This is a genomic window from Hymenobacter algoricola, assembly GCF_039539525.1.
Taxonomy (GTDB): Bacteria; Bacteroidota; Bacteroidia; order Cytophagales; family Hymenobacteraceae; genus Hymenobacter; species Hymenobacter algoricola.
Genome location: NZ_BAABDH010000106.1, coordinates 1 through 57,671 on the forward strand (window position 1 = coordinate 1; position 57,671 = coordinate 57,671).

The 57,671-nt window shown below is 62.3% G+C and carries 47 protein-coding genes (1 of these 47 running past the window's edge); 23 read left to right on the forward strand and 24 right to left on the reverse strand.

Going from position 1 to position 57,671, the window contains the following annotated elements; all coding sequences use genetic code 11:
- Positions 1-259 precede the first annotated feature (259 nt).
- Positions 260-991, forward strand: a complete 732-nt coding sequence (locus tag ABD842_RS16955) for an SDR family oxidoreductase (RefSeq protein ID WP_345116590.1) — start codon at positions 260-262, stop codon at positions 989-991.
- A 223-nt stretch (positions 992-1,214) separates the two neighbouring features.
- A complete protein-coding gene (locus ABD842_RS16960) occupies positions 1,215-3,203 on the forward strand; it encodes a DUF4394 domain-containing protein (protein WP_345116592.1) in 1,989 nt (662 codons plus the stop codon).
- Between the two features lie 81 nt (positions 3,204-3,284).
- On the opposite strand, the gene ABD842_RS16965 is transcribed toward ABD842_RS16960, so the two are convergent.
- Positions 3,285-4,007, reverse strand: coding sequence for an RDD family protein (locus tag ABD842_RS16965; RefSeq protein ID WP_345116594.1), 723 nt, complete (start codon positions 4,005-4,007; stop codon positions 3,285-3,287).
- Between the two features lie 113 nt (positions 4,008-4,120).
- Here ABD842_RS16965 and ABD842_RS16970 point away from each other — a divergent pair, with 113 nt between their 5' ends.
- From ABD842_RS16970 to ABD842_RS17005, 8 genes are all read left to right on the forward strand, one after another.
- Positions 4,121-5,080, forward strand: coding sequence for a stage II sporulation protein M (locus ABD842_RS16970; protein ID WP_345116596.1), 960 nt, complete (start codon positions 4,121-4,123; stop codon positions 5,078-5,080).
- A gap of 7 nt (positions 5,081-5,087) precedes the next feature.
- The gene (locus ABD842_RS16975; protein WP_345116598.1) at positions 5,088-6,119 is read left to right on the forward strand and encodes a hypothetical protein; all 1,032 of its coding nucleotides are present in this window, start codon (positions 5,088-5,090) and stop codon (positions 6,117-6,119) included.
- A complete protein-coding gene (locus tag ABD842_RS16980; RefSeq protein ID WP_345116600.1) occupies positions 6,103-6,888 on the forward strand; it encodes a DUF4129 domain-containing protein in 786 nt (261 codons plus the stop codon). Before ABD842_RS16975 ends, ABD842_RS16980 begins: the two co-directional genes overlap by 17 nt.
- Positions 6,888-8,165: a DUF4350 domain-containing protein gene (locus ABD842_RS16985; RefSeq protein ID WP_345116602.1), complete on the forward strand. Its 1,278-nt coding sequence runs from the start codon at positions 6,888-6,890 to the stop codon at positions 8,163-8,165. The genes ABD842_RS16980 and ABD842_RS16985 overlap by 1 nt, the downstream gene beginning before the upstream one ends.
- A gap of 159 nt (positions 8,166-8,324) precedes the next feature.
- Complete coding sequence (locus ABD842_RS16990; RefSeq protein WP_345116604.1) at positions 8,325-9,380, forward strand: AAA family ATPase; 1,056 nt, start codon at positions 8,325-8,327, stop codon at positions 9,378-9,380.
- A gap of 9 nt (positions 9,381-9,389) precedes the next feature.
- Positions 9,390-10,739, forward strand: a complete 1,350-nt coding sequence (locus ABD842_RS16995) for a DUF58 domain-containing protein (protein ID WP_345116606.1) — start codon at positions 9,390-9,392, stop codon at positions 10,737-10,739.
- 336 nt (positions 10,740-11,075) lie between these two features.
- Positions 11,076-13,169, forward strand: a complete 2,094-nt coding sequence (locus ABD842_RS17000; RefSeq protein ID WP_345116608.1) for a beta-N-acetylhexosaminidase — start codon at positions 11,076-11,078, stop codon at positions 13,167-13,169.
- A gap of 56 nt (positions 13,170-13,225) precedes the next feature.
- Positions 13,226-13,867, forward strand: a complete 642-nt coding sequence (locus tag ABD842_RS17005; protein WP_345116610.1) for a hypothetical protein — start codon at positions 13,226-13,228, stop codon at positions 13,865-13,867.
- A 206-nt stretch (positions 13,868-14,073) separates the two neighbouring features.
- Here the strand turns inward: ABD842_RS17005 and ABD842_RS17010 are convergent, their stop codons facing one another.
- From ABD842_RS17010 to ABD842_RS17105, 20 genes are all read right to left on the reverse strand, one after another.
- On the reverse strand, positions 14,074-14,232 hold the full coding sequence (locus ABD842_RS17010; RefSeq protein WP_345116612.1) for a hypothetical protein: 159 nt from the start codon (positions 14,230-14,232) through the stop codon (positions 14,074-14,076).
- 90 nt (positions 14,233-14,322) lie between these two features.
- Positions 14,323-17,898, reverse strand: a complete 3,576-nt coding sequence (locus ABD842_RS17015; RefSeq protein WP_345116614.1) for a hypothetical protein — start codon at positions 17,896-17,898, stop codon at positions 14,323-14,325.
- A gap of 171 nt (positions 17,899-18,069) precedes the next feature.
- Complete coding sequence (locus ABD842_RS17020) at positions 18,070-21,801, reverse strand: sensor histidine kinase (RefSeq protein WP_345116616.1); 3,732 nt, start codon at positions 21,799-21,801, stop codon at positions 18,070-18,072.
- A gap of 102 nt (positions 21,802-21,903) precedes the next feature.
- Positions 21,904-22,308, reverse strand: a complete 405-nt coding sequence (locus tag ABD842_RS17025) for a DUF983 domain-containing protein (protein ID WP_345116618.1) — start codon at positions 22,306-22,308, stop codon at positions 21,904-21,906.
- Entirely contained in the window at positions 22,308-22,553 is a 246-nt protein-coding gene (locus ABD842_RS17030) for a hypothetical protein (RefSeq protein ID WP_345116619.1), read from the reverse strand. Before ABD842_RS17030 ends, ABD842_RS17025 begins: the two co-directional genes overlap by 1 nt.
- A 40-nt stretch (positions 22,554-22,593) precedes the next feature.
- Positions 22,594-23,148 carry a DUF420 domain-containing protein gene (locus ABD842_RS17035; protein ID WP_345116621.1) on the reverse strand — a complete coding sequence of 185 codons (555 nt, stop codon included), beginning with the start codon at positions 23,146-23,148 and terminating at the stop codon, positions 22,594-22,596.
- Positions 23,123-23,797 carry an SCO family protein gene (locus ABD842_RS17040; protein ID WP_345116623.1) on the reverse strand — a complete coding sequence of 225 codons (675 nt, stop codon included), beginning with the start codon at positions 23,795-23,797 and terminating at the stop codon, positions 23,123-23,125. The genes ABD842_RS17035 and ABD842_RS17040 overlap by 26 nt, the downstream gene beginning before the upstream one ends.
- A gap of 3 nt (positions 23,798-23,800) precedes the next feature.
- Positions 23,801-24,142: a cytochrome C oxidase subunit IV family protein gene (locus tag ABD842_RS17045; RefSeq protein ID WP_345116625.1), complete on the reverse strand. Its 342-nt coding sequence runs from the start codon at positions 24,140-24,142 to the stop codon at positions 23,801-23,803.
- A 49-nt stretch (positions 24,143-24,191) separates the two neighbouring features.
- Positions 24,192-24,965: a cytochrome c oxidase subunit 3 gene (locus ABD842_RS17050; protein ID WP_345116627.1), complete on the reverse strand. Its 774-nt coding sequence runs from the start codon at positions 24,963-24,965 to the stop codon at positions 24,192-24,194.
- A 22-nt stretch (positions 24,966-24,987) separates the two neighbouring features.
- Positions 24,988-25,575 (reverse strand): cytochrome c oxidase subunit 3, encoded by a 588-nt coding sequence (locus tag ABD842_RS17055; RefSeq protein WP_345116629.1) that lies wholly within the window; start codon positions 25,573-25,575, stop codon positions 24,988-24,990.
- 9 nt (positions 25,576-25,584) lie between these two features.
- Positions 25,585-26,436 (reverse strand): heme o synthase, encoded by an 852-nt coding sequence (gene cyoE / locus ABD842_RS17060; protein ID WP_345116631.1) that lies wholly within the window; start codon positions 26,434-26,436, stop codon positions 25,585-25,587.
- Between the two features lie 52 nt (positions 26,437-26,488).
- The gene (locus ABD842_RS17065) at positions 26,489-27,574 is read right to left on the reverse strand and encodes a COX15/CtaA family protein (protein ID WP_345116633.1); all 1,086 of its coding nucleotides are present in this window, start codon (positions 27,572-27,574) and stop codon (positions 26,489-26,491) included.
- A 162-nt stretch (positions 27,575-27,736) separates the two neighbouring features.
- The gene (locus ABD842_RS17070) at positions 27,737-29,542 is read right to left on the reverse strand and encodes a cytochrome c oxidase subunit I (RefSeq protein WP_345116727.1); all 1,806 of its coding nucleotides are present in this window, start codon (positions 29,540-29,542) and stop codon (positions 27,737-27,739) included.
- 75 nt (positions 29,543-29,617) lie between these two features.
- Positions 29,618-30,688, reverse strand: coding sequence for a cytochrome c oxidase subunit II (locus ABD842_RS17075; RefSeq protein WP_345116635.1), 1,071 nt, complete (start codon positions 30,686-30,688; stop codon positions 29,618-29,620).
- Between the two features lie 99 nt (positions 30,689-30,787).
- Positions 30,788-32,119, reverse strand: a complete 1,332-nt coding sequence (locus ABD842_RS17080) for a quinol:cytochrome C oxidoreductase (protein WP_345116637.1) — start codon at positions 32,117-32,119, stop codon at positions 30,788-30,790.
- Positions 32,120-32,123: 4 nt separating this feature from the next.
- On the reverse strand, positions 32,124-32,867 hold the full coding sequence (locus ABD842_RS17085; RefSeq protein WP_345116639.1) for a c-type cytochrome: 744 nt from the start codon (positions 32,865-32,867) through the stop codon (positions 32,124-32,126).
- Positions 32,867-33,391 carry a DUF3341 domain-containing protein gene (locus ABD842_RS17090; protein ID WP_345116641.1) on the reverse strand — a complete coding sequence of 175 codons (525 nt, stop codon included), beginning with the start codon at positions 33,389-33,391 and terminating at the stop codon, positions 32,867-32,869. The genes ABD842_RS17085 and ABD842_RS17090 overlap by 1 nt, the downstream gene beginning before the upstream one ends.
- Complete coding sequence (gene nrfD / locus ABD842_RS17095) at positions 33,384-34,838, reverse strand: NrfD/PsrC family molybdoenzyme membrane anchor subunit (protein WP_345116643.1); 1,455 nt, start codon at positions 34,836-34,838, stop codon at positions 33,384-33,386. Before nrfD ends, ABD842_RS17090 begins: the two co-directional genes overlap by 8 nt.
- Positions 34,839-34,915: 77 nt before the next feature.
- Positions 34,916-37,945 (reverse strand): TAT-variant-translocated molybdopterin oxidoreductase, encoded by a 3,030-nt coding sequence (locus tag ABD842_RS17100; protein WP_345116645.1) that lies wholly within the window; start codon positions 37,943-37,945, stop codon positions 34,916-34,918.
- A 170-nt stretch (positions 37,946-38,115) separates the two neighbouring features.
- Positions 38,116-39,342, reverse strand: coding sequence for a cytochrome c3 family protein (locus ABD842_RS17105; protein ID WP_345116647.1), 1,227 nt, complete (start codon positions 39,340-39,342; stop codon positions 38,116-38,118).
- Between the two features lie 505 nt (positions 39,343-39,847).
- Here ABD842_RS17105 and rpsF point away from each other — a divergent pair.
- The 7 genes from rpsF (at position 39,848) to ABD842_RS17140 (ending at position 49,562) form a co-directional block, all read left to right on the forward strand.
- Entirely contained in the window at positions 39,848-40,228 is a 381-nt protein-coding gene (gene rpsF / locus ABD842_RS17110; protein ID WP_345116650.1) for a 30S ribosomal protein S6, read from the forward strand.
- 4 nt (positions 40,229-40,232) lie between these two features.
- Positions 40,233-40,484: a 30S ribosomal protein S18 gene (rpsR, locus tag ABD842_RS17115; RefSeq protein ID WP_073106224.1), complete on the forward strand. Its 252-nt coding sequence runs from the start codon at positions 40,233-40,235 to the stop codon at positions 40,482-40,484.
- 19 nt (positions 40,485-40,503) lie between these two features.
- The gene (gene rplI, locus ABD842_RS17120) at positions 40,504-40,947 is read left to right on the forward strand and encodes a 50S ribosomal protein L9 (RefSeq protein ID WP_345116654.1); all 444 of its coding nucleotides are present in this window, start codon (positions 40,504-40,506) and stop codon (positions 40,945-40,947) included.
- 348 nt (positions 40,948-41,295) lie between these two features.
- Positions 41,296-43,458 carry a GSCFA domain-containing protein gene (locus ABD842_RS17125; protein ID WP_345116657.1) on the forward strand — a complete coding sequence of 721 codons (2,163 nt, stop codon included), beginning with the start codon at positions 41,296-41,298 and terminating at the stop codon, positions 43,456-43,458.
- Between the two features lie 77 nt (positions 43,459-43,535).
- Positions 43,536-45,584 (forward strand): thioredoxin domain-containing protein, encoded by a 2,049-nt coding sequence (locus tag ABD842_RS17130; RefSeq protein WP_345116659.1) that lies wholly within the window; start codon positions 43,536-43,538, stop codon positions 45,582-45,584.
- Positions 45,585-45,751: 167 nt separating this feature from the next.
- The gene (gene priA, locus ABD842_RS17135) at positions 45,752-48,289 is read left to right on the forward strand and encodes a replication restart helicase PriA (protein WP_345116661.1); all 2,538 of its coding nucleotides are present in this window, start codon (positions 45,752-45,754) and stop codon (positions 48,287-48,289) included.
- Positions 48,290-48,983: 694 nt separating this feature from the next.
- Positions 48,984-49,562, forward strand: coding sequence for a TM2 domain-containing protein (locus ABD842_RS17140; protein ID WP_345116663.1), 579 nt, complete (start codon positions 48,984-48,986; stop codon positions 49,560-49,562).
- Positions 49,563-49,634: 72 nt separating this feature from the next.
- On the opposite strand, the gene ABD842_RS17145 is transcribed toward ABD842_RS17140, so the two are convergent.
- Positions 49,635-50,183 (reverse strand): hypothetical protein, encoded by a 549-nt coding sequence (locus ABD842_RS17145; RefSeq protein WP_345116665.1) that lies wholly within the window; start codon positions 50,181-50,183, stop codon positions 49,635-49,637.
- A 248-nt stretch (positions 50,184-50,431) separates the two neighbouring features.
- On the opposite strand from ABD842_RS17145, the gene ABD842_RS17150 reads away from it, so the two are divergent.
- The 3 genes from ABD842_RS17150 to ABD842_RS17160 all read left to right on the forward strand — a co-directional run bounded on the left by ABD842_RS17150 (position 50,432) and on the right by ABD842_RS17160 (position 52,981).
- Positions 50,432-51,211, forward strand: coding sequence for a class I SAM-dependent methyltransferase (locus tag ABD842_RS17150; RefSeq protein ID WP_345116667.1), 780 nt, complete (start codon positions 50,432-50,434; stop codon positions 51,209-51,211).
- Positions 51,212-51,281: 70 nt separating this feature from the next.
- Positions 51,282-52,514 (forward strand): S-adenosylmethionine:tRNA ribosyltransferase-isomerase, encoded by a 1,233-nt coding sequence (locus ABD842_RS17155; RefSeq protein WP_345116669.1) that lies wholly within the window; start codon positions 51,282-51,284, stop codon positions 52,512-52,514.
- A 173-nt stretch (positions 52,515-52,687) separates the two neighbouring features.
- Positions 52,688-52,981, forward strand: coding sequence for a hypothetical protein (locus tag ABD842_RS17160; RefSeq protein ID WP_345116671.1), 294 nt, complete (start codon positions 52,688-52,690; stop codon positions 52,979-52,981).
- 105 nt (positions 52,982-53,086) lie between these two features.
- Here ABD842_RS17160 and ABD842_RS17165 read toward each other — a convergent pair whose 3' ends face one another.
- Positions 53,087-53,353, reverse strand: a complete 267-nt coding sequence (locus ABD842_RS17165; protein WP_345116673.1) for a hypothetical protein — start codon at positions 53,351-53,353, stop codon at positions 53,087-53,089.
- Positions 53,354-53,542: 189 nt separating this feature from the next.
- On the opposite strand from ABD842_RS17165, the gene ABD842_RS17170 reads away from it, so the two are divergent.
- The 3 genes from ABD842_RS17170 (at position 53,543) to ABD842_RS17180 (ending at position 56,521) form a co-directional block, all read left to right on the forward strand.
- Entirely contained in the window at positions 53,543-54,022 is a 480-nt protein-coding gene (locus ABD842_RS17170; RefSeq protein WP_345116676.1) for a hypothetical protein, read from the forward strand.
- Positions 54,023-54,121: 99 nt separating this feature from the next.
- The gene (locus tag ABD842_RS17175) at positions 54,122-55,030 is read left to right on the forward strand and encodes a prohibitin family protein (protein WP_345116678.1); all 909 of its coding nucleotides are present in this window, start codon (positions 54,122-54,124) and stop codon (positions 55,028-55,030) included.
- Positions 55,031-55,351: 321 nt separating this feature from the next.
- Entirely contained in the window at positions 55,352-56,521 is a 1,170-nt protein-coding gene (locus ABD842_RS17180; protein ID WP_345116680.1) for a ribonuclease D, read from the forward strand.
- 85 nt (positions 56,522-56,606) lie between these two features.
- Here ABD842_RS17180 and aceA read toward each other — a convergent pair whose 3' ends face one another.
- Positions 56,607-57,671, reverse strand: partial view of an isocitrate lyase gene (aceA, locus tag ABD842_RS17185; RefSeq protein WP_345116682.1) — the 3' portion only. It continues 222 nt past the right edge of the window; the window shows 1,065 of its 1,287 coding nt (coding positions 223-1,287); its start codon lies beyond the right edge, outside the window; its stop codon occupies positions 56,607-56,609.

Here is a 57,671-nt window from a genome sequence, read left to right on the forward strand (position 1 = left end):
AAGGGCAAACTGTAGTCGCGCTGACTACGCCGCGCACGCGGCTCAAACTCGGTTTTCATGACACCTTTTGGAAAAGCTGTCAACATATTTCCGGACCCGACATACTCCTGAAAAAAGCCGGCCGGGAACGTTCCCGGCCGGCTTTTTTGCTGGCGTCCTAACCAAGCGCCGGAAAAGCGGGTTTTATTTCGGTAAACTTCAGCTTCAGTCCCGGCCGACGGCCAGCCCAACCAACCAAAACTCCCTCTTCTTCCGACTTATGAAACGCGTCCTCATCACCGGTGCCAACCGCGGCCTGGGCCTCGAACTCACCCGCCAGTACCTGGAGCGCGGCGACCAGGTGTTTGCCGCCTCCCGCCAGCCCGACGCCGCCACCGACCTGCTCACCCTGCAGGAGCAGTTTCCCGGCCAGCTCACCCTGCTGGCCCTCGACGTGACCAACGACGCCTCGCTGCGGGCGGCCCACGCCGCCGTGGCCGCCAAGGCCGAGGGCCTGGATATTCTCGTCAACAACGCCGGCATCCTGCCCGGCCACCCCGGGGCCGGCGTCGGCGACGACCCCGCCACCCAGCGCCTGGGCCAGCTGCGCTACGACGATGCCATGCAGGTGCTGGCCACCAACGCCGTGGGGCCGCTGCTAGTCACCCAGCAGTTTCTGGATCTGCTGAAAAAGGGCCAGAAAAGCCGCATTGTGAGCATTTCTACCGGCCTGGGCTCTCTCACGCTGAAAGCTTCCGGCAGCCAGTACCACTACAGCGCCAGCAAGGCGGCCATGAACATGTACATGCGCACGCTGGCCATTGAAGCGGGGCACGACAACCTGATATCCATCATGGTCGACCCCGGCTGGATGCGCACCGATATGGGCGGCACCGGCGCGGCCCTGCTCCCCGCCGACTCGGCCCGCGGCATCATCCGCCTCACCGACCAGCTGCACGCCGAGGAAAACGGCAGCTTCGTGACCTGGCAGGGCAAGCCCGTGCCGTGGTAAACCGGTTCGGGCCCGCTCGCTCCCGCAAAAGGCTGCCTCCGGGGCAGCCTTTTTTGTGCCGCCAAACCGCCCGCCGGGGCGCTGTCACCCGATACCCTGATTAAAAAAAGGCAAAATACCGGCTGAAATCAATCCCCGGCGGCGCAAGGCCCGTAAGGCTAAGCATTCCTTTATTTTTCCGCTTCTAAAGCCCTTACGCATGAAAACTAACTTTACTCGCTGGATGAGTTCCGTAAAAGGAACGAGCCTCGGTGTGCTGCTGGCCGGCGCCGTAGTCCTGCCCACCGCCGCCCAAACGGTGTATGGTCTGGCGGTGCCCGCCTCGGCTACCACCGACCGCACGCTGGTTTCCTTCAGCGCTACCTCGCCCGCCACGCTGACAACTCCGATCCTCATTACGGGCCTGGCGGCCGGTCAGACGGTAGTCGGCATTGACTTCCGGCCCAACACCGGCGAGCTGTTTGCCCTGGGCTATAACTCGCTCAGCACCCAGGCGCAGCTCTACACCCTGAACCGCGCCACCGGCGTGGCCACCAGCGTTGGGGCGGCCATCGCCCTGAACCTGGGCACCAACCCTTTCCGCATCGGCTTCGACTTCAACCCGACCGTGGACCGCATCCGCGTGGTGAGCGGCATCGGCACCGACTTCCGCCTCAACCCCAACAACGGCGCCCTGGCCGCCACCGATGGCACCCTGGCCTACGCCTCCACCGACCCCAACGCCGGCCAGACGCCCAGCGTAGGGGCCGTGGCCTACACCAACAGCTACATCGGCAGCACCGCCACCACGCTCTATGACATCGATGAGGCCAACAGCCGGCTGACCATCCAGAATCCGCCGAACAACGGCACGCTGAACACGGTCGGCCCCCTGGGCATTACCATCGACAACTCCAAGGTCACGGACCTCGACATCTACTTCGATGCCGATACCCGACTGAACACGCTGTATCTGGCCGTGGCTACCTCGACCTCGACCACCCAGGCCAACACGGACCTCTATCGGCTCAACCCCACCACCGGAGCCGCCACGCTGGTAGGTCCCGTAGGCAGCGGCCCCATCGTCGCCATTACTGACATTGCCTTCCAGACCGACCGGCCGGCGACGCTGCCAACCATCACGGGGCAGCTGGCCTACGCGCTGGCGGGCAGCAACCTGCTGACCTTCGACACGGCCCTGCCCGGCTTCATCCGCACCTCGGTGGGCCTGACCGGCTTCGACCCTACCCAAACCCTGGCGGGCCTGGATGTGCGCCCGCTCAACAACGCGCTCTACGCGCTGGGCTACAACGCCGTTACCCAGACCGGCCAGCTCTACACCATCAACGCCGCCACCGGCGTGGCCACCCAGACCAGCGCCCCGCTGCCCCTGACCCTGGGTACGGGCAGCATCGGCTTCGACTTCAACCCGACCGTGGACCGCATCCGCGTGGTGGGCGCCAACCGCAACAACTACCGCCTCAACCCGGTGAACGGGACCCTGGCCGCCACCGACGGGCCGCTGGTCTACACCTCGGGCTCGAATATGCCTTCCATCGGGGCCGCGGCCTACACCAACAGCTTCACTGGCGCCAGCCCGACCACCGGCACCACGCTCTACAACTACGATGAGGTGCTCAACGTGCTCAACACCCAGGCCACGGCCAACCCGCCGATGGACGGGCAGCTGACCACGGTGGGCGCTTCGGGCATCATCGTCAACACGACCAGCCCCAACGTGGACCTGGACATCTACAGCACCGGCGTGGGCGTGAACACGGCCTACCTGGTGGCCAACCCCGGCGCCTCGCCCAACAGCAACCTGTACACGGTTAACCTCACTACCGGGGCCGCTACGCCCGTGGGCGCCATGGGTGGGGGCCAGATCGGCAACGGCATCACCGTGCGCGACATTGCCGTGGCCGCCGCCGGCGGCGTGGCCACCGGCGTGCGCAGCCGCACCGAGTTGGCCAGCACCGCGCTGAACGTATTCCCCAACCCGGTGACCAGCCAGGCCACGGTGAGCTTCCGCCTGGATAAGGCCAGCCGCGTGGACATGGTCGTGTTTGATGCCGTCGGCCGCCAGGTGCAGACCCTGCAGGCGGGCACTCTGCCGGCCGGCGAGCAGACCCTGCGCTGGGAAGCGGGCAAAGCTGCCGCGGGCCTGTACTTCCTGCACCTGTCCATCGACGGCCAGCCCGCCGGCGTCAAGCAGGCCGTCGTGCTGCACTAAGCTTTGTCTTAATCTGTAAAAAAGGCCCGCCGAACATTTCGGCGGGCCTTTTTTTATGCCTGATACTGTCCGTCCGCCACTTCAGGCCGGATCGGCCAGCAGGTGGGCATGGTCGCGCAGCACGGTGCGCAGAAAGGCTTCGTCGGGCAGGTCGGTGCGGATGCCGGTCAGGGACTTTATTTTCTGGGCCACTTCATTAAGCAAAATGAAATTGTTGCGCTTAAGCCCCTGGTAGAGCAGGCGCCGGATCAGGTTCACGTCGTGGTCGGTGAGCTGCGCGGCCTGCGGAAACACCACCATGTAGCCGTGCAGCCGCTCGGTTTCGGTGGGCAGCGGCGTATCCGGCCCCGGCCGCAGACTCACGACCACGGTGTTGGCAGCCAGGTCGCCGAGCCGCTGGCCGCGCCCGTTGAGCAGCACGGCCACCACCGCCACGCTGCCCAGCGTGGCACTCACCTCCACCAGGCCCAGCAGCCAGCGCAGCAGGTAGTCGCCCAGTCGGGCGCGGGAGCCGTCGCGCCGGGTCACCTTGATCTGCCGGGCTTTTTTGCCCAGGCTCTGGCCGTTAAAAAACGTTTCGCACCCCGGATGATACACCAGCACGGGCAAAGCCAGCAGCAGCAGCCGCAGCATCTGGCGCTCATCCTGCGAGCTGGTGGCCTGCTCAATCAGGAAGTTCACCCCAATCGAATACCCCATCAGCACCACCAGGTCGATCAGCTGGGCCAGGATTCGGTCGCCCACGCTGGCCACGTCGTATTCCAGGGCCACGTTCTGGGCCGTCTGCACGCGAATAGTACTCATCAGCAGTTATTTTAAATCCGGGGTAAAAACGCCGCGGCGGCGCGGGCTATTTTTTTATATTTGTCAGACGCTGCTATTAGCGCCTATTCCTATTTCTGCGGGGCTGACGCCGTATGCGCGAAGTTATTTTTCTGCGGCAGAACCAGGCCAAGTGGCAGCACTACGAAAGCACGCCACCCGGGGGACCTGATGAGCTGGCGGCCCGCTTCATTGAGCTTACCGACGACCTTTCGTACGCCCGCACGTTCTATCCGGACTCCCCCACCACGGCCTACCTGAACACGCTGACTGGCAAGCTACACCAGGCCCTGTACAAAAACAAAAGCGTGGAGCAGGGCCGCTTCCTGCAGTTCTGGCGCCGGGAGCTGCCCCTGCTGGTGGGCCACTACCACCGCACGCTGGGCGCGGCACTGCTGTTTTTCCTGCTCTGCACGGCCCTCGGCGCCCTGTCGGCCGCCCTCGACGAGTCCTTCGTGCGGGTGGTGCTCGGCGACCAGTACGTGAACCAGACGCTGGCCAATATCGAGCGGGGCGACCCAATGGCCGTCTATAAGGGCGGCAACGAAGGCGTGATGTTTCTTTACATCACCCTCAACAACATCAAGGTGTCACTGCTGGCGTTTGCCAGCGGGCTGCTGCCGGGGCTGGGCACGGGCACTATTCTCTTCAAAAACGGCATGATGCTGGGCGCTTTTCAGTATTTCTTCCACCAGAAGGGCGTGCTGCTGCCTTCGCTGCTCACCATCTGGATTCACGGCACTCTGGAGATATCGGCCATCGTGCTGGCCGGCGGCGCGGGACTGGTCATGAGCCGGGGCATCCTGTTTCCGGGCACCTACTCCCGGCGCGAGTCCTTTCAGCGGGCCGCCCGCGACGGTATGCGGCTGGTGCTGGGCCTGGTCCCGATTTTTATTGTCGCCGGCTTTCTGGAAGGCTTCGTGACGCGCCACACCGAGATGCCACCGGCGCTGAGCCTGCTCATCATCGGCACCTCGGCCGCCTTCATCGGCTGGTATTTTATCCTGTATCCCCTTCATTTGCGGCGCCGGCTGTCGGCAGCCCCCGTATCCTGATCCTGCTATGGCCCATCTGCCCTTCACCCGCCCCACCGATTTCCTGCGCGAGCGGGAGTTTGGTCCCAAAATCGAGGCTTCCTTCGACTTCGTGCGGGCGCACTTTCTGCCCCTGGGGCGCTGCCTGGTCTACATTGTGCTGCCGCTGCTGCTGCTGCAGGGCATTGCCACCGGTCTGATGCAGGCGCGCATGGGCGGCGTGCTGAATACCTGGCGCACCGCCCTCAAAAACCAGGGTAACCAGGCCGCGTCGATGCAGCGGCTTACCGAGATGATCAACGGCCCCGAGTACTGGCTGGCGCTGGTGGCCAGCCTGTTCTCCTTCACCCTGCTGGTGCTGACCGTGTACGGCTACGTGGTGCTGCGCCTGGAAAAGGAGGACCCCGCCGCGCCCGTGACGGTGCCCGAAGTGTGGGCCCTGGTGCGGCAGCGCTTCGTGGGCGCCCTGCTGTCGTTTTTCGGGTTGGCCCTGGGCGTAGTGGTAGCCGCGGCCGCCATCAGCTTTGTGCTGATCATGCTGGGCCGCCTGCTGAGCACCAACCCGGCTATGGCCGTTTTGCTGGTATTCGTGATATACGGCGCCATGGCCTACGCCATGGTTGTGCTGAGCCTGTTCTTCATTGTGCAGCTGCGGGAGCGGACGGGCTTTTTCGCCACCATTGGCCGCTGCTTTACCCTGGTCTGGGGCAAGTGGTGGTCCACGTTCGGGCTCATTGTGGTCATGTCGATTCTGCTGCTGCTGCTGGTCATGGTCGTGTACACCGGCACCACGCTGATCAGCGCGCCCTTTGCCATCGACCCGGGGCATACGCCCACGGTCCTGGGCCGGATTACGTCGGTGGTGGCGGCCTGCCTGAACTCCGTAGCGTTTATGGCGCTATATCCCCTGCTGTTTCTGGCGCTGGCTTTTCAGTATTTCAACCTCGTGGAGCGCAAGGAAGGCCACGGCCTGCACGCCCTGGTCAATTCCATTGGCCGGCAGCCCGAGCCGCTCACGCAGCCCCGCTCCTTCCCCGCCGAAGATGAAGGTGAATACTAGCCAGCCGGCGCGCCCCCTTACCCACCGGCTGCGGTGGGCCGTGCTGCCCGTGCTGGCGGTGCTAACTTGCGCCCCGGCCCCGGCGGTAGGGGCGCGGCCGGGGCCGGGGCCACCCCTAGCGCTGCCCGCCGACCGCACCACGCCCGTCCGGCTGCGCCAGCCGGCGCCGGCCCGGCTCCGGGCCTTCCGCCAGCAGACCGAGTTTCAGTACGTGGAGCCGGTGGCCGCCGAAACCAGCGCCTGGAGCCTGTTCTGGCGGCAGCTTAGGGAGTGGCTGGCCGGCCTGTTTGCCCGCCCCGGCTACCGGTACGGCGGCCGCTACGCCGTGTACGCCGCCTTTGGCCTGGCTTTCCTGTACGTGCTGCTGCGCGTTCTGCAGCTCGACTTCACCAATGTCTTCGGCCGCACCGCCCGCCCCCTGCCGCTGCACTACGAAGCCAGCACCGAAGACATTCACGGCATCGACTTCACCACCCGCCTGACCGAGGCGGAGGCCGTGGGCAACTACCGGCTGGCCGTACGGCTGGGCTACCTGCTGGTGCTGCACACGCTCACCACCCGGCACCTCATCGACTGGCAGCCCGAGAAAACCAACCACGACTACCTGCAGCAGCTGACCAACACGCCCTGGCAGACGGGCTTTGCCACGCTCACCCGCCAGTTTGAGTACGTCTGGTACGGGGAGCAGCGGCTGACGGCGGGCAGCTATGCGCCGGTGCGCGAGGCCCGGCAGCAGTTTCTGGACGTTCTTTTCCATCCGGCCGCCTGATGACGAGATTCCGCGCCTTTCTGCTGGCTTTGGTCGGGCTGTTTGCCGCCTTTGTCGCCGTCGAGTATTATCAGCCGGAGCCCACCAGCTGGCGGCATACCTACCAGAACAACGACAAGGTTCCCTACGGCACCTACGTGCTCTACGACCTGCTGCCCGACCTGTTCGGCCGCCAGCCCGTGCGCACTATCCGCCAGCCTATTGCCAACCAGCTGCTGCCCGGCCTGGGCACCCGCGCGTACGCCGACACGGTGCGGCCCGCCGCCACCCGGGTGCTGGCCGCATCCGCCAACTACCTGTTTGTGCACCACTCCTTCGAGCTCAGCCGCCTCGACCGGGCCGCGCTGCTGCGCTACGTGGGCCGCGGCAATCACGTGTTTATTGCCACCGAATCGCTGGACGACCTGCTGGGCGACACGTTGCGGCTGCATCTGGCCGTGCAGAGCCCAAGTCAGCGCCTGCAGCGGCAGGCCCGGCGTCGGGTGGCGCCGGCCGCCAGCGCCCCGGACAGCACCACGCTGCGGCTGCTCAACCCGGGGCTAGCGGCAGACCGCTTCCGCTTTCCGAGCAATGAAGTCAACTGGTTCTTCGTGCCCGACAGTGCCTGCCGGGCCACCGTGCTGGCCGTCAACAGCCAGCAGAAGCCGGTGCTGGTGCGCGTGCCCCACGGCCGGGGCTTCGTGTACCTGAGCTCTACGCCGGCCGTGCTGAGCAACTACTTTCTGCTGCGCCCCGCTACGGCTGGCTTTGGCTTTGCCGCCCTGTCGTACCTGCCCGAGCGGCCCGTTTTCTGGGACGAGTACCAGAAGCAGGGCCGGCTGGGTGAGCAGTCGTTGTGGCGGGTGGTAAGTCAGCACGCGGCCCTGCGCTGGGCCACCACGCTGCTGGGGGCGGGGCTGCTGCTTTTCGCTTTGTTTGAGGCCAAGCGCCGGCAGCGGGTGATTCCCGTCATCAAGGCGCTGCCCAACACGACGCTGCTCTTCACCCGCACGGTGGCTTCGCTCTACCGTCAGGACCACAACCACGCGCTGATTGCCGAGAAGAAAATCAGCCTGTTTCTGGAAACGCTGCGCCACCGCCTGCAAGAGCCGGCGCTGGACCTGAATGAGGACGCCACCCGGGACCGGCTGGCCCAGAAAGCCGGCCTCAGCCGGGCCCGCATCGATGAGATGGTGCGCGTGATTCACTTTGTGCGCACTGCCCCGCAGGTGCGCGACTCCGAGCTGCAGAAGCTTAATCAGGTGCTAAGCGAGTTTCGCCACAGCGCCTTTTCCTAATTGCACTATGCCGCATAATTGCATTCAACCTATTTATAACTATTCCAATAGGACCACTGCACTTGAATGACAGCGCAAAAACCAATCATATCTGTAAAAAACGATGTAATTATCCCTTTACCCATTCGCCCCACCTGTCAATCCCTGTGCTTGCCCAATATGGAAAATAATTTGTCTGATTCCTTCCCTCAGGATCCTGCTGCTCCCGAGTCCGGTTTGGCCGCCCGGCCCGCCGACCAGGCGGCGGCGCCTTTCACCCCCCGCGCTGACTTCAGTGTGCTCACGGCCAGCGCCGAGGCCATCCGCCGGGAGCTGGGCAAGGTCATTGTGGGGCAGCACGAGCTGGTTGAGCTGCTGCTGACCGCCATTCTGGCCGATGGACACGTGCTGCTGGAAGGCGTACCGGGCGTGGCCAAAACCCTCACGGCCAAGCTGCTGGCCCGCACCCTCAACGTGCCCTTCAGCCGCCTGCAGTTCACGCCCGACCTGATGCCCTCCGACGTGCTGGGCACCTCCATCTTCCGGCCCAACAAGGGGGATTTTGAGTTTCGGCCCGGTCCTATTTTCGCCAGCGTGGTGCTGATTGACGAAATAAACCGCGCCCCGGCCAAAACCCAGTCGGCCCTGTTTGAGGTGATGGAGGAGCGCCACATCACCCAGGACGGCACCACCTACGCCATGCAGGAGCCGTTTCTGGTGCTGGCCACCCAAAACCCGATTGAGCAGGAAGGTACCTACCGTTTGCCCGAAGCCCAGCTCGACCGGTTCCTGTTCAAGATTCACATTGGCTACCCAACCACGGAGGAGGAAGTAGCCATTCTGCAGGGCCACCACGCGGGCTTCGGCGGCACCCCGCTGGAAGTGGTGCAGCCGGTGCTCACGGCCGCCCAGATTGCCGGGCTCCGGCAGCTGGTGCGCCGGCAGCACGTAGAGCCCAAGCTGCTGGAATACATTGCCAAGCTGGTGGGCCAGACCCGGGCGCATAAGTCCCTGTACCTGGGCGCCTCGCCGCGGGCCTCGCTGGCGCTGCTCAACGGCGCCAAAGCCCTGGCCGCCCTGCGCGGCCGCGACTTTGTGACGCCCGAAGACGTGCAGTACTTAGCCCCGGCCGTGCTGCGCCACCGCATTCTGCTCACCCCGGAGCGCGAAATGGAAGGCACCACGACCGACGACGTGGTCAAGCAGATCATCCAGGCGGTTGAAGTGCCGCGGTAAGGACCGGCCATGCGGAACCTCTTTCTGACCCGACGCTTCTTTCTGATCCTGGCGGCAATAGCCGGCGGGCTGCTGGTGAGCTTCTTCGTGCCGGTGCTGCTGCTGCCCCTGCAGCTGGGCGTGGCGCTGCTGGGCGTGCTGGCGCTGCTCGACGGGCTGCTGCTGTACGCCCCGGGCCGCCCCGGGCCCGGCAGCGTGCTGGGCCGGCGCGTGCTGGGCGAGAAGCTCGCCAACGGCAGCGACAACGACATTGCCATCTACCTCGAAAATACCTACCGCTTCCCGGTCCGCACCGAAACTATCGACGAGATTCCGCCCCAGTTTCAGCGGCGCGACGTGCTGTTCCGGGCCGCGCTGAAGGCGGGAGAAACCAGCATTATCCGCTACCAGCTGCGACCGGTGAAGCGCGGGGAGTACCATTTCGGGGCGCTGAACGTGTTTGTAGCCTCGCCGCTGGGGCTGGTGCGCCGCCGCTTCCGCTACGGGCAGCAGCAGATGGTACCCGTGTACCCATCATTTCTGCAGATGCGGCAGTACGAGCTGCTGGCCATCAGCAACCGCCTCACGGAAGTGGGCGTGAAGCGCATCCGGCGGGTGGGCCGCAGCATGGAGTTTGAGCAGCTGCGCCCCTACGTGCCCGGCGACGACCCGCGCACCATCAACTGGCCGGCCTCGGCCCGCCGCAGCAGCGCCGGCGACGACACGCTCGTCGTCAACCACTATCAGGATGAGCGCGCCCAGCAAGTGTACTGCCTCATCGACAAGGGCCGGGTGATGCGCATGCCGTTTGAGGGGCTCAGCCTGCTCGACTACGCCATCAACGCCACGCTGGTGCTGAGCAACATTGCCATCCTCAAGCACGATAAAGCGGGCCTCATCACCTTTGCCGACCGGATAGGGGCCATAGTGCCCGCCGACCGGCGGGGGGGCCACATGCGGCGGCTGCTGGAAGTACTTTACAAGCAGCGCACGAAGTACCTGGAAACAGATTTTGAGCTGCTTTACACTAATGTCAAAGCCAAAATCCGGCAGCGCAGCCTGCTGATGCTGTTTACCAACTTCGAAACCCTGAACGGCCTGCAGCGCCAGCTGCCCTACCTGCGCCGGCTGGCCAAAGACCATCTGCTGCTGGTGGTGTTCTTCGAAAATACCGAGCTGCGGGAGTTCCTCGATGCGCCGGCCACTACCACCCAGGATGTGTACAACCAGACCGTGGCCGAAAAATTTGCCCAGGAAAAGCGGCAGATTGTGCGGGAACTGCAGCGCTACGGCATCCACGCCCTGCTCACAGCACCCCAGGACCTGACGGTCAACGCCATCAACCGCTACCTCGAGTTCAAAGCCCGGGGGCTGATCTGAAATCCGCCGAAGCCGCCGCCGCAAGGCCAGCTTCGGGCAATAACTTCGGGCGGAAGCGCAGGTGCTGGACTGCGTGGTGCCCGAAGCTGGCCGGCAGGGGCAGGTAGCCGCTCGAAGCATCCCGGCTGAGCGTAGCCGACCCCAGCAAAACAGATCCGGACCCGACCAGCCCGGCGCGAAGGAAAATTCCCGGACCAAGCATTTTACCCCGCCGCCGCCACGAGCCGCACCGGGGTAAGGCGCGGGGTAAAAAAGCCTGAATGGACAAGTTGTGGCCCTTCTTTCCGGGCTCGGCCCGGTCGTTGCTTATCTTTCGCCGGCCTTTCCCTTCCCGCTATGCCCCTATCCCGCCTGCTCACTGCCCTTCTGTTTGCCGTCCTGCTGCTGGGCCCGGGCCGCCAATTGGCTGTAGCCTTGCCCCTGGCCCCCGTGCCCGAAACCCGCAGCCTGCTGCCGGTACCCGCCGCGGTGCGCTGGGGCCAGGGCCGCTTTGCACTAAAGCAGCAGTGGCGGGTGCAGCTGCAAAGCCTGCAGCCCGACTCCGCCATCCAACCCGCCGTAGCCGAGCTAAGCCAGTGGCTGGGCCGCCAGAGCGCCGACCAGCGGCTAAAAACCGGGTTTGTCGGCGCCGGCGCCCCGGCCGACCTGATTATTCAGTACGGCCGGGCCGGCATCATCACCCGGGCCGATGAGGATGAGTCGTACAGCCTGCGGGTGACGCCGATGGGCATTTCCCTCACGGCCCCGACCAGCTTCGGGGTGCTGCGCGGCCTGGCCACCCTGCGCCAGCTGCTGACGGCCGACAAGAAAGCCCGGTATTTCCCCGAAGCCGACATCACCGACGCCCCCCGCTTCCCGTGGCGGGGCCTGCTCATCGACGTAGCCCGCCACTTCCAGCCCGTGCCCGTTATCAAGCGCAACCTCAACGCCATGGCGGCCGTGAAGCTCAACGTGCTGCACTGGCACCTCTCCGATGACCAGGGCTTCCGGGTGGAAAGCAAGGTGCTGCCCCGCCTGCACGCGGTAAGCGGGCAGTACTACACCCAGGCCCAGGTGCGCGAGGTGCTGCGCTATGCCGCCGCCCGCGGCATCCGGGTAGTGCCCGAGTTCGACGTGCCCGGCCACACCACGGCCTGGCTGGCGGCTTACCCCCAGCTGGCTTCCAACGACTCCGTTTACGCCCCGGCCCAAACCTGGCGCACCCTCAACATTGCCATGGACCCGACCCGGGAAACCACCTACCAGCTTATCGATGAGCTGCTGGGCGAGATGACGGCGCTGTTTCCCGACCCGTACTTCCACATCGGCGGCGACGAAAACGACGGCCGGCAGTGGCGGCGCAGTCCGCGCATCATGGCCTGGGCCAAGGAAAAGGGCTACCTCAAAGACAACGGCCAGCTCGACAAGCACGCCCTGCAAACCTACTTCAACCGCCGCGTGCTGGCCTCGGTGCAGAAGTACGGCAAGATGATGGTTGGCTGGGACGAGATTCTGGGGCCGGGCCTGCCCACGGATGCCGTTATTCAGAGCTGGCGGGGCCGCAAAGGGCTGGCCGAAGCGGTGAAGGCCGGCCACCCCGCCTTACTGTCTCACGGCTACTACCTCGACCTGAACCATACCGCCGCCGCGTATTACCTCAACGACCCGCTGCCCGCCGACGCGGGCCTGACCGCCGCCCAGCAACGCCTGGTGCTGGGCGGCGAAGCCACCATGTGGGCCGAGTTTGCCGACAGCGTCATTCTCGACAGCCGCATCTGGCCCCGGGCCGCGGCCGTGGCCGAGCGGCTGTGGGCGCCGGCCGCCGTGCGCGACGTGCCGGATATGTACCGCCGGCTAGCCCTGGTGGCGCAGGAGCTGGAAACGCTGGGCCTGCAGCACCGGCGCGCCCCCGAGCAGCTGCTGGCCACGATGGCCGCGGGTCGGAACGTGGCCCCGCTGCGCACCCTGGCGGGCGTGCTGGAGCCGGTGAAAGACTACAAGCGCCACTTCCAGGGCCTGTTTTATACGCCCCAGACGGCGCTTACCCGCCTCGTGGATGCCGCCCCGGCCGAGTCGGAGGAGGCCCGGCAGTTTGGGGTGGCCGTGGAGGCGCTGCTGGCCCGGCCGGCGGGCAAGGCGGCCCCGGCTGCTCTTATAGCGGTGCAGGCTCCGCTGCTGCGCTGGGCCGCCAACGACCAGCTGCTGCAGCCCCTGCTGACGACGGTTCCTTCCCTTACCGAATATGCGCCGCTTTCCGGGCGGCTCAGCGCGCTGGCCGGCCTGGGGCTGGAGCGGCTGCGGCAGCTGGAGACGGGGCTGCCGCCCTCGGCCGCGTGGCTGGCGGCAGCCCGCAAGCAGCTCGAAGCCGCCAAAGCACCCGCCGGGCAGGCCGAGCTGGCAGTGGTGCCGGCCTTGAGCCGCCTGCTGCTGACCGGAGCCCGCCCCGAATAATTATTGTCGGCGGAAAAATAGTCTGGCCCCGCTTTTATTCAGAAATTACGTCCATCATGTTATACCAGGAGCATTTTGCGGGCGGCTCGCTCTTTCAGCGCAGCCTGTTTTCGACCAAGTCATTCACCATCACCGACCACAAGGTCCAGGTTCGGGAGAAAAACCTGGCCGGGGAAAGAACCATGCTCGTGCCGTTCGAGGAAATCGGGCGCGACCGGCTGGTGAGTCTGCACCGCAAGCCCGAGATGCTGGTGCTGGCCGCCCTGGTGCTGGGCGGCAGCCTGCTGGGCTTTTACGATGCCCTCAGCAGCGCGGGCGGCTCCGTGGAAGGCCCGCTGGAGTGCGTGGTGGCGGCGGTGGTGCTGGCGCTGAGCTTTTTCATAACCCAGCAGCGCACCCTGCGGCTGGTCAACGATGAGCAGAAAGGGCTGGTGCTGTTTCTGCCCATCAAGGGCGAAGCACCGGCGGCGGAGGAGTTTATCCGGGTGCTGCTCAAGAAGCGGGATCTGTACCTGCGCCAGCAGTACGGCCACCTCAGCCACCTGCTCGACTACGACCTGCAGCTCAACCGCCTCACCTTCCTCTACAAGGCCAGCGTCATCAGCCAGGCCGAGTTCATGGCCCGCCGCGAGAAGCTCGACGCCCTGTTTCCGCAGAAGACCGATATGCCCTCGGGGTTTTCCTTCAGCCTGAATTAAAGCCCGAAGCCGGTTTCCGGTTTTTTTCCAGGACGCTGCCTGCGCTGACATTTCCGGCTGTTGAGTCGGTGTACAGACGCGTATTCGCGTCTCGTCGTGGGCGCCGTAGCTACTATTGTCGCTCAACGGGGGAGACGCAGGTAGGCGGCTCTACCTCATTCTGACTGCTTGCCTGCCAGCTCAGACAGCTGCTGAAGCTTTCCGTGCTATGGCCTTATAGCCTGCAGAGCCTCGCGCACGGGCTGCAAAGCCTCCCGCACGGGCTGCAAAGCCTTGCGCACGGCCTGCAGAGCCTCGCGCACGGCCTGCAGAGCCTCCCGCACGGCCTGCAGAGCCTTGCGCAGGGCCTGCAGAGCTTCGCGCACGGCTTACCACGACGCGGCCACGGGTGCCCGAGCCCGGCGCAGGGCCGGCATCGGCTGCCGCCAGCGCGGCCACCTACCTGGGCAGGACCCCTAAAACAGCACCGATACCTGCATGCGGCCGGTGTGCACGGCGTTCAGGCCCTTGGCTTTGCGCCCGTCGTAGGCCACGCTCACGTTGAGGCCGTTGCTGAGGCGCTGCTCCAGGTTCATATTCCAGGTGAAGTTGCTGCCGGGGCGCAGAGCGTTCAGGATTTCCAGCCCCACCAGCGTCGACTGCGCCTCTTCCCGATTGAGGCCCACCCGCACGTAGTGAATACCGGTCGTCACGGTGCGCTTGCTGACCTGGCTCAGGCGGGTGTCGAGGCCCAGCTCGTCGAAGGTGCCGTGTACGCCCTGGCCGGGGCCCTCCCGGGTGTTGAGCTTGCTGGTGCGCAGGTAGGTGCCGGTAAAGCGCAGGGACGTGTTGGGCTGGTAGCTCACCTCCGGCGCCACCTCGTAGATCAGCAGGCTGAAGTCGCGGGAGGCCTGCCCGCCGGGCAGGTTGGCCAGGTAGTTGGAAAAGCTGGCCCGCACGTTGCGCGAGGCCGTGAGGCGGCCGGTGAAGCTCTGGGCCAGGGTGCGCCGCAGCAGCAGCTGCTGGCTGGCCAGGTTGCGGGTGTCGGTGCCGTTGGTGAGCAGCACCTTCTGCTGGGTCTGCTGCACGGTAAACTCGGCCCCGAAAATCGGGTTCGACCGGTTGAAGTAGAGCGTATTGCGCAGCAGCTTGTTCAACGACAGCAGCAGCTGGTCGTCGGTCTGGAAGGCAAACGGGTTCAGGCGGGAGCCGAGCGCGGTGTCGGTGGTGCGGCGGTCCAGGGTGACGGTGGTCAGGGCCGAAAAGCGCGCCACCAGTGCCAGCAGCCCTTCGGCCTCACGCCACTGCCGCGGGGCGCTGACGGTGAGGCGGTAGCTGAAGCGGTTGGCAAAAGCCGTGATATAGTCGTCGGTGGGCAGGTACACCTTGATGTGGGTGCGGTACTGCGCGTCGGGGGTCTGGGCCTCGAAGAACTCCTCTTTGTCCTGGCGCTGGTTGTTGTTGGCGTCGCCGCCGTAGTAGTGGGTGCCCTGCCCGTTGCCCGCCGGGATGAAGGCGAAGTCGCGCCGGGGCTCCCGGCCGGTGGCAATGCTGTAGCTGAGCTCCGAGCGCAGCACGTTCTGAAAAAAGGTGGCGTTCCAGTCGATTTTGCTGAGCACCGTGCGCTGGCGCACACTGTCGCGGGCGGCCAGGTCGCGGTAGGAAGCCAGCACGTTCAGATCCTGGTTGCGGCCCAGGCGGCTGGTAAAGGCGCCCTGCCAGGTCTGGGCGCGGCCCCGCTCGCGCAGCTCGTTGAGCTGGGGCGTCGGCGTCTGGTCGCGGCGGTAGGTGTAGTCGAGGCGGAAGCGGGTTTTGGCGCTGTCGCGGCTTTGCAGGAAAAAGGCGTGCTCGTCGTAGTAGTTGGCCGAAGTCAGCGAGTCGCCGCCCGGCAGCGCCACGCGGTTCTTGTCGAAGCGGTAGGCGTAGCCGGGCACCACGGGGCCGCGCACGTAGCGGGCGGTGGCCTCGCCCCGGGCCCAGTCGGAGTGGCGGCGGCCGGCTTCGGAGCTGAGCAGAAACAGCCCGCTGCGCACCTCCAGGTCCCCGATTTTGCGGGCTACGTCAATCCAGTGCTGCACCCCGTCCACCTCCCCGGCCCGGTAGCGGCGGCTGAGGCGGTAGTTGACGTTGTTGTTGAAATCCCGGGCCACGCCCACCGAGAAGTTCAGGATGTTGTCTTCGCGGGACGTGCGCAGCCCGGTGGTACCCTGCGCACTGCTGGTCGTGCTCCAGTTGCGGTCAAACTCCACGTCCCGGTACCGGTCGATGGGCGAAAACCGGCTGCTGGTGTACTCGTAGTCGAGGGTGCTGCGCAGCTTGTAGCCCCGCAGCACGGGCAGCGCCAGGGGCCGGTCGAGCACGGCGTAGCCCACCCGAAACGCCTGCCCCTTGTCGGTGGCCGCCGAAAACCGGTTCAGGTCCAGCTGCGACGAGGCCAGATCCACAAACACCGTCGCCGTGGAATCGACGCGGTAGCTGGTGCCGACGGCGGTCAGCTGCTTCTGCAGGGGCGTGGGTATCACCCGCTCGGCCAGGTAGCTGCCCCGGCCGGGGCCGGCGTACTGAAACACCCGGCCGTTGGCGTTGGCATTCTGGCTGCTCAGGCTGTAGTCGCCCAGGCCGCTGCCCACCTGGGTGAAGCGCACGTCGTAGACGTTGGTCGTGTCGGTGGGCGGATACACGAACGTGACCACCGGCAGGCCGGTCGCGGGGTCGAGGATGATGGCCTGGTTGTACTGCACTTCCTGGCGGTTGTAGTCGCGGCGCACGCCGCCGGGCAGGCGCAGCTGGCTCACGTTGTCGGTGAGCTTGCGCAGCGTGTCGCGCTCGGTGGGCGTCAGCGTGAGGTTGGGCGAGTTGTCGGGGTTGTCGGCTTCGCGGTAGTAGTTGGCCCGCACGCTGAGCTTGCCCAGCTCCTGGTAGTGGCTCAGGTGGGTCAGGGAGCGGGAGTAGTTGAAGTCGGAGTACTCAAAATCGACCTTGATGCGCGAGTTGCGGGTAATCAGGTGACGGGGCGAAAAGGTTACCTCGGCCTGGTTGTAGTCAATGACGTAGTCGAAGTCGAAGCCCCGGGTCATCAGCCGGCCGTCGAGGAACACCCGCTCGGAGTTGGCCAGCACGATGATGAACTGCTCGCCGTTGGGGCCGCGCAGGCGGTAGGGACCCTGCACGTTTTCGATGGGGGCAAGGTCGAGCGAGGCAAACTTGCCCTTGGCTACGCCCGCCGCCGCCACAGTGCTGCTGCGCCGCCCGGGCCGCCCCAGGTTCACCTCGCCGGCGGCGCCCTGCACGTTTTTGTAGAAGCGCAGAAAGTAATCGGGCTTGTTGCGCAGCACCACGTCGCCGGCCGTCAGGTTCCAGCTGGGGTGGCTCAGGGTGATGTAGATCCGGTCAAACTCCTGAAGCTGCTGGGTGTTGCCCTCGGGCTGAAACGGCACGTTCTGGTCGGAAATGGCCGCCGTCAGGTTGATTTTGTCGGTGAGCTTGCCGTCGAGCTGCAGGTTGAGCGAGGAGTTGACGAACACGTTCTGGGTGTTGCCAAACGAGATGCCCCGCGACAGGTTGCCGGTTTTGCTGATACCCGGGGTGCTCAGAATCTGCTCCTTCACCCCGAAGTCGTCGTACTGCAGGGGCCGGCGCAGAAAGTCCAGGCTGTCCATCATGCTGCGGGGGCGGCGGTAGCGGGCCGCCGTCAGCTGCACGGGCAGCACCCGGTAGCACACCAGCACCGAGTCGGCCGCGCCGGCAAGCAGCAGGTCGGGCTGGCCGGGGTCGGGGTTGGGCAGGCGGCGGCCGGGCTGCACGAAGCGGTACTGGTCGGTGCGGGCATCGTAGGCCAGGGCGCGCCCCCCGATGGTTACCGACGTGGGCACGATGGTCAGCGTATCGGCCAGGGTGAAGGTGGTCGTGTCGCGGGCCGGGGTGAGGCGCACCCAGCGGCAGCGCCGCGACGAGGGCAGCCCCGCCTGCTGGGCGACGGCGGCGTGGGCGGCCAGCAAGACCATCAGCAGCAGGCAGGCGGGCAGAAGCCGATGCGTAATGCTGCTGATCATAGAAACGGGTTGCGGGAGAAAAGGAGCAAAAGGCGCTGGCACCACAACGAGAAAAGGCGTGCTATTCGTTTTTCGTTTTTCGTTTTTAGTTTTTGGCCGGACCCTTCAGCAACCAGTCCCAACGCCGGCTACCCGGACAAAAAACCATAATCAAAAACCACTAAGGATAGCCTACGCCGGGGCCAGCGGCAGCTCGATAAAGAACTGGGTGCCCACGCCCTCCCGGGTTTCGAACCAGATGCGGCCGCCCGCGCTTTCGATACCGCGCCGCGCCACGGCCAGCCCGATGCCGGAGCCGGTTTCCTTGGTGGTGAAGTTGGGCACAAAGATTTTGTCGCGCACCTCGTCCGAAATGCCTATCCCGTTGTCCTGAATGCGGATCCGGACCTGGCCGGGGCCCGCCATGTCCACGGCGGCCGTAATCTGGGGCGGCCGGGTGTCGGGCACTGCCTGCAGGGCGTTGATGAGCAGGTTGTTGAAGGTGCGCACCAGCAGATTTTCGTCGGCAAACACCTCGTAGCGGCCCTGCTGGGCGTCGGCCGGCTCCTGCAGCAGCAGCGTGCCGCCGTGGGCGCCGCCCTGGTGCAGGGCCACGCAGCGGCGCAGGATGGAGGCCACGTCGAGGCGCTCGGGGCGCATGGCGGGCAGGTTGGTGAAGTTGCTGAACGAGGTGGCAATGTCGTTCAGCACGTCGACCTGGGTTATCAGGGTCTGGGAAATCTTGCCGATCAGCTCTTCCACATTGGGCCGCTGCTCGGCAATGGCCTTCTGCAGAAACTGCAGGCTCAGCTTCATGGGCGTGAGCGGGTTCTTGATTTCGTGGGCCACCTGCCGGGCCATTTCCCGCCACGCGGCCTCCTTTTCCTGGGTGGCCAGCTCCTGCTTGCTGTCTTCGAGCTTGAGCAGCATGGCGTTGTACTCGCGCACCAGCAGCCCGATTTCATCCGACGACTCGTAGGCCAGCATCTCGTTCTGGCCCGTCAGGGTGGTATGCCGGAGCTTTTCGGTGATGACGTTCAGCGGATTCGTGAGCAGGCGCGAGGCCAGGAAGGTCAGAATCAGAAACAGGATGAACATCACGGTGAAGATGTTCAGAATGGTCGAAATCAGCTCGATGAGCTTGTTGTCCAGCTCTTTTTCGGAGTCGAAGAACGGAATGCCCACGTAGCCGGCCAGCGCCCCCGTGCGCCCTTGGCTGGTGGTGGTGCGCAGGGGCAGATACAGCGCATTAAACGACAAGGAACCGGCCCGCTCGGTGAGCAGGGTGCGGGGCTGCCCGCGCTCGGCCAGCGCGGCCACGGCCTGCGGGTTCATCAGCGGGCTCAGCAGCCCCGACTCGAAAATCAGGGGCTGGCTGCTCACCAGCAGCTGGCCGTGGGCGTCGTAGAGGTTCAGGTCGGTTTCGGTGAGGCCGGCCACGTTTTCGGCCAGGTCGATGAGCGGGGCCTTGCTGGCGGAGTCGGCCAGCAGCGCGTCGTGGCGCAGCAGGTTTTCCTGCACGGCCCGGCCGCGGCTGGCGTAGGAGCGCAGCAGGTCGCGCTTATACGACGAGGTCACCTGGCTGGCCGTGGCCACGCTCACCACCACCAGCGGCACCAGAATGCCGAAGTTGAGGAACAGCTGGATCTTGGTGCTGAAGTTGGCCTGAAAAGCATCCACGTACCGGCCCCGGGCCAGCATGTAGAGCCCGATGGACAACAGCCAGAAAAACGTGTGCAGCAGAAACAGAAAGGAGAAGTTGGCCAGCCAGTCGCTGAAGGTGTAGGTGGCCGTGGTGACGACCACCGTGCGGTTTTGCGGGCCGCGCACGGCCAGGTGGTGAAAGTCGTCGTCGGACAGGCCCGAGGTGTACAGGCGCGGGTCGCGCAGCTGCTGGCTGGCAAGGCGGTTGCTGTAGTCGAAATCCCCCTCGTTGTACACCAGGCGCCCGGTTTCGTAGCCGGCGTAGCTCAGCTCAGGCCCCAGGTTGGGCTGGAAGAACTTCTGGTCGACCAGCAGCTCGGGCACCACGCTGTTGGCCGTCAGCTTTTTCAACGACAGCTCCAGCAGCACCGTGCTGGCCCCGCGCCGGGTATCGGGCACCCGCACGAAGGCCACGTACTGGCGGGTGCTGAACGAGTTGCTGCCCCGCACCAGGTACAGGTTGGCCTGATCGGTGGGCTTGGCCCGGCGCAGCAGCTGCCGGCGCACCTGGTACAGCGACGGAGCCGGCTCGTCCCCGTCCAGGGCTTTGCCATTGGTATCGAAGAGCGACACCACGATTTCGTACTTGTTGAAATAGTCGCGCAGGTAGTACTTGACGATTTTCTGGCGCACCATGTCCTGGTTGGCAAACGGACTGCTCAGCTTGGCCCGGATCAGCGGGTCGGCGGCCAGCTCCCGGGTGCGCTCGGCCAGCAGGTACTCGCCCTGCAGGTCGTTGTCGACGAGCAGGTTGCCGGCAATATTCTGCTTGCTGAGCACCAGCTGATGGTCGAAATGCTCGTAGAGGGCCAGCGCGCCGACGGCCGAGCTGACGCCCAGCATCAGGAAAATGAACAGGTAGATCTGGTAGGGTACGGCGGCCCCCAGCTGCTTGAGGCCGGTGAGGCGCACGACGAAGAAAAACAGCAGCGTAAGGCCCAGCAGCCCCATATCCATCTGATCCAGCAGCAGCCCCAGGGGCAGAAACACCACCGTCAGGATGCCCAGCAGCAGCACGCCCAGCCGCCGGCTGCTGGGCCTGACCACCGAAATAAACAGCTGCGACAACACGTAGAAGCCCACCAGATAGCCGCCCGTGTGCAGCACGATAGCCAGGCAGAGCAGCAGCTTAAACCCACTGAACTGAATGTTCTGGGTGATATCCAGAACCAGCTGGGAGTTGTTGAAGCTGTTGGCGTAAAACTGGAACAGCAGCTCCAGCAGCCCCAGAAACAGCAGCACCACGATGCCCCCGAACAGCGCCCGGGACGGCAGGCCGTAGATGTGCCGGCCCCAGCGCACCAGCCCGTAGCGGCGAAACAGCAGCAGCCCGTAGTACGCCACCAGCAGCAGCAGAAAGGCGTTGATGAGCAGGTCGCCGAGCGACGGCGACAACCACGAGGCGGCGTACACCCGCGGATCGAAAAGGGGCACTTCAATAAAGGAGAAGGGCAGCCCAAAATACAGCAGCGCCGCCCGAAACGCCGCCAGCGACACTACAACGGTGGCCGCCGCCACCATGATTTCGCCTTTGGCCCGCAGTGCCCGCGCCAGCAGCAGCCCGGCCCACAGGTAGAGCCCAAACCCCAGCAGCAGCAGCAGCAGCGGCAGGTATTTGCCGGTAATCGGGTTGGCCTGCAGGCTTTCCACCGAAAACAGGTAGCGCTCTTCGCCGGAGTAGATTTTGGGCAGGTCGCGCCCCCCGGGGATGCCGGCGACCAACCGGACGCTCAAGCCCCGGAACAGGGCTGCCTCCTCCCCTTCCTTGAGGTAGCGGTTGCTGATGCCATAATACTTTTCCAGGGGCACGTAGGTCAGAATCACATAGGGCCCGGCCGTGCGGCGCAACGCCAGGAAGCGCCCGAACTTCATGTCCACAAGCTTTTCCTCGAAGTGCTGACTGACGTTTTCGGGCTCCGGCTGCATGGTGTGGTCCGACCAGTACCAGAGCTGCTCCCCGCGGAAAATAAAGCACGGATACGTGGTCCGCCCCACCAGGGAGCCAAAACTCACCTGCCCCTGCTGCAAACGGTCGGCTACTTCATCCGCTTCCTGCTCGGCCGTCGTTTCCGCTTCCTGCACCAGGGTTTGCAGCCGGGCTACGTCGGCCCGGAGCAGCACGTCGGCGGCCTGTCCGTAGTGAGTGCTCAGGTAGGCTCCCGCAAAGCAGAGCACCGCACCAAGCAGCAGCAGCAACGGAGACAGGTGGGGGGACTTCAAAGGCAGCGGGGCTGCGCCGGCGGGGTTGCCGGCGCCAAAACCAGGAACGGGTGAGCAACAAAAATGCCGCCAAAGGGCGGCATTTCCTAGTTTTTCGAGGCTTTAGAGGCCCCGGGCAAGACGGCCGGCGGCCGCCGCATCGTAGTGCGTACCCCCGAAAAAGTACAGCATCACCGTGCGGGAATAGCGAAACATAACCGGCGTAAGCCCTAGTACCACCGTCGCCACCGTCAGAATATACACCCACGCGGCCGGGTCACCGGCCAGAAAGTAGAGCAGCACCCCCGTCAGGACCACGATGCCCACGGAAAAGCCGTAGCTGATGTACATGGCCCCCCAGTAGAAACCGACTTCCGGCTCGTAGGTCTGTCCACACACCGGGCACGCGGCCGGCATCTCGTCGAACTTGGCCAGATTGAAGGCCGAATGGGTAAAAAGCCGGCCCAGATGACAGCGCGGGCACTTTTGCGCCAGCAGGGCCCGTAGTACCGACTGGGGGCCGGGCACTACTTCTTCTGGTGTGAGTGCCGGTACCAGAAGTAGCCGACCGTGCCGATCAGAATGTAGGGCACCGTCATCAGGTACAGAATGCCGCTGTTGAGCCCCGACGTGTCGTAGTCGCCATTCTCGTCGCGCGCTGACTCTACCTGGGTTTTGCACATGCTGCACTGCGCCGACGCGGCCAGCGGAGCCAGGCTCAGCAATACGCTCAGGCACAGCGCAAACAAGCTAAAAATCACAGTCTTTCTCATCTCTTAACTAACAGTCCCGGCGGCGTTAAGTTTCCCGGCCTCAGGTGTAATACGGCGAAATCATGAAGTACACGATAACGCCCGTAATCGAGACGTACAGCCACACCGGAAAAGTCCAGCGGGCAATGCGCCGGTGCCGGGCAAACTGCTCGGTCAGCGCGAAATACAAGGTAAACAGCACCAGCCCTACCGTGATGGCCGCCAGGGCAATATGGCTCAGCAGCAGCGCAAAGTACACGTACCGGATGGTGCCGACCCCGCCGAATTGCGTGGAGGCCACCTGGGAATGATACACCACGTACGAAACCAGGAACAAAGCGCCCAGCAGAAAGGCAGTGCCCATCATGGCCCGGTGCTTGAGCACTTCCTTACGGCGAATGAAGTAGTAGCCCAGCAGCAGGCACACGGCCGTCAGCGAGTTGAGCACGGCATTCAAAGCCGGCAGAAACTTTACCTGGGCGCCCGGAATACGGAAGGTTTCGGGAAAGTAGTGCAGAATAGCGACCAGCAGCGGTACCACTGCCGCCAGTACGGCCATCGTGATTCTGATCTTGGCATGGTTGCCGGGGTTAACGGCCGGACTCGTTGTGGTCATAGTCGTACAGCATAACGCTGATTTCGGTGATGAGGCGGTTTATTTCCTTGGCCTTCGTCCCGTCGTAGATGCCCCGCACGCGCTTGTCGCGGTCCACCAAGTACAGGTTCTGGCTGTGAATCAGCCCTGGAGCAGCGCCGGTTGGCGCAGGCAGGCGGTAATCCTGGGTAGCTAACCGGTAAAGCGCCGTTTTGTCGCCGGTCAGGAAAAACCATTTGCCCGCAATGGCCCCGTACTGCTCGGCGTAGCGTCCCAGCACCGCCACCGAGTCGTGCTCCGGGTCGACGGTATGCGATACCAGTTTCACCCGCGGCTCGTGCCGGAACTTCTCCTGCACCTTCATCAGCAGGCCGTTCATGCGCGGGCAGGCGCCGGGACAGGTAGCAAAGAAGAAGTTGGCTATGTAGAGCCCACCGTTCAGATCCTGCTGCGTGACGGCGCGCCCGGTCTGCGACAGCAGACGGAAATCGCCCAACTGGTGGAAAACAGTATCGCGCTGCCACTTCCCGCCGACCTGCGTCGAATCGACACGGTCGGGCAGGTAAGTTGGCAGCGCGTAACGGTTAGTGCCGAAGGTTTTCAGAAACAGAAAAGCCAGTACCGGCACGAGGAGCAGGAGGCCCAGCAACAGGGTTTGTTTGGGCCGCATCCGCTACTTAAAGATATTGTAAATCGCCTCGCCGATGTAGGAGCCTTCGGTGATGAGGGCTACCAGCAGCCAGATCAGCAAGGCCATCGGAATCAGAATAGTCCAGATCAGGCCTTTCGTTTCATGCTTCAGGTGCATGAACTCGGCCACGATGAAGAAGGCTTTGAAGATGGTCAGGATGATCAGGATCGAGTTCCGCAGGGTGCTCGGGTCCATGACAAACGTAACCGCAAACTCCAGGGCCGTGATACCAACCAGGACGAAGAAGGTTTTCCAGATCCAGCCGGTGTTGGGCTTCGCGATTTCGCCAAGTGGCTGCGTATGGTCAGGTGCGTGATTAGCCATCTGAGTAGGGTATTAAAAGCAAAGAAAAACGACTGGTCTCAGCTCGTGCTCAGACGAGGTAGAAGAAGGTGAAAACGAACACCCACACCAGATCTACAAAGTGCCAGTAGAGGCCTACTTTTTCTACCATCTCGTAGTGGCCGCGCTTCTCGAAGGTGCCGTTGGTGGTAGCAATGAAGCAGTAGGTGAGCAGCACCAGCCCGCTGAATACGTGCGTGCCGTGGAAACCAGTGATGAAGAAGAACAGGTCGGCAAACAGCACGGGGCCGTACTGGTTCATGGCCAGGTTGGCGCCGAAGAACGTGGTGCCGTCGAGCATTTTGGTGCCTTCATCCGTACCGTGGATGAAGTGGCTCCACTCCCAGGCCTGGCAGCTCAGGAACGTAGCGCCGAAGAGCAGCGTCCAGAGCAGCCACTTCTGCACGTCCGTCTTATCCATGCGGTGGCCGGCTTCGACGGCCAGTACCATCGTCACGGAGCTGAAGATAAGAATCATCGTCATCAGGGCCACGAAAGCCAGCGGCAGGTCGATGCCGTGCAGACCCGGGAAGGAGTTGAAGACGTGGTCGGGAATCGGCCAGTAGGCCGAGCTGAACACGAAGTCCTTGTGGTCGCCGGTGTAGGCCAGGTGACGGTGGCGAACCATCCCGTAGGTGGTCAGGAAAGCGGCAAACGTGAAGGCGTCAGACAGCAGGAAAAACCACATCATCAGCTTGCCGTAGCTTGCCTTGAAGGGTTCGTTGCCTCCGTCCCAGGTGCCCGAGCGGGGCTCTTCGTGGGAAGTGCTAGGCGAAAGCGTCTGCGTCGTGGAGGTGGTGGACATAGCGGGCAGGGTAAAAACGAAATCAGTGGTTCAAAAGTAGGAACAAATACAGGTACAACCAAAGCGCGCCGAGGAAGTGCCAGTAGATGGTAACGTTACCAATGGAGAGCATCTGGCGCGAATGCACCTGGTAGTTCAGGCTCTTACGCAGAACGATGAGCAAAAAGATAAGTCCCGTAATGAGGTGAAAAGCGTGCACGCCCGTCAGCACGTACAAGAACGAGCCCGATGGATTTGAGTCGACGCCCCCAAAGAAAATTTTGTTCTGCACCAGGTCCACCCACACATTCCACTGGCCGATCAGAAAGGCCGCGCCCAGTACAAAGGTCAGAATCAGACCGATTTGCACGCGCCGTACCTCGTCTTTGCGGGCCGAGAAATATGCCCACTGCACCGTAGCACTGCTCAGCGCCAGAATGATAGTGGTAATAAGCAAGCGGGCCGGCAGGTCAAATTCCAGCCAGTTGCCCTCCTCGCGCCGCACGATGTAGGCGCTGGTGTAGGCGGCAAAAATCATGGTGATGCTCACCATCATCAGCCACAGCAGAAACCGCAGTGGGTGGGTACCGGCGCCGGGTTCTTTTTCCGGCAAAAGCTCCGAAGTATTCATTGAAAGAAATTAAAGTTTGTCGAGCACCAGCGCAATCTGAACGATGGGCAGGTAGAGAAAAGAACCGAACATGATGCTCATGGCGGCCTTTTTGGTGCAGGTGCGCATCAGGTAGAAAGTCTGCATCAGAAACAGCACCCCGCACACCACGGCCACAATAGCGTAGATCTTGCCGCTGATGCCAAACTGAAACGGCAGCAGACTCAGCGGAATCAGCAGCAGCGTGTAAGTCATGATCTGAAAGGCGGTGCGCATGTCCTTGCCGCCGGGCGTGGGCAGCATCTTAAAGCCGGCCTTCTTGTAGTCCTCATCCAAAACCCAGGCAATGGCCCAGAAGTGCGGAAACTGCCACATAAACTGAATGCCGAACAGCACCCAGGCTTCAAGACCCAGAATACCCGTGGCGGCCACGTAGCCGATCAGGGGTGGCATGCCCCCCGGAATGGCCCCTACAGCCACGCAGATGGGCGAAATGCGCTTGAGCGGGGTATAGACAAACCCATAGAGGATCAACGACAGCAACGACAGCGCTGCCGCCTGGGCATTGAAGAAGTAAGTCAGCAGGCCCAAGCCGAAAACGCCCAGCACGATGGTAAATACCCAGGCTTCGGTGATGCTGAGCACACCCATCGGCAACGGCCGGTTGGCCGTACGCTTCATGAGCTTGTCGAGGTCCCGCTCGAAGATCTGGTTGATGGTATTGGCCGAGCCCGTGACGGCCAGACCGCCCACCATAACCAGCAACGCCCGAGTCCAGTCGAGTTCCTGCACGCCGAGCAGGTAGCCAATGGCGCTGGAAAACGCCACCGTCAAGGCCAGTCGAAACTTGATCAACTGGAAATACGCCTTGGCTTTTATCATTAAGGAAGGGAACAGACCACCCGTGGTAGCAACCGCCAACGGGGCCGCAAAGTTACGCAACGACGCCCGCATAAGCGACCGGCACGGTGAATTTCGTCAGCCGCCGGTACGTGACGATGGTGAGAAACTGGGAGCCGAACAGCAGCGTGGCTACCGTGAGGTGAACGGGCTGCACCGCAGCCGGCAGCGCCAGGTAAGCCAGCGTTATGCCCGCCAGGATTTCCAGCCCGATAAAAGTCAGGTTGAGCGTCGCCAGTCGGCGCAAGCGGTAGTCGGCCAGCATGTAGAGCCGGTAGGCCACGTACCCGTTCAGCAGCAGCAGCAGGGCCGAAAACGTCCGGTGAATTTTGAACGTGATACCCAGCTGCTCCACCCAGTCGGCCCGGTTGAGGTAATTATTGGCCGCGGCCACCATGTCGATCTGCTCCCGTACCTGGGTGCCCAACACGATCTGCGCGAACGTCAGCAGCGTTATCAGCCAGAGCAAAGCCGTTAGGCCCGTTGAAGGCGCGGGCGGCGAGGCCTGTGGGGTGGCATATTCCTTTTGCGACCGGACCACGGCGTAAATCAGCATCGCCACGATCAGCAGGGCCACGCCCATATGAATCGTGACCAGCACCGGCAGCAGGTTGGTGGAAACGACCAGGGAACCCAGCCAGCCCTGAAACCCCGTCAGCAGAAACGAGGCGAAGGCCAGCCAGAACACTGCCCGGTCGCGCCGCCAGTACGGCAGGGCAAATACCACTGTCAGGAAGATAAAGACGCCGATAAGAGCACCCAGCAACCGGTTCAGGTATTCAATCCAGGTTTTGGTAGCATTGAAATCCGTTTCGATGTACTGGGTAGGGTGGGCGAATATCTCCCCGGCTACCTGCTTAAACCCCAGTCTCTCCAGCGTCTGGGCCAGCTTCTGGTTTTTAGCTACCCGCTGGGCCAGGTACACCTCTTTGTAGTCGGCAGGCAGCTGGCTGATCTGCGTGGGGGGCACCCATTGTCCAAAGCACTTGGGCCAGTCGGGGCAGCCCATGCCGGAGCCCGTGCTGCGGACCACGCCGCCAACCAGAATGAGCAGGTAAACCGCTACCACCGTCAGGATACCGACGAAGCGGAAGCGGCGCACAAAAGCAGGTAGTTGCATTCGTAAGGAGAACAAGCCAGGTACTAGGTTTATAACAATTTAAACCCCGTTTAGATTGCTAATGGCCAGGAGAAACCCCGATAATCGGGGCTGGATTCTGCACAAGAAAACGGGCCGCTGTACATACAGCGGCCCGTTTCAGATGTCAATGCTAAATGGCGCTTACTCCATGTCGCGCTCGTAGGGCAGGTTCGATGACTGCGTCTGCGAGTACGGTACGTTTTGCGGAATAAAGTCCTCCGTAGCACCGGGCTTGCTGTAATCGTAAGGCCAGCGGTACACGGCAGGAATCTCGCCGGGCCAGTTGCCGTGGCCGGGAACTACGGGCGTCGTCCACTCCAGCGTGGTCGAGTTCCACGGGTTTTCGGTAGCGCGACGGCCGCGGAAAATGCTGTAGAAGAAGTTGACAATGAAGATGAACTGGGCAAAGAAGGCCAGAATAGCAGCTACCGAAATGAATTTATTCAGGTCGGCAAACTGGCTGAAGGTATCGAAGCCAGTCCAGGCGTAGTAGCGGCGGGGGAAGCCGGCGATGCCTACGTAGTGCATCGGCAGGAATACCAGGTACACGCCGGCGAAGGTCAGCCAGAAGTGAATGTAGCCCAGCTTCTCGTCCATGAGACGGCCAAACATCTTGGGGAACCAGTGGTACACCCCGGCAAAGAGGCCGAAGAAGGCCGACGAGCCCATTACTAAGTGGAAGTGAGCTACCACGAAGTAGGTGTTGTGCATCTGAATGTCCAGAGCCGCGTTGCCGAGAATGATACCGGTCAGGCCACCCGAGATGAACAGCGACACGAAGCCAATCGAGAATAGCATGGCCGTAGTGAAGCGGATGTTGCCGCGCCACAGCGTAGCCAGCCAGTTGAAGGTCTTTACGGCCGACGGTACGGCAATGATCAGCGTCAGGAACATGAAGACCGAACCCAGGAACGGATTCATGCCGGTGATGAACATGTGGTGAGCCCACACCACGAAGGACAGCAACGAGATACCCATCAGCGAGCCAATCATGGCGCGGTAGCCGAAGACCGGCTTACGAGCGTTGGTAGCCAGGATTTCGGATACCATACCCATGGCGGGCATGATAACGATGTATACTTCGGGGTGACCCAGGAACCAGAACAAGTGCTGGAACAAGATGGGCGAGCCACCAACGTTCGGCAATGCCTGCCCGGCAATGTAGATATCCGACAGAAAGAACGACGTGCCGAACGAACGGTCGAAGATCAGCAGCAGAGCCGCCGAAAACAGCACCGGGAATGACAACAGGCCCAGCACCGCCGTCAGGAAGAAGGCCCAGATGGTCAGCGGCAGCTTCGACATCGACATCCCGCGGGTCCGCAGGTTGATGACGGTAGTGATGTAGTTGACCCCACCCAGCAGCTGCGAGATGATGAACAGTGCCATCGACACCAGCCAGAGCGTCATGCCCATGCCGGAGCCGGGAATAGCCTGTGGAAGCGCACTCAGCGGTGGATAGATTGTCCAGCCCGCCGAAGCCGGACCGGTTTCCAGAAACAGCGAAGTAAACATGACAATGCTCGACAGGAAGAAGAACCAGTACGAGAGCATGTTCATGAAGCCCGACGCCATGTCGCGGGCACCCACCTGCAGCGGAATCAGAAAGTTGGAGAACGTGCCCGACAGGCCGGCCGTCAGCACGAAGAACACCATGATGGTACCGTGCATCGTCACCAGAGCCAGATAGAACTCGGGGTTCAGCTTGCCGGCTTCGATCCACTTGCCCAGGAACGGCTTAAGCCACTCCATGGTCGATTCGGGCCAGCCGAGCTGCAGACGGAACAGGCTCGACAGCATGCCGCCCAGAATAGCCCAGAGAATACCGGTAATTAGGAACTGCCGGGCAATTACTTTGTGGTCCTGGCTAAAGACATACTTGAACAGCCAGTGCTGGTCGTGATGCTCGTGCTCATCGTGGTGCACGTCGTGCCCGGTGTGGGGCATGACCGTGCCGACGCCGTGCACCTGCGAGTTGGTAGGAAGGTTGGCAGCCATAGAGAAGCGTGCGTTAAATTGAAATTAGAGGGCGGGATTGAGTTTAGGACCGACGGCAGCCGTGGCGGCCGGGGCTACTTCCTTTTCAACCGGATTACCCGACTTCTGTTTGAGATTTGCCAATACATCTGGATTCTGCTCCGAGAAGGACTTCTGCGCCCCGTACCAGGCCACGTAATCGTCCGGCTCGTCGACCACGATGTTCAGCTTCATGGCGAAGTGGCCACGGCCGCAGATCTGGTTGCAGGCCAACTCATAGTTGAACTTCGGGTTGCCCAGCTTGGCGCGCATCTCATCGGTAGTGGTGGTAGGCGTAAACCAGAACTTGGTGGGCATACCCGGCACGGCGTACATCTGCACCCGGAAGTGGGGCATGTACACGGCGTGCAGCACGTCGCGCGAGCGAATCTTGAGCAGCACCGGGTGGCCTTTCGGCACGTGAATCTCGCCAGCGACGAAGTCGTCCAAACCGCTCTTGTCTTTCAGGTCGAAGCCGAACTCGTTGGTGGCATCAATCAAACGGTAATTGACCACGCCCAGCTTCTGGTCGCGACCGGGGTAGCGAACCAGCCAGTTGAACTGCTTGCCCATCACTTCCAGCACGATTGAATCCTTGGGGGCGGGGCCGGTGATCTTGCTCCACTCCTTCCAGCCGGCGAATACCAGGCCCGCCATAACGATGGCGGGGATGATGGTCCAGATGATTTCAATCTTGTTGTTGTGCGAGAAGAAGAAGGCGCGCCGTCCTTCCTGGTGCTGATACTTGTAAGAGTAGTAGAACAGCAGCACCTGCGTAAGGGTGAAAACGATGCCCAGGATAAGCATGGTCACCCAGAACATCCGCTCCAGCGCGAAGCCGTGGACGGAAGCAATCGGCGGGTTCATCTTGCCGTAGTTCTCGACAAAGGAATAGGCAAACCAGGCGCCGCCCAGCACCAGGAACGCCATCATCAGAATGGCATTCACGCGGTTGCTGGTGCCAATCTCACGGGTAGAGCTGCCCGAGAAAATAGAGGTCAGGATCTGGATGCGGAACAGCAGGCCAAATACGACCAGCAGCAACAGCAGCAGCAGAAAGATACCAAGAGCAATCATTGGGGAGGAGTTAGTAACGAGAACTTAGAACGTAGAGCCTGATGCCACTGACCATATTCTGATCCAAGCGCTCAGCTCTATTACTCTCAGCTCTAAAAATTAAGTGGTGTGATGCACGCACTCGTCCAGAAACGGATGGTTTACCGGAACCAGCGAAGCTTTCGACAGGCGCTTGGTGAAGAGAATCAGGTAGCTGCCCAGGAAAATCAGGGCAATGCCGATTTCAATGATAAACCCATTATCCCCCTTCATAGTTGCTGGCATGAACATTAAATAAAAGTCCGACCAGTGACCAATCAGGATGGCGATGCTCACGATTTTGAGCATGATCATCTGCCGCTTGGCATCCCGCGTCATCATCAGCAGGAAGGGAAAAACGAAGTTGATTGCCAGGTTGAAGTAGAAGATCCAGGTGTAGGCACCGTTGAAGCCGCCAAGACGCTGGTTGTAGTAAACTGCTTCCTCGGGCAGGTTGGCGTACCAGATCAGCATGAACTGCGAGAACCACACGTAAGTCCAGAAGATGCTGAAGCCGAACATGAACTTACCCAAGTCGTGCAGGTGGTTCGCGTTCAGGAAGCGCAGATAGCCGGCTTGCTTGAGGTAGATGGCGGTCAGCGTCGTGACGGCAATGCCCGATACCCACCACGAGGCGAAAACGTACCAGCCGAACATGGTGCTGAACCAGTGCACGTCGACCGACATCACCCAGTCCCAGGCCGACATCGACGAGGTAACGGCGTACAGCACCAGAAACAGAGCGGCTACGTTGATGCTCTTGTGGAAATATTCGGTGCCCCCATTCAGATCCTCTTCCAGGGAAAGCTTGCGCAGACGCTCGGAGAAGAACCACCAGATGCCCAGGAACACCACCATGCGAATCACGTAGAACGGCAGGTTCAGAAAACCGCTCTTGCCAGCAATGATAGCGTCATAGTTAGCGCTGCCCTTGGTCATGATGCCGGGCATCGTCCAGTGGAACAGGTCGTGGTTGATCAGACTCAACCCGAATACCAGCAGCATAATGATACCGCCGGGCAGAATCCAGGCGCTCATGGCCTCGTTGATGCGCTTGATCATAACCGACCAGCCTGCGTAGGCCACGTACTGCAGCGCCACGAAGAAGGTGCCGATGGCCGAAACGCCCACGAAGAACACATTGCTGTGCCACAGGCTAACGATAACCCGCTTGAGCCAGATGGGGCTCCCGGCGTGTCCGCCGCCGTGTTCGGCAGCGGCTCCGTGAGCAGCCGCCGCGCCGTGCGCGACCCCGGCCGCTTCGTGGTGCCCCGGGAACATGATGGCGGCGATGATGCCGATAACCAGCAGAACGACGCCGGCGGCAATAATCAGGAGAAAATTACGGTTAGTGCCCGGCGAAACCTCGAGGTATTCAGCCGTGGCGCTTTCGTGATGCGTCAGAGTTGCCATATCGTTAGTTCGATGAGCCGTTACGTCCTTTGTCACCCTGGCCCGGAGTTTCCGAGCCTTTATCGGCCTGCGCTTGCAGCGTTGGCTTCTGCGTCTGCGGATCATTCGCCTGGGTTGAGTCGCCGCTCATGTCGGCCTTCATCCCATTTGCTTTCATATAGTCCTCCATTCCGTCGGGACCTTTACCGAGTTGTAGTACGCGAACGTACATGGCAATCTTCCAGCGCTCCTCGGGGTTCACCTGCGAGCCATGCGGCATCATGCGGTTGCGGCCCCACTGAATGACGTGGTAGATGTGCCCTTCGTTCATGGTTTTGTAAGCCCCCGCCGAGTAGTTGGGGACGCCCTTGAACTTGATGCCGACCAGCCCCTGACCGTCGCCCTGCTCGCCGTGGCAGTGTAGGCAGTTGCGCACGTACAGGGCTTTGCCTTCTTCCAGATTGTTCTTGGACTGGGCGTAGGGGTTACGCAGCTTTTGCTCGGCCGTAGCGACACTATCCTTCGGAATGTGGGTGTAGTAGTCTTCCTTGCCCCGGGGCACAGTGCCGACTACCGGAGTCCGCTCGTTGATGCCCATTGGGTTGATGGTGTTCGTGCCTACCTGACGCAGTGGGTCGTACGGGATGGATTCGTACATCTGCGGGGCGTATTCGATGCCGGGGTTATCGGCCTGGTTGCAACTGGCGGCAACCACCGAACCAAACAGGATAGCCGACGCTTGCAGACCTAGTTTCAGCGAATGCGTCATTAGTTCTTAGTCATTTCTTTTTCGTTCACCTCCGATGCGCCGTTCTCGCGCAGCAGTTTGGCCAACCCATTCAGGTCCGAATTCTCGTTCAGCTCGATGGCTACCACAAACTTATCGTCCGTCGAGCGCACGTCCAGCACCGGGGTTCTCCAGCGTGGGTAGAGCTTGCTGATGGTGTAAAAGGTAATCACCATACCATGGCAGCAAAAGAATACCGTCAGCTCGAAGGAAACCGGGATGAAGGCGGGCAGCGCAATGTGCGGCTTGCCGCCGATAATCATCGGCCAGTCGAAGCCCAGCATGTAGATCTGCATCCACAGGGCAAAGGCCAAGCCCGTCATACCGTAGAAAAACGCGGCAATCGGGAGACGCGACCGTTCGATGCCCAGGGCATCGTCCATGCCGTGGATCGGGAAGGGCGTGAATACCTCGTAGATCTTAACGCCCGCACCGCGGATGTTTTCTACGGCGTGCAGCAGCACATCTTCGTCTTCAAAGATGCCGAGGGCGAAGCGCTTAGTCATGCTTGTTGTAGTTTACCGGAGCCGAAGCAGGTACTCCGTGGGTGGTGGACGTCTCGTGGTGGGCATGCGAATCAACGCCGGTATAGGTCGGGCCATTGTCCACGGTGTACTTCAGGATGGTTTTCACCTCGGCCATGTTAATCACGGGGAAGAACTTGGCGAAGAGCAGGAACAGCGTGAAGAACAGCCCCAGCGTACCCACGTAGATGCCGACGTCGATGCGCGTTGGCGAGAACATCACCCACGAGGAGGGCAGGTAGTCGCGGTGCAGCGAGGTGACGATAATCACGAAGCGCTCGAACCACATCCCGATGTTCACGATGATCGACAGCACGAAGGTCAGCGGGATGCTGTAGCGCACCTTGCGGATCCAGACCAGCTGCGGCGTAATCACGTTGCAGGTCATCATGGCCGCGTAAGCCCACCAGTACGGGCCGGTAGCGCGGTTGATGAAGGCATACTGCTCAAACTCCACCTGTGAGTACCAGGCAATGAAGAACTCAGTGATGTAAGCTACCCCCACAATCGAACCCGTAATCATCATGATTTTATTCATGAGGGCGATGTGCTCGATGGTGATGTAGTCTTCCAGCTTGAATACGACCCGGGTGATAAGCATCAGGGTGAGTACCATGGCGAAGCCGGAGAAGATAGCGCCGGCTACGAAGTAGGGCGGGAAGATGGTGGTATGCCAGCCCGGTACGACCGAGGTAGCAAAGTCCATCGATACAATGGTGTGTACCGACAGTACCAGCGGCGTCGAAACGCCGGCCAGAATCAGCGACACCGTTTCGTAGCGGCTCCAGTGCTTGGCCGAGCCGGTCCAGCCCATGCTCAGCAGCGAGTAGGCTACCTTAGCAATCGGGCCCTTAGCACGGTCACGGATGGTAGCGAAGTCGGGTACCAGGCCCGTGTACCAGAACACCAGCGACACGGTGAAGTAGGTCGAGATGGCAAATACGTCCCAGAGCAGGGGCGAATTGAAGTTGGCCCACAGCGAGCCAAAGGTGTTTTGCAGCGGGAAAACCCAGTAGGCCAGCCACGGACGGCCCATGTGCAGAACCGGGAACATGGCGGCGCAGATTACGGCGAAGATCGTCATAGCCTCGGCGGCCCGGTTGATGGAGGAGCGCCACTTCTGCCGGAACAGCAGCAGCACGGCCGAAATCAGCGTGCCAGCGTGACCGATACCTACCCACCATACGAAGTTGGTGATGTCCCAGGCCCAGCCAACGGTTTTGTTTAGACCCCACTCCCCGATGCCGAACCACAGCGTGCGGTACACGGAGTACAGGAAAATGCCCAGGAAAAAGAGGGCAACGCTCAGGGCCGCCATCCACCGAACATTCGGTTTGGCTTCTACCTGGCGGCACACGTCTTCGGTGACGTCGTGGTACGTCTTCCCCCCGGTAACGAGCGGCTCGCGTACGGCTGATACGTGCTGCATATATTTTGGACTTAAAAGGAGTGGGTAGGAAGGATGCGTTGTTTGGGGCAGCGCGGCCCTTCCCTATGGCTCAGTTACTAGGCGTTACGAACTTCTCCGGTGTTCCGGATTTTGGTCAGGTACGTGATGTTGGGCTGCACGTTGATGGTATCCAGCACGTGGAAGGCCCGCTCGCCGTCTTCGCGGCGCAACAGCTTAGAGATGCGCGTTTCGGGGTCGCGCATGTCGCCGAACACAATGGCTTCCGTAGGGCAAGACTGCGCGCAGGCCGTTACTACTTCGCCATCCTGCGGACGACGCTTCTGCTTTTTGGCTTCCAGCTTACCGAGCTGAATGCGCTGCACGCAGAAGCTGCACTTCTCCATCACGCCGCGGGCCCGTACGGTTACGTCCGGGTTCAGCACCATGCGGCCGAGGTCGGTGAACATGTGGCCGTTCACGTTCTCGAACTTCTCGTTGGAAGTGTACGAGAACCAGTTGAAGCGACGCACTTTATACGGGCAGTTGTTGGCGCAGTAGCGGGTACCCACGCAGCGGTTGTAGGTCATCTGGTTGAGACCTTCCGAGCTATGGGTGGTAGCCAGTACCGGGCACACCGTTTCGCAGGGAGCGTGGTTGCAATGCTGGCACAGCATCGGCTGGAAAATCACGGACGGGTTGTCCGACGGATCTTCCATGGCCTCGTAGGTGTCCAGCTTGCCCTTGGCTTCAAAGTCCTCCTTGCTGGCGTCCGAGCTGTAGTAGCGGTCAATCCGCATCCAGTGCATCTCGCGGCGGTTGATAACCTCCTGCTTGCCTACGACGGCAATGTTGTTCTCGACCTGGCACCCGATCACGCACGAGCCGCAGCCGATGCACGAGTTGAGGTCGATGGCCATGCCCCAGTGGTGGTTCTTGTACTCGTAGTCATCCCAGAGTGAAACCTTGCTTGGCGACACGAGCCCGTCGGGCGTCTCCAGCTTTTCGTACTCGGTTACTTCCTTCGGGTTCTCAACGTACTTGGCCAGCGTCGACTCCTGCACTACCTGCACCGTGCGGTCCATGATGGTGTGGTGAGTCTGGGTCTGGGCAATCGGCGACTGCACGCCGGTCTTTTCCAGCGTCACCGTGTTGGCGTACATGATGCCGTTCGTTGGCGACATCATGGCCATCGGGTACACGTTGGCTCCCACGTTGTCGCCGACCTTACCGGCCATCTTACGGCCGTAGCCGATGGCGATGCTCACGGTGCCTTTGGCTTGGCCGGGCTGAATCAGCACGGGCAGCTCAATGGACTTCCCGTTGGCGGTGATTTTCACCACGTCGCCCTGCTCCCACTTGTTGGCCACTGCCATGTCGCGGGGAACGGCAACGTAGTTGCCCCAGGTAGCTTTCGAAATCGGGTCGGGCAGCTCCTGCAGCCAGGGGTTGTTGGCCTCGCAGCTGCCGGGGCCGATGCCTACTTTCTCGTACAGCGCCAGCTCCACGCCCGAAACCTTGGGTGCTGCTGACAGCGTAGCTACGGCCTGCTGGGCGCTCATAGCCGGAGCCATCGGTGCAGCGGCTGGCGAAAGAGTACCGACTGCCACCCCATCGTGCACGGCGGCATCCCAGGCTTTGGCGTCGCCGCCGATGAGGCCGCGCCAGGAAGCGCGGAGGTAGTTGTAGTACGTCTGCGGGCTGCCGGCCCAGGTGAGCAGGCTGTCCTGGGCCTGACGCGTGGCAAACAGCGGCGAAATAACCGGCTGAGCCAGGCTCAGGAAGCCCCGCTTGGGCTCGTAGTCATTCCACGATTCCAGGTAGTTATGGTCGGGGCAGGCGTATTGGCACAAGGAGCCGGTTTCATCCAGCCGGTCGTTGAACGAAACCGTCAGACCAACTTTTTTGTCCTTCAGGGCTTTCGTCAGCTCCGCGCCTCTCGGGTGGTCGTAGGCAGGGTTGGCATTGTAGAAAATCACGGCCCCTACGCGGCCCCCGATGATGTCGTTTACCAGCTGCCCCATGCGGGCGTCGTCGCCCTGACGGACCATGGAAGGGCTGGCCAGATCAACACCGGCGCTACCCAGCGCCTGGTTGATAGCCGTCACCAGGGTCTGCACGGCCACATCGTTGGAGCCCGAAACCACGAGGCCAGCGCTGCCGGCTGCTTTCAGCTCCTTGGCGGCCATTTTCAGGCGGGCGTTGCTGGTGCTGCCGCCGCCGGTCAGCTCTTTGTAGAGCTCCAGGGCGATGGTGCCCATTTCCGAAGGCTTGGCCGTCACGCGCACGTCGGCGTTGGAGCCGGTCAGCGTCAGAGCCGTTTCGAACTGGAAGTGACGCGACATGGTCTTCTTCGTGTTCGAAACCTTCCGGTTGGTAACGTACTGCTTGGCAAACTCCACCGGCGACAACCAAGTACCGAGGAAGTCGGCGTCCAGGCTCACGATGACGTTGGCCTTGCTGAAATCGTAGGAAGGCAGGACGCCGCCGTTGGCCTGCAACAGCGCGGAGCTGGAGTTGGCGTCGTACTGTACGTGCTGGGTGTTGGGGTAGCGCGCGGCAAACTCAGCAATGACCTTCTTGGTGGTCGGGCTGATGATGGTGTTCGACACAATAGCAATCCGGCCAGCGGTGCCCGCCAGCTTGGTGCGGATTTCCTGGTCCACTTTGTCCGTCGCGGCCTTCTGCCCGTTGATGGCGAAGTGCTGCAGCCGGCCGCTGTCGTAGAGGTTGAGCACCGAAGCCTGCGCGCGGGCCGACAGGCCCCCACGGGTAATGGGCGACTCGGGGTTGCCTTCGAGCTTGATGGGCCGCCCCTCGCGGGTTTTGACCAGTACGCTGTTGTAGTCCGTCCCGTTGAAGTAGGTGGACGCGTAGAAGTTGGCAATGCCCGGATCAACCTCCTCAGGCTTGTTGAGGTAAGGAATGGCCTTACGGACCGGGGCTTCGCAGCTGGCCAGGGTAGCGGCGGCAATGCCGAAGCCCATGAGTTTGAGGAAGTCGCGGCGGGGGGCGGCCGTGGCGTCCGAAGAGCTATAGGCTTCCTTCATCGGCAGGAACTCGCCAAACTCGCTGAACGCGGTTTTTACGAACTCCGGTGAGCTTTCCAGTTCCTCAATTCCCTTCCAGTACTTAGGCGACTCTTGCATTTGTTTGGGGTCTTGGGGTCTTAGGGACTCGGGGGCTTGGCTTTTGGCCAGCCTTGGTCCTTAAGGTCAATGCTTGTCTTGTTTTTATTAAGCGATGTTGCAGGCGGAGACTTTGGTTCTGCTCGGGAGTCTTAACCAAGACCCCAAGCCCCCAAGACCCCATCAACCAACTAGTAGTGGCACTTCGAGCACTCGGTACCGCCGTTCGACGATACGGTGAACGGAGCAGCGCCATTGGCCGTGCCGTGCAGCTTCACGAGATTGTTGTAGTAGCCGTTGCCCTTGGTGTTGAGGGGCGTTTCGCGGTGGCAGTTGATGCACCAGCCCATGGTCAGGGCCGAATACTGGTACACTACTTCCATGTTTTCGATCGGGCCGTGGCAGGTCTGACACTCAATACCGCCCACCTGGGTGTGCTGGGAGTGGTTGAAGTACGCCAGGTCAGGCAGGTTGTGAATCCGTACCCACTGAATCGGCTGCTTCCGCTCGATGGCGCGGTAGATCTTCTTGATTTCCGGCGACTCGGTCTTGATCTGCGAGTGGCAGTTCATGCAGATGTTGGCCGACGGAATGTTGGCGCTCTTGCTCTTGTAGACCGAGGTGTGGCAGTAGGCACAGTTGATCTGGTGCTCACCGGCGTGCAGCTTGTGCGAGAAGGCAATCGGCTGGGTAGGCTGGTAGCCCTGGGTCAGGCCGATGGCCATCACGCCCTGCACCGACTCGTACAGGACCACGAGCACGAACAGGCCGACAGCCAGCCCGCGCACGATGGGCGACCTGTAGATCTTGGCGAAGTCGAAGCGCTGCTCGATCTGCTCCACGTCGCGACCATCAAGGTCTTTGCGGCCGCGCAGCACGTCCTTCATGATGTTGGCGATAATCACCAGTGTAACCACCATCACGATCAGCACGACCACCAGGATGATCAGCAGCAGGTCAATCGTGCTGCTCGAAGCGCCGGCGTCGGCCGTACCCGGGGTTTCAGCGCCGTCTTTCGGAGCAATACCGGTAGCACCGCCGGGAGGGCCGGCAATTTTACCTTCCTCCGCCGTAACGTAGGAGATAATCGAGGTGATTTCCGCGTCCGAGAGCTGGAAGCTCGGCATCTGCTGCTTCCCATACTGGTTGTAGAGCTTCACGGCGTATTCGTCGCCGCTGGCTACTACTTTGCTGGAGTTCTTGATCCAGGGAATCAGCCAGGAGATGGGGCGGCGCTTGGCGATACCGGCCAGGGCCGGACCAACCACTACGTCGTTGATGGCGTGGCACTGGGCGCAGTTGCCTTTGAACAAGGCGTCGCCGGCCGCAATGGCGGCCGCGTCACCAGTGGTTGCCCCAGCCGCAGCAGCGGGGGCAGCGGCGGCCGTAGCGCCGGGAACGACACCTTCTTTACTCACTGCCGGAGCCGCGCCAACCGTTTGGGCCGAAGAACGACCGACGGCAGCAAACGTCAGAACCAGAGCGAGAAAGAGGTGGGAAAGAGGACGAAGTCGGATGCTATTCATAGCACTATTTGACTGGGAAAAAGAAACGCGGGGGGTACTTCAAGGCCACAAATGTAGGTCGCGAATCGCAGAGAACAAACCCGCCCGGCCTAATTTTCGGCTTTTGGAGCTTGCGTAGAATGATTCTAAAAACGACTTTGTCCTTGCTGATCCAAGGCAATCCGCCCGCCAATTGTAAGGGTAGCCCGCCACGCTCGTACCTAGTACTTATTTAGGAGTACGGCGGGCCAGGCACTTATTTACCGGTTAAGGGCCCGAATTGTTTGCAGCTTCTTACTCAGTTCTTTAGAAGGAGAGATATTTGGGTTATTTTAGAAGAGCGGATAGCAACAGGCAAAAAAAAATGTACCTTTGCCCCCTCAATAAGTTTTTCACCCTAATTTTTTCATCCCGTCTAATGGAAGTAAGAAATTACGAGACGGTCTTCATCCTCACTCCCGTTCTGAACGAGAGCCAGGTGCAAGAGACGATCGAGAAGTTCTCGCAGGTGCTTAAGGAAAATAGCGCCGACATTATCCACACTGAAAACTGGGGCCTCAAGAAATTGGCCTACCCAATTCAGAAGAAGTCAACCGGGTATTACCACCTCGTTGAGTTCACTGGCTCGGGCAACATCGTTGACGTGCTCGAGCTGGCCTTCCGCCGCGACGAGCGCATCATCCGCTTCCTGACTACGGTGCTCGACAAGCACGCCGTGGCCTATGGGGAGCGTCGTCGTAAGGGCGAGATGAACCAGCAGAAAGCTAAAAAAGAATCGGAAGCCGCCGTAGCACAATAAGGATATGAGCCTCGCCAACGAAAGAATCCACAAGCAGGACACGCGCGTGAAGTATTGCCGCTTCAAGAAAGCCGGCATTAAGTACGTGGACTACAAAGACCCGAACTTCCTGCTGAAGTTCGTGAACGAGCAGGGCCGCATTCTGCCCCGCCGCATCACGGGCACCAGCCTGAAATTCCAGCGCAAAGTAGCCCAGGCCGTGGCCAAAGCCCGTCACCTGGCACTGATGCCGTACGTAACCGATTCGCTGAAGTAACCCCTAACGACGACTGACCATGGAAGTAATCCTGAAAGACGACGTAAAGAACCTGGGCTACAAGAACGACATCGTTACTGTGAAGTCCGGCTACGGTCGTAACTACCTGCTCCCGCAGGGTCTGGCTATTCTGGCCGACAAATCCAACAAGAAGATCATCGCTGAGAACGTCCGTCAGGCCGCGCACAAAGCGGAGAAAATCAAAACCGAAGCCCAGGGCGTAGCCAATCAGATTGGTGACGTAGCTTTCGACATCAAGGCGAAAGTAGGTGAGACGGGTAAGATTTTTGGTCGTGTCACCACGCTGCAGCTGGCAGAAGCCCTCAAAGCCAAAGGCATTGATGTGGACCGCAAGCGCATTTCTTTCGACCAGGAGCCTACGGCCGCCGGTGAGTACACCGCTACCGTAAACCTGCACAAAGAAGTGAAGCACCAGGTGCGCTTCAACGTAGTAGCTGAGTAAGCGGCTGCGTCTTCAAGCTTAGAAAGCCCGACCACCCTGGTGGCCGGGCTTTTTTGTTGCGCCGGCCACAGCTACAGGGTTGCCGCGCGGATCAGAGCCCGACTCTGTATTTACAGGATAAAGCAGCCTGCCAGCACCTTAGCGGCCATTATGGCCCGGTGCGGCTTTTCTGTTCTTTTCCCGGTACCTTTGGTAAACCATTTCCGGAATAATCCTGTCGGGAGGACGCTGGTTGGTCCGCCTTTTATTTAGCTGCCGCGAACTACCGACGGCGCGGCTTTTGGCCATCCGCCGCGTGTTGAGTAGGTTGCCGGTTCGTTGGCCGGCTCACGGCCCTATTGCTTTCGAATGTTTCGCACTGAATTACCGCTTACGCCTCATCCCTCCCAGCTGCCCCAGGCGGCCCGGGTGCTGACGATAGGCTCCTGCTTTTCCGATACCATTGGTAGCCGGCTGACCCGCAACAAGGTCAGCGCGCTGGTCAACCCCTTCGGCACCGTCTTCAATCCGCTGTCGGCGTGTATGCTGCTGCGCGCGGCGGCCGGCGAGGAAATGGACTGGCAGCAGCACCTGGTAGAAGCCCGGGGCCGCTGGCAGAGCTACGATTTGCCGGCCGAAATCGGGGCCGGTTCGCCGGTGGCGCTGCTGCAGCAGATCCGTGACGTGGTGGCGCAGGCCAGCACGTTCCTAGCCACCGCTGATGTGGTGGTGCTCACGCTGGGTACGGCCTTCGCCTACCGGCTGCTGGAAACCCAGGAGCTGGTGAACAACTGCCATAAGATTCCGGCGGAGAAATTCGAGAAGGAACTGCTTACCCCGGATGAGGTTATCAATGCCGTGGCGGAAACCCATGCTTTGCTGCGCCTCAAAAACCCCAAGCTGCGGTTTATTCTGACCGTGAGCCCGGTGCGTCACCTCAAGGACACGCTGCCGCTGAACGCGGTCAGCAAATCGGTGCTGCGCGTGGCCTGCCACTACCTGAGCGAGCTGCTGCCCGACGTGTCCTACTTCCCGGCCTACGAGCTGCTGCTGGACGATTTGCGCGACTACCGCTTTTATACCGACGATATGCTGCACCCGTCGGAAGCCGCCGAAAACTACATCTGGGAGCGGTTTACGCGCACGTATTTCGACCAGAGCTTCGGGCGGTTCAAGAAGGAGTGGGAATCGGTGCAGCAGGCGCTGGGTCACCGGCCGCTGTACGCGGCCGCACCGGAGCACCGCACCTTTCTGGAAAGCACCCTGGAGCGCCTGCAGAAGCTGGCCGCGCAGGTCGACGTGCGCCGCGAAATCCGCGACCTGCAGCAGCAGATTGCCGCCCTGCCCCTGCCGCTGGTACCCGAACCACTCATCGAACCCGAGCTGGACGACGAGGAGCGCATCGACATTGGCGAAGAGGCCGACCCGGGACAAGCGCCGCTACCCGCGGCTACTTCCGGCCGCCACCGCGGCAACAGGCGGCCTGGGCGCTTAGCGCCGCAGCCAGCGGCCGAAGCGGCACCGGCAGAGGAGGAAGCAGAAGCAGAAGCAGAATTTCAGCCGGCGCTGGCGGAAGAAGCCCCAATGGCAGCGGAGGCAGAGGAAGAGTCTGGAACGGAGGAAGCTGCTCTGCCGAAGAAGAAGCGCCGCTCCCGGGGCGGGGCCAAGCGCACTGCCCGCAAGAACGCGGCCCGCGCTGCGTTGGAAGGCACTCAGCAGTCAGTTACCAGCGTGGAGCCGGCAGAAGCCGACTTTGTCGAAGCTGAGGCGCCGGAGCCGGTTGCTCCCGTAGCGGAGGCGGAGCAAACGCCGGCAGTGCCGCTGCTCACGCAGGAGCTGGAAGTTGTTCATGAGCTTCCCGCTGTGGAACCCATACGGACGGCTCTGCCACGGTCAGGGACGCCTTACGAAAAGCCCAAGCCTAAGCCCAATGTGGATTGGCTGGTGCCCATGAAGGGTGACGGCGACGCGCCCAAGCTGCCCAAGCGGCAGAGCAAAGGCATCGTGCGGACTCCGCCGGCGCGCAAGGCCGCGAAAACAGCTATTGTAACGCCACCGAAGTCATCGGCTAAAGCCCGGCCCGTGGTCGAGGCCCCGGTAGTCACTCCGTCCGCCGCTACTCCGGCAGTGGTTATACCGCCCACCCCGGCCGTGCCGGCCGAACCGACGGTTGCCGCCGCTGCTGCCCCGGCTCAGAAAACCGCCGCGGTGCCGAAGATCAAGACGGTGCCGACGCCCAAGGCGACGCCCAAAAAAGCAACCGCCAAGCCAGCCGTAGCAAAAGCAGCGGCGGCCAAGCCCGCAGCACCGGCCAAGCCCGCAGCACCGGCTAAGCCCGTAGCGGCGGCCAGGCCCAAGGCTGCCGCTACGCCCCGCCGCAAGCCCACCCCGGTGGCACCCGCCGAGGCCGTGGCAGTGCCCGCTGCTGCCTCCGTTTCGCCGGCCGATGCGCCTACGGCGCAAAAAGCGGCCCCGCAGAAACGGGTGCGGCCACCCCGCAAGAAGCCCACGCCGCCCGGCGAAACCGCTTAGTTGCTGTAATTCACTTACTTCGAAACCCAGCCCCACCGGCTGGGTTTTGTTTTTGCGCCCGTTTTGCTCTCCGCCCGATGTCTGAAGCCCAGCCTGCCCATACCAACCGCCTCAGCCGCGAATCCAGCCCCTACCTGCTGCAGCACGCCCACAATCCGGTGGACTGGTACCCGTGGGGGCCGGAGGCGCTGCAGCGGGCTCAGGCGGAGCAGAAGCCTATTCTGGTCAGCATCGGCTACGCGGCCTGCCACTGGTGCCACGTGATGGAGCGCGAGTCGTTCGAGGATCCGCGGGTTGCGGCCGTGATGAATGAGCATTTTGTGTGCATCAAGGTCGACCGGGAGGAGCGGCCCGATGTGGATCAGGTGTACCTGGACGCGCTACAGGCCATGGGCCTGGCGGGCGGGTGGCCGCTGAACGTGTTTCTGACCCCCGACGCCAAGCCGTTCTACGGCGGCACCTACTTCGCGCCCGGCAACTTCACCCAGCTGCTGACCAGCATCGGACAGGCGTACCAGAATGAAACCCGGCAGGAGCTGGACCAGTCGGCCGAGCAGTTTGCCAAGGCCCTCCAGACCAGTGACGTCCAGAAATACGGCCTGCCCGCGTCCGACTCGCTGCTTTCGGCCGAGCAGTTCCAGCTGCTGGTGGCTAACCTGGAGGAGAAGTTTGACCGGCAAGCCGGGGGCCTGAATCGGGTGCCCAAGTTTCCTATGCCCAGCGTCTGGCGGTTTCTGCTGCGCACCCACGCCGCTACCGGCAGTCGGGTGGCACTGGAGCAGACGGTGCTGACGCTGCGCGCAATAGCCTGGGGCGGCCTCCACGACCAGGCCGGCGGCGGCTTTGCCCGCTACTCGACTGATGCCGAATGGCTGGCGCCCCACTTCGAGAAGATGCTCTACGACAACGCCCAGCTGGTCAGCCTGTACGCCGAAGCCTACCAGGTAACCCAGGACGCGCTGTTTCGGGAGGTAGCCTACGACACGGTGGCTTTCGTGGAGCGGGAGCTGCTGAGCCCCGAAGGCGGCTTTTACTCGTCGCTGGATGCCGATAGCGAGGGGGAGGAAGGCCGCTTCTACGTGTTTACCAAGCACGAGCTGCAGGCCCTGCTCGGCGCCGAGGAGCCGTTGTTTTCCGATTACTACCACTGCACGGCCCTCGGCAACTGGGAGCACGGCCGCAACATCCTGCACCGTCGGGAGTCGGACGCCGACTTTGCCCGCCGGCACGAGCTGCAACCCGGCGTGGTGGCCGAAATGGTGCTCGACTGGAAGGCCCGGATCATGGAAGCCCGCGCCCAGCGTCCCCGCCCCACCCTCGACGACAAGCTCCTGACCGGTTGGAACGCGCTTATGCTCAGTGGGCTGACCGATGCCTACCGGGCCTTCGGCGACGCGTATTTTCTGGAGCTGGCCCTGCGCAACGCCGGGTTTATCCAGTCGAAATTGCGCCAGGGTGCCCGCCTGAAACGCAGCTACAAAGCCGGCCGCGCCACGATTGATGCGTTTCTGGAAGACTACGCCCTGGTGATTCAGGCCTACACCGGCCTCTACGAAGTTACGTTCGACGCGCACTGGCTGCGGGAGGCCGAAACGCTGACGGAATACGTATTAGAGCACTTTTTTGACCCCGCCGAGCAGCAGTTCTTCTATACCGATGACGCCGGCGAAAAGCTCATTGCCCGCCGGAAAGAGCTGTTCGACAACGTGATTCCCGGCTCCAACTCCGTGATGGCGCACAACCTGCACCGCCTGGGCCGGCACCTCGAAAACAGCCGGTACGGGGAGCTGGCGGCGGCCATGCTGCGCCAGGTGCAGGAGCTGGTGGTGCAACAGCCCCAGCACCTCACCAACTGGGCTTCGCTGTACCTGGCGCTGCTGCACCCCACGGTCGAAGTAGCCATCGTCGGAGCGGAAGCGGAGACTCTGCGGCGCGAGCTGAGCCGCCACTTTCTGCCCAACACGGTGCTGGCCGGCGCGGTCCGGGCCACCGACGAGCTGCCCTTGCTCCGTCAGCGCCCGGCGCAGAGCGGCCAGACTACGCTCTACGTCTGCTTCAACCACACCTGCCGGCAGCCGGTACATACCGTGGCCGAAGCGCTGACGCAGCTGCGGGAGGCCCGCTAAGAGGCCGGTAGAACGTCATGCTGAGCTTATCGAAGCATGACGGTTCTTTTTCAGTATGGCCGTTCCGCTGCCGAATATTCAGCCGGTATCACCCGTATTCTCCTCAGTAAGCCGAATCATCGGCGGCGCGGTTTATCTTTACGGTTCCGTTTTTAGTACCCTGCCCGTTGAGCCTCACCTTTGACTTCGTCCAGCCCGAGCCGACGGCTACCGACCGTATCACGCTCTTCTGCGACGTGATTCTGCCGCTGCCGCTGCCCAAGCTTTATACCTACCGCGTGCCCTACGAGATGAACGACGACGTCGTTATCGGGGGCCGGGTGATTGTGCAGTTCGGGGCCAAAAAGACGCTCAGCTGTATCGTGGCGGCCGTGCACGAAACGCCGCCGGCCCTCTATCAGGCCAAGTACGTGCTCGAATTCATCGACGACGCGCCGGTGGTGACCCAGGCCCAGCTCAAGCTGTTTCGCTGGATGGCCGACTACTACATGTGCACCCTGGGGGAGGTCATCAACGCCGCGCTGCCCTCGGCCCTCAAGCTCAGCTCGGAGTCGCGCATTCAGCTGCACCCGGCCTTCGTGCGCGACGAGCCGCTGTACCCGCTCAGCGAGCCGGAGGAGAAGATTGTGACCGCGCTGAGCAGTGAGGACGGCAAGGCCCTGACCTTTACCGAGGTCGGCGACCTGCTCGGCAATACCAACTTCCACAAGGTGATTAAGTCCCTGATTCAGAAGGACGTCATCTTTCTGTTCGAGCACCTGGCCGACAAGTACTCCCCCAAGGTGGTGAAGAAGGTACGGCTGGCCCACCACTTTGTGGAGGAAAACGTGCTGGAGGAGCTGTTTCAGCAGCTGGCCGGCCGCCCCAAACAGCTCGACGTGCTGATGCGCTACCTGCAGAAGGTGCCCGTGTACCAGAACGTGCACGCCAACCACCAAGGCACGGAAAAAGCGTCCCTGACCAGCAGCCCCCACCTCTCCCCTTCCGCCGTCAACACGCTCATCAAAAACGGCGTGCTGGAACAGTTCGACGTGATTGTGTCGCGCTTCCCACTCGACGACTCGCCGGAAGCCAAGATGCCCTTCACGCTCAGCGAAGCCCAGCTCACGGCCCAGGACGATATTCTGCAGCAGTTTGGCGAGAAGGACATTGTGCTGCTCCACGGCGTGACGGGCGCGGGCAAGACCGAAATCTACATCGAGCTGATCCGCAAGGCCCTGGAGGGCGGCGGACAGGTGCTGTACCTGCTGCCCGAAATTGCCCTTACGGCCCAGATTGTCACCCGGCTGATGCGCGTGTTCGGCACCCGGCTGGGCGTGTACCACTCCAAATTCAGTGACAACGAGCGGGTGGAAGTGTGGAACGGCGTGCTTTCGGGCCGCTTTCAGGTGGTGGTGGGCGTGCGCTCGGCCGTGTTTCTGCCCTTCGACAACGTGTCGCTCATTATCGTGGATGAGGAGCACGAGAGCAGCTACAAGCAGTACGACCCTTCGCCGCGCTACAACGCCCGCGAGGTAGCCATGATGATGGCCAACTTCCAGGGTGCCAAAACCCTGCTCGGCTCGGCTACGCCTTCGGTGGAAACCTACTACCAGACCCGGGCCGGCCGCTGGGGCCTGGTTTCGCTCACCAAGCGCTTCGGCGAGGCGGGCCTGCCCGAAATCGAGCTGGTGGACACCCGCAAGAGCCGCGACGCGAAGAAGATGCTCAACCACTTCACGCCCGAGCTGATGAGCGAGATGGAGCGCAAGCTGGCCATGCAGGAGCAGGTGATTCTGTTTCAGAACCGCCGCGGCTACTCCCCCTTCATCAACTGCCTCGACTGCGGCTGGATTCCGAAGTGCAAGAACTGCGCGGTGAGCCTGAGCTACCACAAGCACGCCCACGAGCTGCGCTGCCACTACTGCGGCTTCCACGACCGGATGCCGGTGGAGTGCCCCGCCTGCGGCTCGCGCAACCTGAAAACCGTGGGCTTCGGCACCGAGAAGATTGAGGACGACCTGAAGGTGATGCTGCCCCAGGCCAACGTGCAGCGCATGGACCTCGACACGACCCGCGCCAAGAACTCCTACCAGCAGATCATCAGCGACTTCGAAAACCAGGTCACCAACGTGCTGGTGGGCACCCAGATGGTGACCAAGGGCCTCGACTTCGCCAACGTGAGCCTGGTGGGCATCATCAACGCCGACAGCATCATCCACTACCCCGACTTCCGGGCCCACGAGCGGGCGTTCCAGATGTTTGTGCAGGTGAGCGGACGAGCGGGCCGGAAGGGCAAGAAGGGCAAAGTCATCATCCAGACCGCCGACCCGGCCCAGGTAATTTTCGATAAGGTGATTCGCAACGATTACCTCGAATTCTACGAGTACGAAATCACCCAGCGCCGCGAGTACGGCTTCCCGCCCTTCATGCGCGTGATTCGGATGACGGTGAAGCACGTCGACCAGCTCCTGGCCGAGCAGGCCGCTTTCCTGCTCACGCAGGAGCTGGTTGACCGGCTGGGGCGCGAGGCCGTGCTGGGGCCGGAAGCGCCCTATATTTTCCGCATCCGCAACTTCTACCTGCAGGAAATCACCATTAAGCTCGACCGGGAGCACACGGTGCTCAAGCACGCCAAAGCCCAGATTCTGGCTGCCATGAACGTGGTGAAAGACCAGAAGGAGTTCCGGCAGACCCGCTTGGTAGCCGACGTAGACCCGATGTAAGGCAAGCCAGTGGTGCTACTTGCTTATTGCTAGCGCCGGGAGCAGCACCACTGCGCCGGTCAGCATCAGCAAAAGGCTGGGGACAAATGGGAGAGGCGGCAATTATTTCCGCAACAGTGCCGGCGAGTACGCACGGTAGCAGATTCAGAATTGCCCCGAGCAGCACCATTCCCAAACCCAGCTTGCCTCTGCCTCTGCTGCGGCGCCTCCGCTTCCGGCTGACGGGCCGTCCGGCATGCCTGCCGGGCTAAGCGGAACGGCCAGTCAGCAAAAGCCCCAGACCGATAATGGACTCAGCCCGTGGCCACGAGTGCCCCGGACTTTTTAAGGATAGGTTCCTGTCGGAGCCGAGGGGCAACCAGGCAGCACCATCGCCAGGGAAGGCGCCCTGCTGACCTATCCTGGGTGAAGGTACATGCGGGCCGCAGGAGACTACGCGCCTGGCAAGCTATCCGCTTCACTGTTATGCTATTGATATTGCTGCGCCAGGCAAATCGCCTAACACATTGATAGGAAAAGTCTTAGTAATTTTCCTATTGGCACTGCCATTTTTTTGCGGGCACTCAAACGAGCTTAAGAACTAAAAGGTTTAATATTGCCCTATCGGCCGGCTACAATCCTATCCGTTGCGGTCTGATTGCAATTGATTTTCCGTCTTTTTCATTCCTAACTCCACCTACCCGTTTCCCCACTTATGAAGACTTTTTCTACTCTTCTCTCCGCCGCCGTCATCACGTTGTCGTTGGCTTCCTGCAGCAAGGAAAGCTACACCTTTCAGCAGTCGGCTGCCTACCGCACCAGCCCGGCTACCCGCGTAGCTGCTGCCCCCGCAGCAGCTGCTACTGCTGAAACCCCGGCTGCTGAGCTCACCGCTTCGGTTGCTGCTCCCGCCGTTACGGCACCGGCTACCCACAAAGCAGCCCGTACCTACGCCGCCCACGTGCGCGCTACGGCTCCGGTTGCGGCTACCAAAGCGGCCGTGAGCGAAGTAAAGGCCACCAAAGCCACGGTGAAGGAGATGCGCAAGGCGGTGAAGGCGGCCAAAGCGGCGCCTGCTGCCGAAGGCAAAAGCCAGACCGTAGCTGCTGTACTCTGCTTCTTCCTGGGCTGGCTGGGCGTACACCGCTTCTACCTGGGCTACGTTGGCATGGGTATTCTGGAGCTGCTGACTCTGGGCGGCTTCGGCATCCTGACCCTGATCGACTTCATCCGCATCATCACCGGCGACCTGAAGCCGAAGGATGGTGACTACACCGAGAAATTCAACGACTAACTCAGCCGTTGAGTAAACAAAAATCCCCGCTGGCAGCTGCCAGCGGGGATTTTTGTTTACTCAACGTGGCATTTATATCTCGTCGAGCAGGTAGAGCACGATGAGGATTACCCCGATGATGGCGACGATGGCGCCCAGAACATAGATGAGGCCAATGCCGGTAGCGGCCCCCAGCAGCTCAAGCAGCAAACCGATGATGAGCAGAATCACACCCTGCCGCAGCTTGCCTTCCAGCTTGCTGGTAGCCGCCGTTTCGGTGCGCTTCTTCAACTGGGTCTGATCAGCCACCTTGCTCACCTGCTTGGCTACCTTCGACACGGCCAGCTTCTGCACCAGGCTCAGCTTGCGGGGCGCGGGCGCCGCCGCTTTAGCTGCTACGGGCGCCGCCGCAACGGGCGTTTGGGCCACCACGGCCGGAGCTACGGCTGCTGTCGGCGCGGCTGTCTCAGGCGTAGCCGCTGCCGGTGCTACGGCGGGCTTGATGGCTACCGAGCGGTGCGTTTCGTGGTAGGGCGTGGTCTTGGGCAGCACGGCGTATTCGCCGCGGTTGCAGCTGCTCAGGCCAACGGCAACGGCCGCCAGGACTGTTAGCTTGTTCAGGATTCCGGACAAGTGTTTCATGGGACTTGAAATGTGGTAAATGTGGAATGACGCGCATTTTACGAAGTCAGCGCGAAAAAAGTGGTTTTTTTTGGCTGCCGCCCCTCCCCCAATCCGTCTTTGGGCGCGGCCAAGTTGTTAAGCAGCATAGCTTTTACACGGCCCAAACCCTGTGCAAAAAAGTCCTGCCGGTAGCCTTAGCGCACCACCGCCGAACGCTTCGCCGCGTATGGTTGTTGACAAAAACGCAGTTTCTTTGTCCTGTGCCTATGACCTTTGCTCCTTCTCGTTCCTGGCGGCTTTTGCTGCCGGGCCTGGTTTTGCTGACTTCAGCCTGCACTCAGCCTCCCGCCGAAAGCACGGCGGCTTCCCTGGCCGAGCAGCGCCGCCGGATGCCCCCCGACACGACCGGCTACGAGTCGCGCCCGCCTGCTGACCCCAACGGCATCAGCCGCTACTACCTGGGCCGGCAGATTGCCCACGTCATGGGCCACGAGGGTGCCGACTGGCTGGAGCGCAACGGGCGCCAGGAGGAGGAAGGCACCGATATTCTGCTGCGCGAGCTCAAGCTCAAGCCCACCGACGTGGTGGCCGATCTGGGCGCCGGCACGGGCTATTTCAGCTTCCGCATCAGTCCGCTCGTGCCCCAGGGCCGGGTACTGGCCGTGGATATTCAGCCCGAGATGATTACTTCGCTGAAGCAGAACAAGGAGCGCCGGCAGATTACCAACGTGGAGCCCGTGCTGGGCACCGTGCAGAACCCCAACCTGACGGCCCGCAGCGTGGACCTGGTCCTGATTGTGGATGCCTACCACGAGTTTGACCACCCCCGGGAAATGATGCGGGCCGTGCGCGCCGCGCTGACGCCCACGGGCCGCTTAGCCCTGGTAGAGTACCGGGCCGAAGATTCCCGGGTGCCCATCAAGCGCATTCATAAGATGAGCCTGGAGCAGGCCCGCAAGGAAATGGCCGCCGTGGGTCTGGAGTTTATCGAAAACGTGGAAACGCTGCCCCAGCAGCACCTGATGTTCTTTCGCCGGGCCAAATAAGCCGGCTGCGGCCCTAAGCCGGCGCCCGGTTCCGCACCAACCGCGGGGCCGGGCGCTTACCTTTGGGCCTATGTCAGCCTTCCCCGACCCGCGCCAGCTTTCCATCCACGATTTCACTTACCACCTCCCCCCGGAGCGGATTGCCCCCGAACCCCTCCCCGACCGGGACCAGTCGCGCCTGCTGGTGTACCGCGGCGGCGGCATCACCGACCAGCCGTTTCGCCACCTGCCGGCCGCGCTGCCGGCCGATGCGCTGCTCGTGTTTAACGACACGAAAGTGGTTCGGGCCCGGCTATTCTGCCACAAGCCCACGGGCGGCATCATTGAGCTGTTCTGCCTCGAGCCGGTGGCGCCGCACCGCGCCATTGAGCCGGCCATGCAGCAAACCGGCAGCTGCGTGTGGAAGTGCCTGGTCGGGAATGGCAAGCGCTGGAAAAGCGGCCCGCTACACCTCGAATTTCAGGTGCTGGGCCAGCCCGCCACGCTGACGGCGGAGCGGCAGGCGGCCGCCGACGGCTATTCGCTGATTGCGTTTCGCTGGGAGCCCGCACAGCTGCCCTTTGCTGAAGTGTTGCGCGGCGCCGGCCACCTGCCCCTGCCGCCCTACCTGAACCGCACCGATACCGCTGCCGATGCCGTGCGCTACCAGACCGTGTATGCCGCCCACGAAGGCGCCGTGGCGGCTCCCACCGCGGGCCTGCACTTTTCCGATGCGGTGCTGGCCGAGCTGACGGAGCGCGGCATCACCACGGCGCGGGTAACTCTGCACGTAGGGGCCGGCACTTTTCAGCCCGTGAAAGCCGACCACATGGCGGGCCACGCCATGCATGGGGAACCGTTTGTGGTGACGGCCGCCGTGGTGCGCCAGCTGCTGGCCCAGGCCCCGCGGCCGGTGCTGGCCGTGGGCACCACCAGCCTGCGCACCCTGGAAAGCCTGTACTGGCTCGGCGCCCGGTTGGCCCACCAGCCTGAGGCGGCAGCGGAAGGGCTGCACGTAGGCCAGTGGCAGCCCTACGAGGCCGCGGCCGAAGTGCCCCTGGCGGCTGCTCTGCAGGCCGTGCTTGACCACCTGGCCGCCACCGATGCCGAGGCGTTGCACGCCACCACCCAGCTGCTGATTGCCCCGGGCTACCGGTTCCGGGTAGTGCAGGGCCTGATTACCAACTTTCACCAGCCCGAAAGCACCTTGCTGCTGCTCGTAGCCGCCCTTATCGGCCCCGACTGGCGCCGCGTCTACGACCACGCGCTGGCCGGTGGCTACCGCTTCTTGAGCTACGGCGACAGTTCGTTGCTGCTGCCCTGAGATGAGAGCGGCGGGCCAACGGTACCGGAGCAAAACGCTAGGTAGCGCGCTTTGCCCCGGGAGCTTTCCGGTCGGCTGGCCAGGCCGGCGCAAGAATTTGGGGGGGAATCGTACTACTGATTTGCCGGGTCCCGTATAAGGGCTCAGGTTATCTACTCTCAACCTTACTGACCATGAAAAAAGCCCTTCTGCTGCTCACGTTTGCAGCCTTTTCAACCGCCGCCTTTGCCCAGACCCAGGAGCCGATGAAGACCGAAACGAAAGTTCGGCCCAATGGTACCGTTAAAACGGAGTCCCGCACGGGCCGCACTGCTGCCGGCCAGGCCGTGCAGAACACCAAGGAAGATGCCAAGTACGCGGGCCGGAAAACGGGCAGCGTAGTGAAAAAAGGCGCCCGGAAAACCGGCCGCGTCGTGAAGAAAGGCGCTACCGCCGTGAAAGACAAAGCCGTCGACGTAGCGGACTAAGCTTCGCCGGACTCGCCGAAAGCCCCTTCAGTACGCTGAAGGGGCTTTTTTGTGGCCTTGCTGCCGGTGCTGGTGGGCGGCTCAGAATGCTGCCGCTGAGCCGCTTTAGTCCAACAGCTTGGCGACCGGAGCCGGGCCGGGTGCGGGCTGCTTTTCGCGCAGCTGGTACAGCACACTTTCGGCCACGCCCCGGCCAAACAGACAGAGCCCCGCGTTGAACACGCCCAGGGCTACGGTACCGGCCGCTACCCATTCGGCGGTAGGCTCACCGGCGGTTTTCTTGGCGGCAGCCCACTGCACCAGGCAGGCACCAAACCCGATGACCATCAGCCCCGAGGGCGCAAAAACCAGCCATTTTTTCTTGTGCGTCATTGCGGAAAGAGTTGGTTGCGTGAATACCGGTACGGGCCGCGGCGCGGGGGAGCGGCGCAGCCTGGGTAGCGACTTGTCCTTGGGCTAATCGTACCTTCGGGCCGCCGGGTTGCGTCCCGGGCCCGGGAACGGCGTTTTTTTGCGGCCGAAGCCGGCCCACCGCCGGGCTCCACCTTACTTTTTTTGCCCATGAGTGCCCTTTCCTACGACCAGCTGCTGCACCTGGCTTTCCGCACCCCCGACGATGCGGCCCGCTTTCTGACCGAGCCCGCCACCACTGCCTACGCCGATTTTGAGCGGGCTCCTCAGACGGATCTGGCGTTCCGGTTTGAGCGGGTGCGCCTGGGCGTAGCCATGGCCCTGATGAAGCTGCTGGCCGACCTCGGCGACCACGAGGAAAGCCGCCGGGTGCTCGACGTGCTCCACAAAGCCACCCGGGCCCGCTCGGTAGCCGACATCGATGCCACCATCACCCGCGACGCCAAGCTGTTTGAGCGCCTCTACACCAACCTCTACGTGAACGAGGAGGGCGAGCTGCTGCTCAACCTGTTTGAGCGCACCCTCGATGCCGACTCGCAGCCGCTGATGGATGAGGCCATTGCCGAAGCCCTGGAAGTGGCCGGCGAGCTGGATTTCAGTCCCGACGACGAACATGACGACGAGGACTAGTGTTCCTTAATCGGCCAGCAGGCGGCAAACGACTACCTTGCCGGCAGCCGGCCCCACCGCTGGGGTTTCCCGGCTTCTTCCATCCTTCGCTGCTGCCTTATGACCCTCGTTTTCATTGGTTTCGTGCTGCTGATTCTGGGCTTCAACGCCGCCCGCCTCTCCTTCAGCTTTGAGCGTTTCCGGGGGCTGCTCATCTTCGGGGGCACCGTGCTGATTGTGCTGGGCCTGGTGCTGAGCAGCGTGGTGCAGATTGAGGCCGGCCGCGTAGGCGTGCAGACCCTCTTCGGCAAGGTGCAGCCCCAGGTGCTGACTAGCGGCCTGAACGTTATCAATCCGCTGGTGGCCGTGACGGAGTTTGACACGCGCACCCAGAACTACACCATGTCGGCCCAGCACGGCGAGGGCCAGCAGGCCGGCGACGACGCCATCCGGGTGTTGAGCGCCGACGGCCTGGAAGTCGTCATCGACCTGACGGTGCTCTACCGGGCCGTGCCCGCCGAAACGCCCAAGATTCTGGGGACCATCGGCCCCAACTACCAGGACGCCATCGTGCGGCCCGTTACCCGTACCCGCATCCGCGACAATGCCGTCTACTATGATGCCGTGGCGCTGTACTCCACCAAGCGCGACGAGTTTCAGGCCCGCATCTTCAAGAGCATCGAGCAGGACTTCAAGAGCCGCGGCCTGCAGCTGGAGCAGCTCCTGATTCGCAACATTCAGCTGCCGCAGTCGGTGAAGAGCAGCATCGAAAGCAAGATTTCGGCCGAGCAGGACGCCCAGAAAATGCAGTTCGTGCTCCAGAAAGAGCGGCAGGAAGCCGAGCGCAAGCGCGTGGAAGCCCAGGGCATTGCCGACTACCAGAAAATCATCAACCAGGAAATCACCGACAAGCTGCTGCAGTACGAAAGCATCAAGGCCAACAAGGAAATTGCCACCTCGCCCAACGCCAAGGTTATCATCATGGGCGGCCGGGGTGCCACGCCCCAGATTCTGCTCAGCGACAAGTAAGCCAGCCCGGCTCAGGGGCCGAAAAGCCCAAAGGCCGCCCCACTGGTTGGGGCGGCCTTTTCTATGGGGTGCTGAGTCGACTCGCGGTAAGCCTCGTTCGGCTCCGGCCGCTCGTTCCGGTTGCTGTCGGACCGGGGAAGGGGCAGAACCAGCAGGCCGCCGTTGGCCTTCAGCGCCGGCCGGAGCCGGGTCGCTTTCGATTTTCGGGCCCGCCCGCCAACCGATTGGTTTTGCTTACCCGGCTTACCTACCTTTACCGAAATGGCTCCCGTCATTGTCTGCCGGTGCTCCCACCGGTTTTCGCCTTGCCCTGCCCACTAAATGCCTACCATTCACTACCTGACTACTGCTGCCGAGGTGCAGCAGGCCGCCGTCGCTCTGCGCTCCGCTTCCCGCATTGCCATCGACCTGGAGTTCGACGATATGCGCCACCGCTACGGCCGCAACCTCGCCCTTATTCAGATTTACGATGACAAAGTCGTCTACCTGATTGATCCGCTGCCGCTGACCAACCCGGCTCAGGAGCTGGAGCCCCTCTGGGATATTCTGCGGGACCCGACGGTAGAGAAGGTGTTTCACAGCTGCAAGTCGGACATTCTGCTGCTCGATGAGCTGTATGGCGTACACGTGCGCACCATCACCGATACCAGCGTGCAGTATACCCTGCTGGGCGAGTCGGACAACAACATTTCCCTGGGCCGCCTGATTCAGGCCGAAGTCGGGCTGGAAGTGGATAAGGGGGAGCAGAAGTCGAACTGGCTGAAGCGTCCCCTCACGGAAGCCCAGAAAGTGTACGCCGCCAACGACGTGCTCTACCTGTTTGAGCTGGCCGACAAGCTGCGCGACAAGCTCGCCGCCCTGGGCCGCACCGCCTGGGCCGACCAGGAAAACGCCGCCCTGGAAGAGGTACGCTACAACCGCGACGAGCGGCCCTACCTGCGCATGGCCGGCAAATACCGCATCCTGCCCACCGAGCTGCCCCTGTTCCGCGACCTGTACATGCTGCGCGACCAGGTGGCCAAGCAGATTGACCGGCCGCCCTACATGGTTTTCGCCAACGACCGGCTCTCGGAGCTGGTCCGCGACACGCCCCGGGACCTGAACGACTGGAAAAATGCCCGCGGCCTGCACCCCGAGCTCAAGCGTACTCCCTACCTCGACCAGCTTACGGCCCTGTCGCCCGACAATTTTGTACCCGTGCCCGAGCCGGCCGCGCCGGCCGAGCAGCGCCGCTTTCCGTTCCGCCGCCGGCTCAGCGGCGACAAAGCCGCCCGCGCCGACGCCCGCGAGCAGCTGCTGATTCAGCTGAAAAACCACATCACCACCGACGTCAACGGCTATGTAGCCAACCTAGTGCTGTCGAACCGCCTGGTGGCCGACATCGTGGAGCTGGGCGCCGATGCCGTGTTGCGGCCCTGGCAGAAAACCATCCTGCAGGAAGCCGCCCAGCGCCACGCCATCGACTACGCCCAGCTGGCTGACCCGTTTTAGCCCAGGAGCCGCTCATTCAATCCAAAGAAAAAGGCCACCTATGCGGGTGGCCTTTTTCTTTGGATTGGTATAGGAAGCCGGAGAGCTAGTGGCTGAACTGCGCCTCTTCGGTACTGCCCACCAGCGCGCCGGTGCTGGCCTTGCCGGCCGATACCACGCTCTGCACGGCGTCGAAGTAGCCGGTACCGACGAAGGACTGGTGCTTCACGGCTTTGAAACCGTGCTTTTGCAGCCGGAACTCCCGCTCCTGCAGCTCGGAGTAGCCGGCCATGCCCCGCTCCCGATAGGCCTGGGCAAGCTCGAACATGCTCGTGTTGAGGGCGTGGAAACCGGCCAGGGTGATAAACTGGAACTTGAAGCCCAAGGCGGCCAGCTCCTCACGGAAAGTCTCCATCTGCTCCACGCTTAGCTTCGAAGCCCAGTTGAACGACGGCGAGCAGTTGTAGGCCAGCAGCTTGCCCGGAAACTGGGCGTGAATGCCTTCGGCAAAGGTGCGGGCCTGCTCCAGATCGGGGTGGGAGGTTTCCATCCACAGCAGGTCGGCATACGGCGCATAGGCCAGCCCACGGGCAATGCACGACTCTATGCCGGGCCGGACGCGGTAAAACCCTTCGCTGGTGCGGCCGTCCTCGGAAAGCACGAAGGGCAGGTCCCGCTCGTCCACGTCGGAGGTAATCAGGTCGGCGGCGTCGGCGTCGGTGCGGGCTACTACCAGCGTCGGCACGCCCAGCACGTCGGCGGCCAGGCGGGCGGCTACCAGCTTGTTGATGGCCTCCTGGGTGGGCACCAGCACCTTGCCGCCGAGGTGGCCGCACTTCTTGGCCGAGGACAGCTGGTCTTCGAAGTGGACGCCCGCGGCCCCGGCCTCAATCATCATCTTCATCAGCTCAAACGCATTCAGGTTGCCGCCAAACCCTGCCTCGGCATCGGCCACGATGGGCACCAGCCAGTGCACGTCACCGTCGCCGGTCAGGTTCTGAATCTGGTCGGCGCGCAGCAGGGCGTTGTTGATGCGCTTTACCACGCTCGGCACGCTGTCGACGGGGTACAGGCTCTGGTCGGGGTACATCTGACCGGCCCCGTTGGCATCGGCGGCCACCTGCCAGCCGCTGAGGTAGATGGCGTTCAGGCCGGCCTGCACCTCCTGCAC

Excerpts from the sequence above, each read along its gene's own strand:
- ABD842_RS16955 (WP_345116590.1), top strand. The coding sequence starts at position 260 with ATGAAACGCGTCCTCATCACCGGTGCCAACCGCGGCCTGGGCCTCGAA.
- ABD842_RS16960 (WP_345116592.1), top strand. The coding sequence starts at position 1,215 with ATGAGTTCCGTAAAAGGAACGAGCCTCGGTGTGCTGCTGGCCGGCGCC.
- ABD842_RS16965 (WP_345116594.1), bottom strand. The coding sequence starts at position 4,007 with ATGAGTACTATTCGCGTGCAGACGGCCCAGAACGTGGCCCTGGAATAC.
- ABD842_RS16970 (WP_345116596.1), top strand. The coding sequence starts at position 4,121 with ATGCGCGAAGTTATTTTTCTGCGGCAGAACCAGGCCAAGTGGCAGCAC.
- ABD842_RS16975 (WP_345116598.1), top strand. The coding sequence starts at position 5,088 with ATGGCCCATCTGCCCTTCACCCGCCCCACCGATTTCCTGCGCGAGCGG.
- ABD842_RS16980 (WP_345116600.1), top strand. The coding sequence starts at position 6,103 with ATGAAGGTGAATACTAGCCAGCCGGCGCGCCCCCTTACCCACCGGCTG.
- ABD842_RS16985 (WP_345116602.1), top strand. The coding sequence starts at position 6,888 with ATGACGAGATTCCGCGCCTTTCTGCTGGCTTTGGTCGGGCTGTTTGCC.
- ABD842_RS16990 (WP_345116604.1), top strand. The coding sequence starts at position 8,325 with ATGGAAAATAATTTGTCTGATTCCTTCCCTCAGGATCCTGCTGCTCCC.
- ABD842_RS16995 (WP_345116606.1), top strand. The coding sequence starts at position 9,390 with ATGCGGAACCTCTTTCTGACCCGACGCTTCTTTCTGATCCTGGCGGCA.
- ABD842_RS17000 (WP_345116608.1), top strand. The coding sequence starts at position 11,076 with ATGCCCCTATCCCGCCTGCTCACTGCCCTTCTGTTTGCCGTCCTGCTG.
- ABD842_RS17005 (WP_345116610.1), top strand. The coding sequence starts at position 13,226 with ATGTTATACCAGGAGCATTTTGCGGGCGGCTCGCTCTTTCAGCGCAGC.
- ABD842_RS17015 (WP_345116614.1), bottom strand. The coding sequence starts at position 17,898 with ATGATCAGCAGCATTACGCATCGGCTTCTGCCCGCCTGCCTGCTGCTG.
- ABD842_RS17030 (WP_345116619.1), bottom strand. The coding sequence starts at position 22,553 with ATGAGAAAGACTGTGATTTTTAGCTTGTTTGCGCTGTGCCTGAGCGTA.
- ABD842_RS17035 (WP_345116621.1), bottom strand. The coding sequence starts at position 23,148 with ATGACCACAACGAGTCCGGCCGTTAACCCCGGCAACCATGCCAAGATC.
- ABD842_RS17040 (WP_345116623.1), bottom strand. The coding sequence starts at position 23,797 with ATGCGGCCCAAACAAACCCTGTTGCTGGGCCTCCTGCTCCTCGTGCCG.
- ABD842_RS17045 (WP_345116625.1), bottom strand. The coding sequence starts at position 24,142 with ATGGCTAATCACGCACCTGACCATACGCAGCCACTTGGCGAAATCGCG.
- ABD842_RS17050 (WP_345116627.1), bottom strand. The coding sequence starts at position 24,965 with ATGTCCACCACCTCCACGACGCAGACGCTTTCGCCTAGCACTTCCCAC.
- ABD842_RS17055 (WP_345116629.1), bottom strand. The coding sequence starts at position 25,575 with ATGAATACTTCGGAGCTTTTGCCGGAAAAAGAACCCGGCGCCGGTACC.
- cyoE (WP_345116631.1), bottom strand. The coding sequence starts at position 26,436 with ATGATAAAAGCCAAGGCGTATTTCCAGTTGATCAAGTTTCGACTGGCC.
- ABD842_RS17065 (WP_345116633.1), bottom strand. The coding sequence starts at position 27,574 with ATGCAACTACCTGCTTTTGTGCGCCGCTTCCGCTTCGTCGGTATCCTG.
- ABD842_RS17070 (WP_345116727.1), bottom strand. The coding sequence starts at position 29,542 with ATGCCCCACACCGGGCACGACGTGCACCACGATGAGCACGAGCATCAC.
- ABD842_RS17075 (WP_345116635.1), bottom strand. The coding sequence starts at position 30,688 with ATGATTGCTCTTGGTATCTTTCTGCTGCTGCTGTTGCTGCTGGTCGTA.
- ABD842_RS17080 (WP_345116637.1), bottom strand. The coding sequence starts at position 32,119 with ATGGCAACTCTGACGCATCACGAAAGCGCCACGGCTGAATACCTCGAG.
- ABD842_RS17085 (WP_345116639.1), bottom strand. The coding sequence starts at position 32,867 with ATGACGCATTCGCTGAAACTAGGTCTGCAAGCGTCGGCTATCCTGTTT.
- ABD842_RS17090 (WP_345116641.1), bottom strand. The coding sequence starts at position 33,391 with ATGACTAAGCGCTTCGCCCTCGGCATCTTTGAAGACGAAGATGTGCTG.
- nrfD (WP_345116643.1), bottom strand. The coding sequence starts at position 34,838 with ATGCAGCACGTATCAGCCGTACGCGAGCCGCTCGTTACCGGGGGGAAG.
- ABD842_RS17100 (WP_345116645.1), bottom strand. The coding sequence starts at position 37,945 with ATGCAAGAGTCGCCTAAGTACTGGAAGGGAATTGAGGAACTGGAAAGC.
- rpsF (WP_345116650.1), top strand. The coding sequence starts at position 39,848 with ATGGAAGTAAGAAATTACGAGACGGTCTTCATCCTCACTCCCGTTCTG.
- rpsR (WP_073106224.1), top strand. The coding sequence starts at position 40,233 with ATGAGCCTCGCCAACGAAAGAATCCACAAGCAGGACACGCGCGTGAAG.
- rplI (WP_345116654.1), top strand. The coding sequence starts at position 40,504 with ATGGAAGTAATCCTGAAAGACGACGTAAAGAACCTGGGCTACAAGAAC.
- ABD842_RS17125 (WP_345116657.1), top strand. The coding sequence starts at position 41,296 with ATGTTTCGCACTGAATTACCGCTTACGCCTCATCCCTCCCAGCTGCCC.
- ABD842_RS17130 (WP_345116659.1), top strand. The coding sequence starts at position 43,536 with ATGTCTGAAGCCCAGCCTGCCCATACCAACCGCCTCAGCCGCGAATCC.
- ABD842_RS17140 (WP_345116663.1), top strand. The coding sequence starts at position 48,984 with ATGAAGACTTTTTCTACTCTTCTCTCCGCCGCCGTCATCACGTTGTCG.
- ABD842_RS17145 (WP_345116665.1), bottom strand. The coding sequence starts at position 50,183 with ATGAAACACTTGTCCGGAATCCTGAACAAGCTAACAGTCCTGGCGGCC.
- ABD842_RS17150 (WP_345116667.1), top strand. The coding sequence starts at position 50,432 with ATGACCTTTGCTCCTTCTCGTTCCTGGCGGCTTTTGCTGCCGGGCCTG.
- ABD842_RS17155 (WP_345116669.1), top strand. The coding sequence starts at position 51,282 with ATGTCAGCCTTCCCCGACCCGCGCCAGCTTTCCATCCACGATTTCACT.
- ABD842_RS17160 (WP_345116671.1), top strand. The coding sequence starts at position 52,688 with ATGAAAAAAGCCCTTCTGCTGCTCACGTTTGCAGCCTTTTCAACCGCC.
- ABD842_RS17165 (WP_345116673.1), bottom strand. The coding sequence starts at position 53,353 with ATGACGCACAAGAAAAAATGGCTGGTTTTTGCGCCCTCGGGGCTGATG.
- ABD842_RS17170 (WP_345116676.1), top strand. The coding sequence starts at position 53,543 with ATGAGTGCCCTTTCCTACGACCAGCTGCTGCACCTGGCTTTCCGCACC.
- ABD842_RS17175 (WP_345116678.1), top strand. The coding sequence starts at position 54,122 with ATGACCCTCGTTTTCATTGGTTTCGTGCTGCTGATTCTGGGCTTCAAC.
- ABD842_RS17180 (WP_345116680.1), top strand. The coding sequence starts at position 55,352 with ATGCCTACCATTCACTACCTGACTACTGCTGCCGAGGTGCAGCAGGCC.